This window comes from Buttiauxella sp. WJP83 (genome assembly GCF_027594725.1).
Lineage (GTDB): Bacteria > Pseudomonadota > Gammaproteobacteria > Enterobacterales > Enterobacteriaceae > Buttiauxella > Buttiauxella selenatireducens.
Map to the genome: position 1 here is coordinate 1,670,857 of NZ_CP110080.1, position 57,671 is coordinate 1,728,527.

At 50.1% G+C, this 57,671-nt stretch carries 56 protein-coding genes and 2 tRNA genes (2 of these 58 only partly in view); 23 read left to right on the forward strand and 35 right to left on the reverse strand.

Going from position 1 to position 57,671, the window contains the following annotated elements:
• Positions 1-781, forward strand: partial view of a nicotinate-nucleotide--dimethylbenzimidazole phosphoribosyltransferase gene (gene cobT / locus OH773_RS07745; RefSeq protein WP_270144544.1) — the 3' portion only. The gene continues 272 nt to the left of window position 1, outside the view; only the last 781 of its 1,053 coding nucleotides appear in the window; its start codon lies off the left edge, out of view; its stop codon occupies positions 779-781.
• Positions 782-1,369: 588 nt separating this feature from the next.
• Here the strand turns inward: cobT and acuI are convergent.
• The 4 genes from acuI to OH773_RS07765 form a co-directional block, all read right to left on the reverse strand.
• Positions 1,370-2,344, reverse strand: a complete 975-nt coding sequence (gene acuI, locus OH773_RS07750; RefSeq protein WP_270144548.1) for an acrylyl-CoA reductase (NADPH) — start codon at positions 2,342-2,344, stop codon at positions 1,370-1,372.
• A gap of 115 nt (positions 2,345-2,459) precedes the next feature.
• Positions 2,460-3,008, reverse strand: a complete 549-nt coding sequence (gene cueP / locus OH773_RS07755; protein WP_270144550.1) for a copper-binding periplasmic metallochaperone CueP — start codon at positions 3,006-3,008, stop codon at positions 2,460-2,462.
• 109 nt (positions 3,009-3,117) lie between these two features.
• Positions 3,118-4,635: a diguanylate cyclase DgcJ gene (gene dgcJ, locus OH773_RS07760; RefSeq protein ID WP_270144552.1), complete on the reverse strand. Its 1,518-nt coding sequence runs from the start codon at positions 4,633-4,635 to the stop codon at positions 3,118-3,120.
• Positions 4,636-4,766: 131 nt separating this feature from the next.
• Positions 4,767-4,842: transfer RNA gene (locus OH773_RS07765), tRNA-Asn, on the reverse strand.
• 516 nt (positions 4,843-5,358) lie between these two features.
• On the opposite strand from OH773_RS07765, the gene OH773_RS07770 reads away from it, so the two are divergent.
• From OH773_RS07770 to OH773_RS07800, 7 genes are all read left to right on the forward strand, one after another.
• Positions 5,359-6,480 carry a branched-chain amino acid ABC transporter substrate-binding protein gene (locus OH773_RS07770; protein WP_270144554.1) on the forward strand — a complete coding sequence of 374 codons (1,122 nt, stop codon included), beginning with the start codon at positions 5,359-5,361 and terminating at the stop codon, positions 6,478-6,480.
• Positions 6,481-6,656: 176 nt separating this feature from the next.
• Positions 6,657-7,571 (forward strand): ABC transporter permease subunit, encoded by a 915-nt coding sequence (locus tag OH773_RS07775; protein ID WP_183269782.1) that lies wholly within the window; start codon positions 6,657-6,659, stop codon positions 7,569-7,571.
• 11 nt (positions 7,572-7,582) lie between these two features.
• On the forward strand, positions 7,583-8,875 hold the full coding sequence (gene livM / locus OH773_RS07780) for a high-affinity branched-chain amino acid ABC transporter permease LivM (RefSeq protein ID WP_270144556.1): 1,293 nt from the start codon (positions 7,583-7,585) through the stop codon (positions 8,873-8,875).
• The gene (locus OH773_RS07785) at positions 8,872-9,762 is read left to right on the forward strand and encodes an ABC transporter ATP-binding protein (protein WP_270144558.1); all 891 of its coding nucleotides are present in this window, start codon (positions 8,872-8,874) and stop codon (positions 9,760-9,762) included. Before livM ends, OH773_RS07785 begins: the two co-directional genes overlap by 4 nt.
• Entirely contained in the window at positions 9,759-10,475 is a 717-nt protein-coding gene (locus OH773_RS07790) for an ABC transporter ATP-binding protein (protein WP_183269779.1), read from the forward strand. Before OH773_RS07785 ends, OH773_RS07790 begins: the two co-directional genes overlap by 4 nt.
• Positions 10,476-10,568: 93 nt before the next feature.
• A complete protein-coding gene (locus OH773_RS07795; RefSeq protein WP_270144560.1) occupies positions 10,569-12,008 on the forward strand; it encodes an EmmdR/YeeO family multidrug/toxin efflux MATE transporter in 1,440 nt (479 codons plus the stop codon).
• 293 nt (positions 12,009-12,301) lie between these two features.
• Positions 12,302-13,816, forward strand: coding sequence for an AbgT family transporter (locus OH773_RS07800; protein ID WP_270144562.1), 1,515 nt, complete (start codon positions 12,302-12,304; stop codon positions 13,814-13,816).
• Between the two features lie 41 nt (positions 13,817-13,857).
• Here the strand turns inward: OH773_RS07800 and OH773_RS07805 are convergent, their stop codons facing one another.
• Positions 13,858-14,769: a LysR family transcriptional regulator gene (locus tag OH773_RS07805; protein ID WP_270144564.1), complete on the reverse strand. Its 912-nt coding sequence runs from the start codon at positions 14,767-14,769 to the stop codon at positions 13,858-13,860.
• A gap of 99 nt (positions 14,770-14,868) precedes the next feature.
• Here OH773_RS07805 and OH773_RS07810 point away from each other — a divergent pair, with 99 nt between their 5' ends.
• Positions 14,869-15,876, forward strand: coding sequence for a zinc-binding alcohol dehydrogenase family protein (locus tag OH773_RS07810; protein ID WP_270144566.1), 1,008 nt, complete (start codon positions 14,869-14,871; stop codon positions 15,874-15,876).
• Positions 15,877-15,915: 39 nt separating this feature from the next.
• Positions 15,916-16,569 carry an oxygen-insensitive NAD(P)H nitroreductase gene (gene nfsB, locus OH773_RS07815; protein WP_270144568.1) on the forward strand — a complete coding sequence of 218 codons (654 nt, stop codon included), beginning with the start codon at positions 15,916-15,918 and terminating at the stop codon, positions 16,567-16,569.
• Positions 16,570-16,657: 88 nt separating this feature from the next.
• Here the strand turns inward: nfsB and OH773_RS07820 are convergent, their stop codons facing one another.
• The 6 genes from OH773_RS07820 to ompC all read right to left on the reverse strand — a co-directional run bounded on the left by OH773_RS07820 (position 16,658) and on the right by ompC (position 22,765).
• Positions 16,658-17,341: an ABC transporter ATP-binding protein gene (locus OH773_RS07820; protein ID WP_270144570.1), complete on the reverse strand. Its 684-nt coding sequence runs from the start codon at positions 17,339-17,341 to the stop codon at positions 16,658-16,660.
• Between the two features lie 11 nt (positions 17,342-17,352).
• Entirely contained in the window at positions 17,353-19,041 is a 1,689-nt protein-coding gene (locus OH773_RS07825) for an ABC transporter permease (RefSeq protein WP_270144572.1), read from the reverse strand.
• Entirely contained in the window at positions 19,025-20,068 is a 1,044-nt protein-coding gene (locus OH773_RS07830) for an extracellular solute-binding protein (protein ID WP_270144574.1), read from the reverse strand. The genes OH773_RS07825 and OH773_RS07830 overlap by 17 nt, the downstream gene beginning before the upstream one ends.
• Before the next feature lie 253 nt (positions 20,069-20,321).
• Positions 20,322-20,397 (reverse strand) — tRNA-Asn (locus tag OH773_RS07835).
• A 100-nt stretch (positions 20,398-20,497) separates the two neighbouring features.
• Entirely contained in the window at positions 20,498-21,295 is a 798-nt protein-coding gene (mtfA, locus tag OH773_RS07840) for a DgsA anti-repressor MtfA (RefSeq protein ID WP_270144577.1), read from the reverse strand.
• Between the two features lie 330 nt (positions 21,296-21,625).
• Positions 21,626-22,765 carry a porin OmpC gene (ompC, locus tag OH773_RS07845; RefSeq protein ID WP_270144579.1) on the reverse strand — a complete coding sequence of 380 codons (1,140 nt, stop codon included), beginning with the start codon at positions 22,763-22,765 and terminating at the stop codon, positions 21,626-21,628.
• A 603-nt stretch (positions 22,766-23,368) separates the two neighbouring features.
• Here ompC and drpB point away from each other — a divergent pair.
• The 4 genes from drpB (at position 23,369) to OH773_RS07865 (ending at position 26,546) form a co-directional block, all read left to right on the forward strand.
• Entirely contained in the window at positions 23,369-23,605 is a 237-nt protein-coding gene (gene drpB / locus OH773_RS07850; RefSeq protein WP_183270283.1) for a cell division protein DrpB, read from the forward strand.
• Between the two features lie 144 nt (positions 23,606-23,749).
• Positions 23,750-24,454 (forward strand): phosphohydrolase, encoded by a 705-nt coding sequence (locus OH773_RS07855; protein ID WP_270144581.1) that lies wholly within the window; start codon positions 23,750-23,752, stop codon positions 24,452-24,454.
• Between the two features lie 126 nt (positions 24,455-24,580).
• The gene (locus OH773_RS07860) at positions 24,581-25,999 is read left to right on the forward strand and encodes a DNA cytosine methyltransferase (protein WP_270145747.1); all 1,419 of its coding nucleotides are present in this window, start codon (positions 24,581-24,583) and stop codon (positions 25,997-25,999) included.
• A gap of 46 nt (positions 26,000-26,045) precedes the next feature.
• Entirely contained in the window at positions 26,046-26,546 is a 501-nt protein-coding gene (locus tag OH773_RS07865; RefSeq protein ID WP_270144582.1) for a very short patch repair endonuclease, read from the forward strand.
• Here the strand turns inward: OH773_RS07865 and yedA are convergent, their stop codons facing one another.
• A complete protein-coding gene (yedA, locus tag OH773_RS07870; RefSeq protein ID WP_270144585.1) occupies positions 26,547-27,464 on the reverse strand; it encodes a drug/metabolite exporter YedA in 918 nt (305 codons plus the stop codon).
• A gap of 172 nt (positions 27,465-27,636) precedes the next feature.
• Between yedA and OH773_RS07875 the strand changes: the two genes are divergently transcribed.
• From OH773_RS07875 to dgcQ, 3 genes are all read left to right on the forward strand, one after another.
• On the forward strand, positions 27,637-28,551 hold the full coding sequence (locus OH773_RS07875) for a DUF808 domain-containing protein (protein WP_270144587.1): 915 nt from the start codon (positions 27,637-27,639) through the stop codon (positions 28,549-28,551).
• 92 nt (positions 28,552-28,643) lie between these two features.
• Positions 28,644-28,823: a YodC family protein gene (locus OH773_RS07880; RefSeq protein ID WP_270144589.1), complete on the forward strand. Its 180-nt coding sequence runs from the start codon at positions 28,644-28,646 to the stop codon at positions 28,821-28,823.
• Positions 28,824-29,038: 215 nt separating this feature from the next.
• On the forward strand, positions 29,039-30,715 hold the full coding sequence (gene dgcQ, locus OH773_RS07885) for a cellulose biosynthesis regulator diguanylate cyclase DgcQ (protein ID WP_270144591.1): 1,677 nt from the start codon (positions 29,039-29,041) through the stop codon (positions 30,713-30,715).
• Between the two features lies 1 nt (position 30,716).
• Here the strand turns inward: dgcQ and OH773_RS07890 are convergent, their stop codons facing one another.
• The gene (locus OH773_RS07890; RefSeq protein WP_270144593.1) at positions 30,717-31,538 is read right to left on the reverse strand and encodes a mannosyl-3-phosphoglycerate phosphatase-related protein; all 822 of its coding nucleotides are present in this window, start codon (positions 31,536-31,538) and stop codon (positions 30,717-30,719) included.
• A 316-nt stretch (positions 31,539-31,854) separates the two neighbouring features.
• Complete coding sequence (yodD, locus tag OH773_RS07895) at positions 31,855-32,076, reverse strand: YodD family peroxide/acid resistance protein (protein WP_183269760.1); 222 nt, start codon at positions 32,074-32,076, stop codon at positions 31,855-31,857.
• 132 nt (positions 32,077-32,208) lie between these two features.
• On the opposite strand from yodD, the gene dsrB reads away from it, so the two are divergent.
• Positions 32,209-32,397 carry a protein DsrB gene (gene dsrB / locus OH773_RS07900; protein ID WP_183269759.1) on the forward strand — a complete coding sequence of 63 codons (189 nt, stop codon included), beginning with the start codon at positions 32,209-32,211 and terminating at the stop codon, positions 32,395-32,397.
• Between the two features lie 66 nt (positions 32,398-32,463).
• On the opposite strand, the gene rcsA is transcribed toward dsrB, so the two are convergent.
• From rcsA to fliF, 14 genes are all read right to left on the reverse strand, one after another.
• Entirely contained in the window at positions 32,464-33,087 is a 624-nt protein-coding gene (rcsA, locus tag OH773_RS07905; RefSeq protein WP_270144597.1) for a transcriptional regulator RcsA, read from the reverse strand.
• 265 nt (positions 33,088-33,352) lie between these two features.
• Entirely contained in the window at positions 33,353-34,138 is a 786-nt protein-coding gene (fliR, locus tag OH773_RS07910; protein WP_270144599.1) for a flagellar biosynthetic protein FliR, read from the reverse strand.
• Positions 34,135-34,404: a flagellar biosynthesis protein FliQ gene (gene fliQ / locus OH773_RS07915; RefSeq protein WP_064545507.1), complete on the reverse strand. Its 270-nt coding sequence runs from the start codon at positions 34,402-34,404 to the stop codon at positions 34,135-34,137. The genes fliR and fliQ overlap by 4 nt, the downstream gene beginning before the upstream one ends.
• Before the next feature lie 11 nt (positions 34,405-34,415).
• Entirely contained in the window at positions 34,416-35,153 is a 738-nt protein-coding gene (gene fliP, locus OH773_RS07920) for a flagellar type III secretion system pore protein FliP (RefSeq protein WP_270144604.1), read from the reverse strand.
• Entirely contained in the window at positions 35,153-35,560 is a 408-nt protein-coding gene (gene fliO, locus OH773_RS07925; RefSeq protein ID WP_270144606.1) for a flagellar biosynthetic protein FliO, read from the reverse strand. Before fliO ends, fliP begins: the two co-directional genes overlap by 1 nt.
• A gap of 19 nt (positions 35,561-35,579) precedes the next feature.
• Positions 35,580-35,993 (reverse strand): flagellar motor switch protein FliN, encoded by a 414-nt coding sequence (gene fliN / locus OH773_RS07930; RefSeq protein ID WP_270144608.1) that lies wholly within the window; start codon positions 35,991-35,993, stop codon positions 35,580-35,582.
• Positions 35,990-36,994, reverse strand: coding sequence for a flagellar motor switch protein FliM (gene fliM / locus OH773_RS07935; RefSeq protein WP_183269753.1), 1,005 nt, complete (start codon positions 36,992-36,994; stop codon positions 35,990-35,992). Before fliM ends, fliN begins: the two co-directional genes overlap by 4 nt.
• 4 nt (positions 36,995-36,998) lie before the next feature.
• Positions 36,999-37,466, reverse strand: coding sequence for a flagellar basal body-associated protein FliL (fliL, locus tag OH773_RS07940; protein ID WP_270144611.1), 468 nt, complete (start codon positions 37,464-37,466; stop codon positions 36,999-37,001).
• A 124-nt stretch (positions 37,467-37,590) separates the two neighbouring features.
• Positions 37,591-38,805, reverse strand: a complete 1,215-nt coding sequence (locus tag OH773_RS07945) for a flagellar hook-length control protein FliK (protein WP_270144613.1) — start codon at positions 38,803-38,805, stop codon at positions 37,591-37,593.
• A complete protein-coding gene (gene fliJ / locus OH773_RS07950) occupies positions 38,802-39,245 on the reverse strand; it encodes a flagellar export protein FliJ (protein WP_270144615.1) in 444 nt (147 codons plus the stop codon). Before fliJ ends, OH773_RS07945 begins: the two co-directional genes overlap by 4 nt.
• A 12-nt stretch (positions 39,246-39,257) precedes the next feature.
• Positions 39,258-40,616 carry a flagellar protein export ATPase FliI gene (fliI, locus tag OH773_RS07955; protein WP_270144617.1) on the reverse strand — a complete coding sequence of 453 codons (1,359 nt, stop codon included), beginning with the start codon at positions 40,614-40,616 and terminating at the stop codon, positions 39,258-39,260.
• On the reverse strand, positions 40,616-41,320 hold the full coding sequence (fliH, locus tag OH773_RS07960) for a flagellar assembly protein FliH (protein ID WP_270144619.1): 705 nt from the start codon (positions 41,318-41,320) through the stop codon (positions 40,616-40,618). Before fliH ends, fliI begins: the two co-directional genes overlap by 1 nt.
• Positions 41,313-42,305, reverse strand: a complete 993-nt coding sequence (gene fliG, locus OH773_RS07965) for a flagellar motor switch protein FliG (protein WP_183269747.1) — start codon at positions 42,303-42,305, stop codon at positions 41,313-41,315. The genes fliH and fliG overlap by 8 nt, the downstream gene beginning before the upstream one ends.
• Positions 42,302-43,984: a flagellar basal-body MS-ring/collar protein FliF gene (gene fliF, locus OH773_RS07970; protein WP_183269746.1), complete on the reverse strand. Its 1,683-nt coding sequence runs from the start codon at positions 43,982-43,984 to the stop codon at positions 42,302-42,304. Before fliF ends, fliG begins: the two co-directional genes overlap by 4 nt.
• Before the next feature lie 218 nt (positions 43,985-44,202).
• Here fliF and fliE point away from each other — a divergent pair, with 218 nt between their 5' ends.
• Positions 44,203-44,514: a flagellar hook-basal body complex protein FliE gene (fliE, locus tag OH773_RS07975; protein ID WP_183269745.1), complete on the forward strand. Its 312-nt coding sequence runs from the start codon at positions 44,203-44,205 to the stop codon at positions 44,512-44,514.
• A gap of 152 nt (positions 44,515-44,666) precedes the next feature.
• On the opposite strand, the gene OH773_RS07980 is transcribed toward fliE, so the two are convergent.
• The 3 genes from OH773_RS07980 to yedE form a co-directional block, all read right to left on the reverse strand.
• Positions 44,667-45,179, reverse strand: coding sequence for a serine acetyltransferase (locus OH773_RS07980; protein WP_270144623.1), 513 nt, complete (start codon positions 45,177-45,179; stop codon positions 44,667-44,669).
• 182 nt (positions 45,180-45,361) lie between these two features.
• A complete protein-coding gene (yedF, locus tag OH773_RS07985; protein WP_034456769.1) occupies positions 45,362-45,598 on the reverse strand; it encodes a sulfurtransferase-like selenium metabolism protein YedF in 237 nt (78 codons plus the stop codon).
• Positions 45,595-46,809: a selenium metabolism membrane protein YedE/FdhT gene (gene yedE / locus OH773_RS07990; RefSeq protein ID WP_270144627.1), complete on the reverse strand. Its 1,215-nt coding sequence runs from the start codon at positions 46,807-46,809 to the stop codon at positions 45,595-45,597. Before yedE ends, yedF begins: the two co-directional genes overlap by 4 nt.
• 236 nt (positions 46,810-47,045) lie before the next feature.
• On the opposite strand from yedE, the gene yedD reads away from it, so the two are divergent.
• A complete protein-coding gene (gene yedD, locus OH773_RS07995) occupies positions 47,046-47,459 on the forward strand; it encodes a lipoprotein YedD (RefSeq protein ID WP_270144629.1) in 414 nt (137 codons plus the stop codon).
• Between the two features lie 566 nt (positions 47,460-48,025).
• Here the strand turns inward: yedD and amyA are convergent.
• The 4 genes from amyA to fliD form a co-directional block, all read right to left on the reverse strand.
• Complete coding sequence (gene amyA, locus OH773_RS08000; protein ID WP_270144631.1) at positions 48,026-49,513, reverse strand: alpha-amylase; 1,488 nt, start codon at positions 49,511-49,513, stop codon at positions 48,026-48,028.
• 103 nt (positions 49,514-49,616) lie between these two features.
• A complete protein-coding gene (fliT, locus tag OH773_RS08005) occupies positions 49,617-49,979 on the reverse strand; it encodes a flagella biosynthesis regulatory protein FliT (protein WP_270144633.1) in 363 nt (120 codons plus the stop codon).
• Positions 49,979-50,386 carry a flagellar export chaperone FliS gene (gene fliS, locus OH773_RS08010; RefSeq protein ID WP_270144635.1) on the reverse strand — a complete coding sequence of 136 codons (408 nt, stop codon included), beginning with the start codon at positions 50,384-50,386 and terminating at the stop codon, positions 49,979-49,981. Before fliS ends, fliT begins: the two co-directional genes overlap by 1 nt.
• A 15-nt stretch (positions 50,387-50,401) precedes the next feature.
• Positions 50,402-51,802, reverse strand: a complete 1,401-nt coding sequence (gene fliD, locus OH773_RS08015; RefSeq protein ID WP_270144637.1) for a flagellar filament capping protein FliD — start codon at positions 51,800-51,802, stop codon at positions 50,402-50,404.
• 243 nt (positions 51,803-52,045) lie between these two features.
• Here fliD and OH773_RS08020 point away from each other — a divergent pair, with 243 nt between their 5' ends.
• From OH773_RS08020 to OH773_RS08030, 3 genes are all read left to right on the forward strand, one after another.
• On the forward strand, positions 52,046-53,323 hold the full coding sequence (locus OH773_RS08020; protein WP_270144641.1) for a FliC/FljB family flagellin: 1,278 nt from the start codon (positions 52,046-52,048) through the stop codon (positions 53,321-53,323).
• Positions 53,324-53,495: 172 nt separating this feature from the next.
• Positions 53,496-56,948 (forward strand): O-linked N-acetylglucosamine transferase family protein, encoded by a 3,453-nt coding sequence (locus tag OH773_RS08025; protein ID WP_270144643.1) that lies wholly within the window; start codon positions 53,496-53,498, stop codon positions 56,946-56,948.
• Positions 56,949-57,062: 114 nt separating this feature from the next.
• Positions 57,063-57,671, forward strand: the 5' portion of a protein-coding gene (locus OH773_RS08030; RefSeq protein WP_270144645.1) for a DegT/DnrJ/EryC1/StrS family aminotransferase. 555 nt of this gene lie beyond the right edge of the window; only the first 609 of its 1,164 coding nucleotides appear in the window; the start codon lies at positions 57,063-57,065; its stop codon lies off the right edge, out of view.

The window sequence follows — 57,671 nt, forward strand, 5'->3', positions numbered from 1 at the left end:
CATGACGCGCCACAATACCGGTGTCTGCGTGCTGGGTGCGACGGTCGGTGCAGAGATTCATGTGGTTGATGTCGGCATCGACAGCGATGCATTGCCGGGCGTGCTGGATATGAAAGTGGCACGAGGCAGTGGCAACATCGCCCAGGGCCCGGCGATGAGCCGTGAACAGGCCGAAAATTTACTGCTGGCAACTATGAAACTTACCATGGAAAAAGCCGCTGAAGGCGTGACGCTGTTTGGCGTTGGTGAATTAGGCATGGCGAATACCACGCCGGCGGCGGCGATGGTCAGCGTGTTGACCGACAGTTCACCGGATGATGTGGTTGGGATGGGCGCGAATTTCCCCGCTGAGCAGATGAACCACAAAATCGCCGTTGTGCGCCGGGCCATTGAAACTAACCATCCGGATGTCACAGACGGTATCGATGTGTTAGCAAAAGTCGGTGGTTTTGACCTGGTCGGCATGACCGGCGTGATGTTGGGTGCAGCGGCGGCAGGCCTTCCGGTGGTGCTTGATGGCTTCCTGTCTTACGCCTCGGCACTCGCGGCTTGCCAGATTGCGCCAGGGGTTCGTGATTATTTAATCCCGTCGCATTTGTCTGCTGAAAAAGGCGCAGTGATTGCGATGAATAAGCTGGGGCTTGAGCCGTATTTACAGATGGGTATGCGTTTGGGCGAAGGGAGCGGGGCGGCGCTGGCGATGCACCTGGTCGATGCAGCATGTGCAATGCACAATGAGATGGGGTCGTTAGCGGAGAGTAATATTGTGTTGCCGGGGTGACTCTGTGGGCTGGTTTTTTTCCCGTTCACCTTTGCGTTCAGCTATTCGCTAAACACTTGCTAACGGTGAACGTGTCAGGGGGATAACGACATCCCCCTGACAACCCCGTCGCCCGGTTTTAAATTGCCGCTTCGCGGTAAACCCCTGCTTATCCCCAACGTTCAGGGTCGTTCGCGACTCGCTCCCGGCGATCGCTCTCTGGCGCCGTTCCCGACGGCGCCACCCCGACTTATGGGGAACGCTGGGGCAATTTATACCGGGTACAAAGTCAAAACCGGTCTGGCTTTTGACCTTTAGTCCGGCATAAATCGCCTTCATTTTTACTTTAACGGACGGGTCACGTCGTCGGGAACGACGTGAGGTTGTGATCGCCGGGAGCGAATCACAACCGACCCTGAACGGTGAAGGAAAAATGGAGGTCTCCGCGCAGCGGCGATTTAGAGCCGGGAGCCGGGATTATCAAGGGTGCTGCGGTAGCACCCTTGATACGTTCACCGTTTCGGTAGCTTCAGGGAACACTGGACGCTTAGTGAACGGAACTCTCCCATCTTGCAAAAGCTCCCCACTTCATCAACCCGCATAATCAAATCAACGAACCTTCACCAACGTACGTCCCTGAATCTCATTACTCATAAAGCTCTTAGCCACAGCAGGCGCCTGCTCCAGGCTAATTTCTGTTGTTGCTGTTTCATAGAAACTCTCTGGCAGCAATTCGGCCAGGCGTTTCCACGCGCTAATACGACGTTCTTGCGGGGCGCTGACGGAGTCCACGCCTTGCAGACGCACGTTACGCAGAATAAATGGCATCACCGTCGTTGGCAGAGCGTATCCGCCCGCCAGGCCGCATGCGGCGACACAACCGGAATAATTCATCTGCGCCAGCAGTTTGGCTAACACATTGCCGCCCACGGTATCCACCGCACCGGCCCATACCTGTTTTTCCAGTGGGCGTGTTTCGGCAAACTCGCTGCGTGGCAAAATACGGCTGGCACCTAACTGGCGTAAATAGTCGTGAGTGGACTCTCGGCCAGAAACGGCAACAACCTGGTAGCCCAGAGCGTGGAGCAGGGCGATTGCCGTGCTGCCTACGCCACCGCTGGCACCGGTTACTACCACTTCACCACTGGCAGGCGTAACACCCGCTTCTTCCAACGCCATCACACATAACATGGCAGTAAAGCCTGCGGTGCCGACGATCATCGCTTTGCGTGCCGTTAAACCTGCGGGCAATGGAACCAGCCATTCGGATTTCACTCGTGCCTGTTCGGCAAGGCCACCCCAATGGTTTTCACCCACACCCCAACCGGTTAACACCACTTCCTGACCCGCACTGAACGTGGCGTCGTCGCTACTCGCTACTCGACCTGCGAAATCAATACCGGGCACCATCGGGAAATTACGGATAATTTTCCCTGTGCCGGTAATTGCCAGCGCGTCTTTATAGTTCAGGCTTGACCATTCAACATCGACCAGCACATTTCCCAGGTCTTCAGCTGGAGCCGCAATTTGCTTAATCTCTGCCTGCGTCTGGCCTTCAACTTGTTCAAGTACGACTGCTTTCATAGTAAATCCTCATTCTGTGAACCGAGTGTTTCGGTTGAGATGTTTCTAATGCTCAACACGGTATACCCGAAGCACGTGAGAATAAAGAAGGCCTGCATTTTTCAGGTTTAATCGCTTAACTTTTATCTTGCAGTGGCAGCGTGGTCAAACAGGTCTGGCTGCTTTGATAGGTCGCAATCGGCGCGCTGGCTGTTTTGCCCTGATAGCTTACTTCAATGTTGCCTTCTATATCGCGCGGTAACCATACGCCTACAAAACCATTTGCGTGGCTGGTCATGCTTTTCTGCACGATGACTTTGCCATTTTTGTCGGTGATTTTTACATCAAAAGGCGTATTGGCTAATTCGCCGCGGCAACCAGACAGGCTGTGATTAAAACATGGATGGGTTTGCGTCAGATAAGGGGCGAACGACAAATAGAATTTATCTCCCAACGGATAGCTAAACTGCTGCTTGCCGTCAGATAATTTCAACTCTGTGCTGGTTATCCCTGCGTTATACGGCAAAGGGCGCGCCTGTGGCGAACCGTCGATGGCTTCCACCATTTGCTCAGTGGTTTTGCCCGCTAAACCGTGTGCTGCGAGAAAATCCGCTTCAGACTGCGCCGCGAATGCACTGCCACTGATACCCAGTGCCAGCAAAGCGAAAAGCATATTTCGTTTCATCAATGATCCCTTTCTGAAAGGTAAAGTTGGCTGCCGAAAACTTTAAACCCTCCCGTAAGGGGAGGGTCAAAAGGATATGCAATTCTTTACAGACTGGCGGCCAATACCTTTAACTACGCTCATCATATTTGCTGCGTTTATGCTGATAGAGTAAATCGTCTGCTCTCAACATTGCCGCATCCAGCGTATCGTCCTGATTTAGCTGATACGAACCCCAGGAGAATGCCACCAGTTTGTCTTTATCAATGGCGAGTAAATGCTTTTGCACACGAGCAATAACATCACGGGATTTTTTCAAAGAATAATCAATAAGGACCAAACAGAATTCATCACCCCCAAGCCGTATGCCGTAATCGCTTTTGCGAATGGCATTGCGCAGTGCTAAACCCAGTGATTGTATTGCTTTGTCACCCATATGGTGGCCCAGGGTATCATTTATTTTTTTCAGCCCATCACTGTCAATCGCAATAACCGTAACGGGAACATTCCTGTCAACAAGAGTACGAATTTTTTGCTCAAATTCAGGCGTGATGACTTTTCTGTTGTACAGTCCGGTCAACGCGTCAGTCATGTTGTCCCTTGATAACGCAGCTTGCCTCATGAGTTGATTACGGGCATAGCGACATAAAATCCAGGTCGTCATAACGTAAAGCAAAACCAACCAGAGATTAGCAATAATGACATAAATAGCATCCAGCTTAATATGCAGGGTGTAATACTGGCTGATAGTGCCTTCATAATTAATTAAATCAAAAGATTTTATAATCGGTTCATGGAAAATGATATTTGACCCGGTGGCATTGTCAGTCACATATAAAGACAGAAATTTCCACAGTAGCGGTCTGTCTACCGTTTTAAACGAAACAGCAAGATCATTAATGTTAACGTCAGTAATCAGAATGCCTTTCACCTTATCGTTCAGGAACACCGGAGTCAGCATGCTGATGATATTATTTTTTGTGTAACCATCCTGGTAAATATGAGAAACAATGGTGGCACCCTGGAAAAGATCATTGAGCGCATTGTCATCAATGGTAATGGTGTGCCCGCTACGAATGATATTGATTCCGCGACCATTGTTCTCTAACCAGTTACTGAAGGTATAGTCACGCGTATTAACCAATCGGTTGATGTAAATGTAGTTATGTGAAAGGTCGATGTAGTATCTGATATTCCTGAAGGCGTAACCGGTATAATTTGAAAAACTGTATTTCGGTAATGCACCGTTTTCAGCTTCATGAATAACGGATAAGGCTCCCAGGTCTTTGCCCCATTCTTCACAGGAAGGGTTTCGAGTCTGAAGGGTTCCCTCCAGGTTTTTCATGGTTTTTGCCACAAGGTTGAATCCGGAAATATCCCCTACGGTTTCAACATGCTGGCAGATATCAGGGCGTTCACTTTCGCCAGGATTCCCTGAGGGTCTCGAGGAAAAAAATGCTCGCGAAAGCCGGTTGGCGATATTCTGGTTAATGGACTCTTCATGGAAAAGGGCTGACTTGCCATTCTCGGCGACATATTCCATATAGTTCTGCAAATTGCGAGCTTCATGGAACACCAGAGCGGCGAAAAGTGAAGTGGTGCAAGCCAAGATTAATACAACCGCACTAATATATTTTTGCCTGGACAAGATGGTTCACTCCCTGTTTGACCACCACAAAATAAGGGCAAGTATAGCACGCTATTTTTCTCGCTTAGTCGGCCGTCAAAACCAACAAAAACAAAAAAGCCCGCTTAGTTTCCTAAGCGAGCTCTCGAATTTGGCTCCTCTGACTGGACTCGAACCAGTGACATACGGATTAACAGTCCGCCGTTCTACCGACTGAACTACAGAGGAATCGGTTAACGGGGCGCATATTAGCGATTCACGGGGGGGATGTCAAAGGGTTCACGAAAAAGATTTTTGTTTGCTTTCTTTATAGTCAACTTGTTGAGTTTTAAGCCGAATTGCGCAGATCAGAATCACCAGACCCTTATTCCGCTCGAACCCATTGCTTTAATGAATATTAACCCTTCTTTATTTGTGTTCTTTATTGGTGCAAAGCGTCCAATATCTCAACTTATTTGCTTTATTGTTAAGCAGATGTGATCGCCGCTGTAATTTCATTGCGTTGTCCCTGGCCGCTTACAACGGCGCTCTATACTGACATATGTCGAAACATTGGCATGCAGTCAGTCACGTTGGCAACCATTTTGCTTAATGTTTTTGGCTGTGAAAACGTAGGGAAACCCCGCCACAGGAATTTGTCAGGATGTCATCCATTTAGTGCATTTTGTTCGCGTTTTTGCTTTTGAAATGGCTCTTAAACCGTTGTGCATAAACCTCTTTGCTTTTTTGCTAAGGAACATTCAAATGTCGCTGAAATTAATCAGAAGTCCTCTTTCTCTTGTGTTGGCAGGTTGCCTGGTGACGGCGTTCTCCGCCCAGGCCGATATTGTTATTGGTGTCGCGGGGCCGTTCACTGGGCCAAATGCGACCTATGGCGATCAATACTGGCATGGCGCGACGCAAGCCGCTGAAGACATTAACGCCGCGGGTGGGATCAACGGCGAAAAAATCAAACTGGTTCAGGGGGATGATGCTTGCGAACCTAAACAGGCTGTCTCAGTGGCTAACCGCCTGGTTGACCAGGATAAAGTCAAAGCGGTGGTAGGCCATTTCTGCTCATCATCCACCATGCCGGCCTCTGAGGTGTATAACGATGCAGGGATCATCGCCATCACCCCAGGGTCAACTAACCCGCTCATTACCGAACGCAAAATGAATGACATGTTCCGCATGTGTGGGCGCGATGACCAGCAAGGCCAGGTCGCCAGCGATTTCATCATTGATAAGCTCAAAGCCAAACGCGTCGTCATTATTCATGACAAAGATACCTACGGGCAGGGGCTGGCGGATGCGACCAAAGCGGCACTGGCAAAACGCGGTGTGAATGACGTGATGTATGAAGGTTTGTCTCGCGGTGAAAAAGACTTTAACGCGCTTGTGACCAAAATCAGTGCGCAAAAACCTGATGTGGTGTTCTTCGGGGGCTGTCATCCGGAAGCAGGGCCGCTGGTTCGTCAGATGCGTGAGCAGGGTGTCCAGGCCAAATTCTTCTCCGGCGACTGTATTGTCAACGAAGAGATGGTCACGGCTGCTGGTGGCCCGCAATACACTAACGGCATTTATATGACGTTCGGTAAAGACCCGCGTTTGCTGCCGGAAGGCAAAGCCGTTATCGACAAATTCCGCGCCAGTAAATTCGAGCCAGAAGGCTACACCCTTTATTCCTACGCGTCAGTCCAGGCCATTGCTGCGGCATTCAAAGCCACCGGCGGTACCGATTCAGCGAAAGCCAGTGCCTGGTTGAAAGCCAATCCGGTTGATACCGTCATGGGCAAAAAAGCCTGGGACAGTAAAGGTGACCTGAAGGTGTCGGATTACGTGGTTTATCAGTGGGACGATAAGGGCAAGTACACCGAAGTCCAATAAGGCTTGTTTTATTTGCCATTTTGAACCCGGGCAGTGCTCAGAATCCTCACGTACTTTATGTACGCTGCGGTTCTTGCGCGCTGGCCGGGTCCAAACTGGCTGCAACAACTACGCCTTATGCCCATAATAAATCTGGCCGCGTCTTCAGGAGCAGCCATAAAAAGAGACGCCTGACTATGGACGCATTCTTCCTGCAACAGTTGGTAAATGGCGTAACGCTGGGTTCTGTCTACGGGCTGATTGCCATCGGTTACACCATGGTTTACGGCATCATTGGCATGATCAACTTCGCGCACGGCGAAGTGTATATGATCTCCGCATACCTGTGCGCCATTGGGCTAGCGCTGCTGTCATTCTTCGGATTGCACTCGTTTCCGTTACTGATCCTCGGCACCCTGGTGTTCACCATTGTCGTGACGGGGGTGTACGGCTGGACGATTGAACGCATCGCCTATAAACCGCTTCGCAACTCCACTCGTTTGGCGCCGCTGATCTCCGCAATCGGCATGTCGCTCATCTTGCAAAACTACGCACAAATCAGCCAGGGCCCGCGCCAGCAAGGGATCCCAACGATGCTCGATGGCGTTTTCCGTTTTCATATTGGTGAGGGGTTCGTGCAAATCACCTACACCAAAGTCTTTATTTTGATTGCCTCGTTTACGGGGATGTTGCTGCTCACCTGGGTTATTGGCAATACGCGCCTCGGGCGCATGTGCCGCGCGGTGCAGCAGGACCGGAAAATGGCCTCGATTCTGGGGATTAATGCTGACCGTATTATCTCAACCGTGTTTGTTATCGGCGCGTCGATGGCGGGGCTGGCAGGGGTGCTTATCACCATGAACTACGGCACTTTTGATTTTTACGCCGGTTTTATTATCGGTATCAAAGCGTTCACAGCGGCCGTGTTAGGAGGCATCGGTTCGTTGCCTGGCGCGATGCTGGGGGGCTTAATCCTCGGCATTGCTGAGGCGCAATTCTCCGGGATGGTGAATTCAGATTATAAAGATGTGTTCTCGTTCGGGTTACTGGTGGTGATCCTCATTTTCCGTCCTCAAGGGCTGCTTGGCCGGCCTATGGTAGCCAAAGTATGAGAGAGCAAAGCATGGTATCTGAAACGGAATTACGCGAAAGTTTTCCGCTCAAACGCTGCCTGTTGGATGCGGTTTTTGCGGGCTTAGTCGCGCTAATTGTTTTTGGTCCGATTGTCGGCGTGGTGCTTGATGGCTACAGCTTTAACTTTAATGGGCGACGTTTGCTCGCCATCATTGCGGTGGTGATGGTCGGACGTTTTTTGTTGAGTGCGTTTTTGACAACGGCGACGGGGGAGCGTTTTCTCAGCCGTTTTGAAACGGATAACTCGGGTGTCTATGTGCGGCCGCCGGAATACAAAAGCCGCATGCGCTGGATCATTCCGTTAGTGATTGGATTGGCAATTTGCTTTCCGTTTGTCGCGACTAAATACGTGTTGACGGTGGCGATCCTCGGGCTGATTTATGTCTTACTCGGCCTGGGTTTGAATATCGTGGTCGGCCTCGCCGGTTTGCTGGATTTAGGTTACGTCGCCTTTTATGCCATTGGCGCGTACGGCCTGGCGTTGGGGTATCAGTATCTTGGGCTGGGCTTCTGGACAATGTTGCCACTGTCGGCGTTGATGGCGGCAGCGGCCGGGGCGTTGCTCGGCTTCCCGGTTTTACGCATGCATGGCGATTATCTGGCGATTGTGACGCTAGGATTTGGAGAAATCATCCGCCTGGTGCTGAACAACTGGCTGACGTTTACCGGCGGCCCGAACGGGATTTCGGCACCTTCGCCCACGCTGTTTGGCCTGGAATTTGGGCGGCGCGCGAAAGAGGAGGGCGGTATTCCTTTCCATGAATTTTTTAACCTCACCTATAACCCCAACCTGAAGTTTGTTTTTATCTACACCATTTTAGTGCTGGTGGTGTTGGTGGTTCTGTATATCAAACACCGTTTGACGCGTATGCCAATTGGTCGTGCCTGGGAGGCATTGCGTGAAGACGAAATTGCCTGTCGCTCGATGGGTCTTAATCACGTTCTGGTTAAGCTTTCAGCCTTCACGCTGGGGGCGTCCACTGCGGGGATCGCCGGGGTGTTTTTTGCGACTTATCAGGGGTTTGTTAACCCCACATCGTTCACCTTCTTTGAGTCTGCATTGATTCTCGCCATTGTCGTACTGGGCGGGATGGGCTCAACGATCGGCGTGGTATTGGCCGCGTTTGTGTTGACGGTGACACCGGAACTGCTGCGCAGCTTCGCCGAGTATCGCGTGTTGCTGTTCGGCATGTTGATGGTGGTGATGATGATTTGGCGGCCACGCGGCCTTATTCGCATTAACCGTAGCGGCTTTACGGTGCGTAAAGGAGTGTCGCCATGATCAACGCCTCGGTCAGCGAAATGATTTTAAGCGTCGAGCATTTGATGATGCACTTTGGTGGCATTAAAGCGCTGAACGACGTGAACCTTGAAGTGCGTCGCGGCTCGATTACCGCGCTTATTGGCCCCAATGGTGCAGGAAAAACCACCGTCTTTAACTGCCTGACCGGTTTTTACAAAGCCTCTGGCGGCAATATCTTGTTTAACACGCATGACAAAACCACCAATGTGATACAGGTGCTGGGGCAGAAATTCCAGCCCGGCGACTGGATTAATCCGGCACAGTTCGGGCAGCGTCTGTTTTATAAAATGTTTGGTGGCACGCATCTTGTGAACCGCGCAGGGCTTGCACGAACCTTTCAGAATATCCGTTTGTTCCGGGAAATGTCGGTGGTCGAAAACCTGCTGGTGGCGCAACACATGCAGGTGAACCGCAATTTACTGGCTGGTGTGCTGAACACGCCTGCGTACCGGCGGGCAGAAAGCCGTGCGCTGGACCGGGCGTTTTACTGGCTGGAAGTGGTGGAACTGGTGGATTGTGCCAACCGATTAGCAGGAGAAATGTCTTATGGGCAGCAGCGTCGGCTTGAGATTGCTCGGGCGATGTGTACGGCACCGGAAATGATCTGCCTTGATGAACCGGCGGCGGGTCTGAATCCGGTTGAAACGCGTACGCTCAGTAAAATCATCCGTTTTCTGCGCGACCATCACGACATCACGGTGTTACTCATTGAACATGATATGGGCATGGTGATGGAGATTTCCGACCACATTATTGTGCTCGACCATGGGGATGTGATTGCACAGGGTAAACCTGAAGAAATACAACATGATGAGAAAGTCATTGCCGCCTATCTGGGCACCGACGAAGACGAGGTCACGGTATGAGTGAGGCGATGCTGGAGTTTCGTGGTGTAGATGTTTTTTATGGCGCAATTCAGGCGCTAAAACAGGTCTCATTGCAGGTTAATGAAGGCGAAACCGTGGCGTTGATAGGGGCTAATGGGGCAGGGAAATCGACGCTGTTGATGTCAATTTTTGGCCAGCCGCGTATTCGTCACGGGCAGATACTGTTTCGCGGTGATGACATCAGCCACAAGTCTACGCATTTTGTCGCCTCGGGCGGTATTGCTCAGGCTCCTGAAGGGCGGCGAATTTTCCCCGATATGACGGTCGAGGAAAATCTGCTGATGGGCACCATTCCTATTGGTAACCAATTTGCCGCCCAGGATCTGCAAACGATGTTCGATCTTTTCCCACGTCTAAAAGAGCGCCGCAAACAGCGTGCGATGACGATGTCCGGTGGTGAACAGCAAATGCTGGCGATTGCTAGGGCGCTGATGAGTCGCCCGAAACTGTTGCTGCTCGATGAGCCGAGTCTTGGGCTAGCGCCCATTGTGGTGAAGCAAATTTTCCAGACACTGCGCGAGCTTGCGCAAAATGGCATGACGATTTTCCTGGTTGAACAAAACGCGCACCATGCGTTGAAACTGTCCGACCGGGGTTATGTGATGGCGAATGGGCAGATCCGCCTGAGTGGCAGCGGCGAAGAGTTGCTGGGGAATCAGGAGGTGCGTAAAGCTTACCTTGGAGGTGTATAGAAGAATGAAGGATATACAAAAAATACTTTGCAGGATCATGAAGACTAAATCATTATTTGAAATGTGGTTTCACTTTCCTCCCCAAGGTCAATCTTGAACTTACAAGCAGCACTACGCCAGCGCGTGGCTAACACGCGTTGGTATACCAAACGAAAAAGCTATCGAGTCCTGTTCTGGCGCGAAATTACCCCGCTCGCCGTACCTATTTTCATGGAAAACACCTGCGTTTTATTGATGGGGGTGTTGAGTACTTTCCTCGTGAGTTGGCTGGGTAAAGAGGCGATGGCGGGCGTAGGTCTGGCTGACAGCTTCAACATGGTCATCATGGCATTCTTTGCCGCAGTCGATCTCGGTACCACCGTGGTGGTAGCGTTCAGTCTCGGTAAGCGTGACCCTAAACGTGCGCGTGACGCAGCACGTCAGTCGTTGATCCTGATGACGATTATTGCTATCGGGCTGGCGGTAGGGATTCACCTTGCGGGTGAACATGTGGTCAATATTATTGCCGGTGCGGCCACCCCAGAAGTGAAGGCGTTGGCACTCTCTTATCTCCAGACGACGGTGTGGAGTTATCCGGCGGCGGCCATTGCGCTTATCAGCAGTGGTGCATTGCGCGGGGCAGGAAATACCAAAATCCCGTTACTGATTAACGGCGGGATGAATATTCTCAACATTATTATCAGTAGCGTATTGATTTATGGCGCGCTGGGCTGGAACGGACTGGGCTTTTTTGGCGCAGGGTTGGGATTGACCATTTCGCGCTATATCGGTGCGCTGGGCTTTATTTACGTGCTGGTGGTGGGAATTGCCCCATCGTTGCGTATCTCGCTGAAAAGTTATTTCCGGCCGCTCAAAATCGGCATTTTGTGGGAAGTGCTGGGGATTGGTATTCCCGCCAGTATCGAATCGGTGTTGTTTAACGCCGGTAAATTGCTGACGCAAATGTTTGTGGCCGGAATGGGGACCAACGTCATTGCCGGTAACTTTATTGCTTTCTCGATTGCCGCGTTGATTAACTTGCCGGGGAACGCCCTTGGCTCGGCCTCCACGATTATTGTCGGCAAACGTCTGGGCAAAGGGCAAATTGGCCAGGCAGAACGGCAACTGCGTCATGTATTTTGGCTTTCTACGCTTGGCCTGACGATTATTGCCTGGGGAACGGCACCTTTTGCGGGACTGATGGCGTCGTTCTACACCCACGAAGATGATGTCAAAGAAGTCGTCAAAATTCTGATTTGGTTGAATGCCGCATTTATGCCTATTTGGGCGGCGTCCTGGGTCTTACCTGCCGGGCTGAAAGGGGCACGTGATGCCCGATTTGCCATGTGGGTTTCCATGGCGAGTATGTGGGGTTGCCGGGTCGTGGCAGGTTACACATTAGGTATTGTGCTGGGAATGGGCGTGGTGGGTGTCTGGATGGGGATGTTCTTCGACTGGACAGTACGCGGCGTGTTGTTCTATTGGCGCATGGTCAGCGGGCGTTGGCTTAAAAAATATCCGCGCCTTAAAAAAGAACCCCTCTCTAAAACGTAAAAGGGACGTTGCTACGCAAACTCTCTTTAACGGCTTTTTTTGATCGGATTAGCACAAGCGACATCCGATTTTTATTCTGTGTTTTTCGTTGTTATCCAACTCAATATCTGGTCATTCTTTGAAAAGTTGACATCTATCACCTGTCGATGTCTCGTTTTGACTATTAACGTAAAGTTAGTCGCTGTAAATTATTCTAAAATGTTATTAATTGCGATAAGCAATGACTTTTATGAATGTAACAGCGAGAAGAGGTAGGAATGAGTACAACGACAAGGAACACGGAAGGTCGTCTAATGACAGGATTTCTCAACGCTGTTGAGAAAGCAGGGAATAAATTACCCGAGCCCGCGTTGATCTTCTTCTATTTTTTACTGGTGGTCATGGCGTTATCTGCGGTGCTTTCTACCGTTGATTTTGATGTCATCAACCCGGTCACCCACGAAGCCGTTAAAATTAATAATCTGCTTTCACCGCAGGCATTAACGGTCACCATTTCTTCGATGGTCACCACGTTTACCAGTTTTGCACCGCTGGGTATCGTACTGGTTGCGATGCTGGGTGTGGGCGTGGCGGAAAGCTCAGGTTTTATTAATACCGGCCTGAAAAAAATGCTGCGTGTGACGCCGAAGAAACTGCTAACCCCAATGATTATCTTCGTCGCCATGTTTAGCCATGTGGCTGCGGATGCGGGCTACGTGCTGGTTATTCCATTGGGCGCGATTATTTTTATGTCTGTCGGTCGCCACCCGTTAGCGGGGATTGCGGCGGCATTTGCCGGGGTATCGGGTGGTTTTGCCGCGAACATGGTGCCAACCGGTAACGATGCGTTGCTGCAAGGTTTCACCCAGACTGCGGCGCAATTGCTGGATAACACCTATACCGTCAACACGCTGTGTAACCTGTTCTTCGGCATCGGTTCTACAGTGATGATTACCCTGGTTGGCTGGTGGGTGACCGAACGTATTGTTGAGCCGCGTGTGTCGAAACTGGAAATCGACGGGGATTATCAGCATAACGAAGATATGAGTTCTTATAGCGTACAGGAAAGCCGCGGCTTTAAAGTGGCAGGCCTGGTGATGATTCTGGGTCTGGCGGGGCTTGCAGCTCTTGCATGGCCTGAAACGTCACTGCTGCGAGCAAGCGATGGTTCGTTGACCAGCTACGGTGCGCCGATCATGAAATCCATCGTGCCATTGATTTTCTTGATCTTTATTATCCCTGGCATTGTTTACGGTTTTGTCGCCGGGACATTCAGCAGTGGCAAAGATGTTATCAATGCGATGAATGAGTCCATGAGCAAAATGGGTTCGTACATGGTCATGGCTTTCTTCTGCGCCATGTTCATCAAAGCGTTTGGTGATTCCAATATCGGTACGTTGGTGGCGTTGGCGGGCGCGGATGTGCTGAAGACCATGGCATTGCCGGGTGAAGCCACCATTATTGGCATGATCCTCCTGACGGCGATGGTGAACATCCTGATTGGTTCGGCATCGGCGAAATGGGCGCTGTTGTCACCAATTATGGTGCCAATGCTGATGGCGGTTGGGATCTCCCCGGAACTGACGCAGGCCGCGTTCCGTGTGGGTGACTCGACCACCAACATTATTACTCCGTTGATGGTGTTCTTCCCGCTGGTGGTGGTGTATTGCCAGCGCTATGTGAAATCCACCGGTGTGGGTACGCTGGTATCGATGATGATGCCGTACTCAGTAATCTTCTTTACCTGCTGGAGCATCTTCTTACTGGTGTGGTGGGCACTGGGCTTGCCGTTGGGCGTAAACGCGCCGTATACCTATCCGATTCAGTAATTGCGTTAATCTTACCGGCCACGATTGTGGCCGGTTTTCTTTTAAGCGGGTCGCACGTTTTGCAGAACATCGCAGCGCTGTTTTACCGCTTCATGCAGCAGGCGCACGGTGGTTGAAAGCTGTTTGCGGTGTGGACAAATCATATTAAGCGGAACGCTATCGCCCTGATACTGCGGCAAAATAATCTTCAGACGACCTTCGTTAACGTCTTCACTGACATCCAGCCAGGATTTATAGGCAATCCCTTCACCCGCGACGGCTAACCGGCGAATCACTTCCGCATCATCACTCATCATCGCGCTTTTTACCGCGACATAGTGTGCGTCGCCATTCAGGCTGAGCGTCCATTTATCATAAACCCGCCCGCGAATCGCATAGGTCAGCGCGTCATGCGATACCAGATCGCTGAGGGCTTTAGGCTCGCCGCAACGTTCGAGATACGATGGCGCTGCCACGATAACCCGGTGGTTATGCGGGGCAAGCGGTAATGCCACATAAGAGGCGTCGTCGTTATTGCCATAACGGAAAGCCACATCCACCGGATCTCTAAACACGTCGGTCACTTGGTCGGAGAACAATATTTTCAACTGCAGTGCCGGATGTTCACGGCGAAAGGCCTGAAATACCGCCAGCAACAGATTGCGCCCGAGGTCGGAAGGAACTGCAATTTGCAGCACGCCACGCACTTCGTCACGTGCAGGTTGGATTTGCTCAAATCCTGCTTCCAGAGTTTGTAGGGTGCTGATGGCGTACGGCAGCCAGATTTCACCTTCTGGCGTCAGCCTCAGGCTGCGCGTCGAACGGGCGAAGAGACGGATATTCAGCGATTGCTCAAGGCGTTTGATGGCGGTGCTGACCTGCGCAGGCTGCAATCCTGCTTCGCGCGCGGTGTCGCTAAAACTGTTTAAGGCAGCGGCCCTGACAAACAAAGTGAGGTCTTCCAACCTGAGCATTTTAACTCTCCGAGTATAAGTGTTGTTTTGTAGGGACTATTTTTCGCCCGCAACACACCTTGTACCATGAGTTTATTCATTTAGTCTCTGGAGCACCCAATGAAAGCTATCGCTATTACTCAGGCCGCGCAGGCGGGCAGCAATGTAGATTTTCTCAGCGAGGTCACTTTACCGACACCTGTCGCATCAGGCCATGATTTACTGGTCGAAGTGAAAGCCATTTCGGTGAATCCGGTGGATACCAAAGTCCGCGCGGGTTTTAAAGCTGACCAGCCACGAGTGTTGGGTTGGGATGCGGTCGGTGTGGTGGTCTCAACGGGTGAAGCCGTCACTCTGTTTAACCCGGGTGATGAAGTGTGGTACGCCGGTTCGTTGACTCGTCCTGGAAGCAATAGTGAATTCCAACTGGTGGATGAGCGCATCGTGGCACTGAAACCTAAATCCATTGATAACGCGTCTGCCGCCGCACTGCCTTTAACAGCGATCACGGCATGGGAAATGTTGTTTGACCGTCTGGGGGTAAAAGAAGGCGGGAATGAAAACGAAGTGCTGCTGATTGTAGGCGCGGCGGGTGGCGTGGGTTCAATTTTGACGCAGCTGGCGCGTCAGCTCACCAACATCACCGTAATTGGCACGGCTTCGCGTCCACAAAGCCAAAAATGGGTCACTGATTTAGGCGCGCATCACGTTATCGACCACAGCAAACCGCTGGCGGAAGAACTGGCGCGTATTGGAGTGAAGCATGTTACCCACGTTGCAAGCCTGAATCAGACTGAGCAGCATTACACGCAGTTGATTGAGGTGCTGGCACCACAAGGGAAACTGGCGCTGATTGACGACCCTGAGACGCTGGATGCGCGTCCGCTGAAGGTGAAAAGCATTTCACTGCATTGGGAATTTATGTTTACCCGTTCAATGTTCGAAACTCACGACATGATCGAGCAGCACCATCTGTTGTCTCGCGTGGCTGAATTGATTGACCAGCGCGTGCTGCAAACGACCCTTGGCGAACATTTCGGCACCATTAATGCCGCAAATTTGCGTCGGGCCCATGAATTAATTGAAACCCATCGCGCGGTCGGTAAAATCGTGCTCGAAGGTTTCTAACTTCATAATAATCATAACGAAAAATATACAGGTAATATGATGGATATCATTCAATCAGCAGCATCACGCTATTCAACTAAAGCATTTGACCCAAGCAAAAAAATCAGTGACGGAAACATTGAAAAAGTGAAGGAGTTACTGCGCCTGAGCCCGTCCAGTACTAACTCACAGCCGTGGCATTTTATTTTGGCCAGCACGCCAGAAGCCAAAGCGCGCATTGCTAAGGCGACAGCGGGTTTTTACGTCTTCAACGAACGCAAAGTACTTGATGCTTCGCATGTTGTGGTGTTCTGTGCCAAAACCAGCATCGATGAGCAGCATCTCTCCACGCTGCTGGATAAAGAAAATGCGGATGGCCGTTTTGCCAGCCAGCAGGCAATGGAAGGGCAACACAAAGGCCGTTCTTATTTCGTCAATATGCACCGTTTTGATTTGAAAGATGCGCAGCATTGGATGGAAAAACAAGTTTATCTCAATGTCGGGAATTTCCTGTTGGGTGTCTCCACGCTGAACATCGACGCCGTGCCGATTGAAGGTTTTGACGCCCGCATTCTGGATGAAGAGTTTGGTCTGCGTGAAAAAGGCTTCACCAGCCTGGTCATCGTGCCTGTCGGTTATCGCAGCGTGGAAGACTTTAACGCCGCACTGCCAAAATCACGCCTTGAGTTCAGTGAAATCTTAACGGAGTGCTAATCCGACATTTTCAATGCTGCTACAGCGCGAATTAGCGTAGTGACATTCACTGGTGGTGTGTTTTACAGGACGGATCGCCGTTCAGTGCTCACCCCTTCATTGTTTTTTCACCCGCACGAAACTGACCCTGTCGCACATAACCGATATGGTCAGCCATCAGATGGGCTTCATGTTCACTGTGAGTGACCAGCAGCGCTGTTTGCCCCGCATCGCGCAAAATATCCCGCACCTCGCGCCCAAGGCGTTCGCGCGTTTGTTTATCCAGACTGGAAAACGGTTCATCGAGCAGCAGGATCTCGGGATGCGGTGCCAGTGCTCGCGCTAATGCAATACGCTGTTGTTGCCCGCCGGATAATTCGTGTGGGTAGTGGCTGGCATGGCTGTGTAAATCCACCATTCTGAGCAGTTCAGTGACACGTTCATGTTGCTCATCGCGTGGCAGGCGACGCAGTCCAAATGCCACGTTTTGTTGCGCAGTCAGATGCGGGAATAACGCGTACTCCTGAAACACCATGCCGACATGGCGCTTCTCCGGCGGAAGATGAATTCCAGGCGCCGCGACGCGTCGTTGCGAAACATAAATTTCACCGTGTTGCAGTCGTTCAAAACCGGCAACCGCCCGCAGAACGGTCGTCTTGCCACAGCCGGATGCACCCAGCAGGCAGGCCAGTTCACCCTTGCGCACCGACATCGAAAACCCTTTCAGAACCGATTGTTGGCTGTTGCCATAGGCAACGTGCACATCCTGAAGACGTAACGCAATTTCTGACATAAGTCGTTCCTCTAGCCCTGACGCGTCATCTGGTGACGCACCAGTAAAATAACCGGTAACGTGCCCGTGAGAACGATCATCAAGGCGGCGATAGCCCCTTCTTCGTAGGTTCCCCGCGCCGCTTCTGCGTATAACAGTGTCGCTAACGTCTCAAAGTTTACCGGGCGCAAAAGTAAGGTAGTCGGCAGTTCTTTCATGGCATCGGCGAACACCAATAATGCACTGCTGACAAGCGCTGGGCGCAGCAACGGGAAATGAATCCTGGCAAAGGTTCCTGCGCCATTTTCCCCGAGCAATCTTGATGCATGTTCCAGAGAGGGAGGAATGCGGCTAAGCCCGGAGTCCAGCGCGCCAATGGCAATGGCCTGAAAACGCATCGCACAACAGATGACCAATAAGATACCGGCAGACATGAGCGGTAAACCGCGAATCTCGAGCAAGTCCGCCAGCCATCTGTCCACAGCCATCGCTGGAGTGAGAAAACCAATTGCCAGTATGGTGCCTGGAACCGCGTAACCCAATGACGCAAGACGCATGACACCACGGCGAAAGCCTGACATCGTGTTGTCTGCCGCACTGTGGCGCGCGCTCCATGCCACCAGTAAACTGACGCAAACCACTACCAACGTGGTTCCCGCCGCTAGTGACAAGGTATTTTGTAACGCAGAAAGCAACGAAGGTGAGAGCGGGTTTTGTTCACCCAAACGTTTAATACTCTCCCACGCCAGAAAAATCACCGGCGCAACAAAGCCCAGAATGACGGGCAGGGCGATAACAGTACCAAGCAACCAGCCACGCCAACCGCGCACCGGTGTTGGTTGAATCTCACGTAGGTTTCGGCTGCTAAACCCTTGCTTTTTACGGCCATAAAACTCAAGCGTCAGGATGCAGAAAATAAACATCAACATCATGCAGGCGATTTGCGCCGCCGAAGCCAAATCTGAACGCGAAATCCAGGTGGTATAAACCGTGACGGTTAAGGTTTGAACACCAAGAAATTCAGATGCACCAATATCATTGAGCGTTTCCAGAAGCGCCAGACTGATTCCGACTGCCAGCGCCGGGCGGGCCATCGGCAGTGCCACGCGAAAGAAGGTGCCCGCCGCGCTGCATCCTAATGTGCGAGCCGCCTCCAACAGATGCGCAGGTTGGCTGATAAACATGGCGCGCGTGGTCAGGTAGACGTACGGATACAGCACCAGGCCCAACAGAATAATCGCACCCGGAAGTGAACGTAAGTCAGGAAGGCGGAACTGTCGCGGGCTGTCATATCCAAGCAAAAAGCGGATGAATGTTTGCATCGGGCCGATGGGATGGAGCAAATCGAGCCAGGCGAAGGCCACGATATAGGTCGGCATGGCCAGCGGCAATAACAGCGCCCAGGTAAGGATCTTACGCCCTGGGAAATCCCATGCCGTTACGGCCCAGGCGCTACCCACGCCAATCACGCCCACGATGACCGCAACGCCTGCCAGCAACAGCACGGTATTTTTTAGCACCGAGGGAAGGACAAAATTGACCAGGTTTTCCCAGTGCGAAAAATCAGCCTGTGTTGCCTGCCAGATAAGCGCAACGATAGGCATCAGCACACCTAATGCGACACATAATGCGGCAAGGTGCAGAGGCGTTAAGAGTGACTGCGGCCCGGAAACCAGGCCGCGTAACGTCGGAAGACGAAGGGTTTTATTGATCGAATCCAACTTTATCTACCAACAGGCTCGCTTGTTTACGATGTTTCACGATCTCGGTTAAAGGGATTTTATCAACATCAATTTCACCGATAGTTGCGCTAATGACCGGGTCAAGATTCACCCCTTTCAGAACCGGATACTCAAAGTTCGCTTTGGCATAAATCTGTTGGGCTGGAGCAGAAACCAGGTATTCCATCAGTTTCACTGCTTCAGCTTTGTTTGGCGCATAACGAGCCACAGCAGCCCCACTGATATTGACGTGTGTGCCACCTTGTTCGAAGGTTGGTTTCACCACTTTAATGGCATCGCCCCACTTGCGTGCATCGCTGCCTTCTTTGGCGTTTTTCATGTGGCCAATATAGTAGGAGTTAGCCAGACCGATATCGCAAATACCCCCGAGAATGTCGCGCGCCACATCACGATCGCCACCGGTAGCTTTACGCGCCAGGTTAGCCTTCACACCACGCAGCCACTCTTCTGTTTTTGCTTCACCATGGTGAGCAATCATGGCGGCGATTAGGGCGGTGTTATACGGATGCTGTCCGGAACGAATACAAACTTTGCCTTTGTATTCAGGGCTTGAAAGTTGCTCGTAATGCCAGTTATCAATGGGCAGGGATTTGTCTGCATAGAGCACACGGGCACGCATTGAAAGCGCGAACCACTGATTATCTTCGCCACGAAGGTTAGCCGGAATGGCGGTTTTGAGCATGGCCGAGTCCACTGGCTGCGTGACGCCTGCTTCAACTAAATCAATGAGATTACCCGCATCGACGGTCATCAGCAGGTCGGCAGGGGAGTTTTTCCCTTCCGCTTTGACGCGCTCAAGCATGCCGTCTTTGATGTAAACCGTATTGACTTTCACGCCGCTGGATTGTGTCCAGCTATCCAGCAATGGCTGAATAAGACCGGGTTCACGGGTGGTATAAAGTGTGAGATCGCCTTGAGCAAAAACCGGCAGGCTGACGGAGAAAACCAGAGCGGATGCAAGCGTGATACGTCGCAGTCCGGTGCGAGGCTGAGCAAACTCATTCATCGTTATATATCCCTGAGTGATTTGAACTTATCGGATTCAGAGCAGAGAGGCATCCCTGCAGGCTGGCGCAAGATAAATGATAATCACTATTGTTTACAATCGCGCAAGAGCACAGAACGTCAACATTTACATAACTTTAACTGGAAGGGTTTGCTGGGTCACACTGATTGATACAACGGAGATTTCACGAACAGGAGTGTTGTTTCCAAAAAGCAAAAAGCCCGCTTAGTTTCCTAAGCAGGCTTCTTAAATTTGGCTCCTCTGACTGGACTCGAACCAGTGACATACGGATTAACAGTCCGCCGTTCTACCGACTGAACTACAGAGGAATCGTTTGAACGAGGCAAATAGTAACGTCACGTTCAAAAAGAGTCAATAACAAAAATAACATGTTGATTCAGATGATTAAATTAAGCTCAACTTGTTGAATTAATGCACCGTATTTCCGTGAGATGTTGAGTTGTTTTCACTCTCGCGTAACCGTAACAATGGGTTTTGGCCATAAAACTGGCAAAATCGCTGATAAAGCGAAGGGAAACGTGGGGCGAAAAGCTCAGGTGCGCTGAAAAAATACTCTGAGAGCACTGCAAAACATTCTGCCGGTTCCGACGCTGCATAGGCATCAATGCTCGCGGCGTTTTCGCCAACCATGTCAATTTCGTCCTGAATGTTGCTCATTGCTGCATGGAGGTCATGTTCCCAGCCGGCAACCTCACGCAGGGCAATTAACGGGATCCCACTGGCACGATCGCCATTGCGCATATCCAGCTTATGAGCCACTTCATGGAAGACCAGATTAAACCCGGAGGCGTCAAAGGAGTCCTGCACGTCAAGCCAGTTAAGCACAATCGGGCCTTGCTGCCAGCTTTGGCCGGACTGAACAACGCGCTGATTATGAACAAGGCCAATGTCATCTTGCCATTCGTCATCGACCACAAACGGAGCGGGGTAGATGAGGATCTCATGAAAACCATCCAGCCACTCAATACCTAGCTCCAACACCGGCAAGCAGAACAGTAGCGCGATACGCGCACTTTTTAGATCATCAAGCTCAAAGCCTTGCAAAGGCACCAGGCGTTTTTGCTGTAAAAAACGGTCCGCCAGACGGATCAACTTATCTTGTTCGGCAGGCGTAAGCGTTGCCAGAACAGGAATGGACAAAGCCTGCTCCCACGGCAGTGCTGTGACAGCAGATGAATCACTTGCTTTCCAGGGCCACTTAATCATGTTGCTCGCTCGCAAAGTCATCTCTTGAACGGAAAACTACTATACCGTGACTGTGAAAATGCCGCACTAGTGGGGCACATGGCAGCGACCTGAACAGGACCGCCCGAGAAAACGATTAGAACGTATTCTCTGTGTCATTATTCAAACACTTACCAAAAAACCTTTCAACGACACGAGTCACAGTTGAGTGGATGGGCTTAATTTATTTCTTTTTTGAATGGTTTTAAGAACGATTAGGGATGAGATCTGTGAATGAAGGATTATCGAAGCGGTAAAGTAAAAAGCCCGCAGTGCGGGCTTTGGATTAACAAACAACCAGTTTGTTTGAGATTAGAACTGGTAAATCATACCAATGCCAACAACGTCATCAGTGGAAATACCCGCTGCTTTGTAGAAGTCATCATCGTTGTCTAGCAGGTTGATTTTGTAATCAACATAGGTAGAGAAGTTTTTGTTCAGGTAATAGTTCGCGCCCACAGAGACGTATTTAACCAGGTCTTTGTCATTCCAGTCGCTCTTATTGTCACTCACTAAATCCTTACCTTTAGATTGCAGGTAAGAGATTTCTGGACGCAGACCGAAATCGAACTGGTACTGAGCAGTGACTTCAAAGTTCTGGGTTTTATTGGCAATGTTGGTATCACCATCACCAAACGGTGTCATGTTACGTGTTTCGGCGTACATCGCTGCCAGGTAGATATTGTTAGCGTCGTATTTCAGACCAACAGTCCAGACATCGGCTTTTTCGCCACCCGCAAGACTGCCACTTTGCTGTTCGTTGGTACGATCCGAGGAAGCGTATGCAGCACCGGCATTGAAGCCCATACCGAAATCATAGGTAGTAGAAATACCCCAGCCATCGCCGTTATCTTTACGCATGGAGCTGCTATCCCCACTGCGATTACCGGTGCCTTCCTGGTCAAACAAACCATTTTTGCCTTCGTTAGCCCCCTGGTACTGGATAGCGAAGTTCAGACCGTCAACCTGACCAAAGAAGTTGTTGTTACGATAAGTCGCCACGCCATTCGTACGGCCGGTCATAAAGTTGTCGGTATTGGTATAGGAGTCACCGCCAAACACAGGCAACATATCGGTCCAGGCTTCAACGTCGTAGACCACGCCGTAGTTACGACCGTAATCGAATGAGCCGTAGTCACCAAATTTCAGACCAGCGAAGCCCAGACGAGTTGCACTCTGATTGCTGCTGCTTTCAGTATCATTAGCTTGAATGTTGTATTCCCACTGACCATAACCGGTCAGTTCGGAATTGATCTGAGTTTCACCTTTAAAACCAAGACGGACATAAGTCTGATCGCCATCATCGCCAGCGTTGTCAGAGAATTGATGACGCGCATCAACCTTGCCGTATAAATCAAGCTTATTACCATCTTTATTGTAAATTTCCGCCGCGTGTGCAGTACCCATTGCCAATAATGCAGGGATCACCAATGCCAGTGCTGTTCTTTTCATTTATATATTCCTTTAAATCATAATCATTATGAATAATTAATCGTATGGCTTCCTCAAAAAACGCATTAATCTTATTACAGGTAGTTCAATATATTTATCTGCAATCATGTAACTGTATTGGTTCAAATAATACAAAGTGTGTCTGAAGGGTGTGAGTGTAACTCATTGATTTTTAAAAATATTAACATTAATTAAGACTATTCTAATTTATAATTAATATATATTTATAAGGTATTATATGAAATTGTAATTCATTTCGTGCTGTATTATATCGGAATGATTAAATGTTATTTAATATAAGGTTTATCGAATCTTAAACATAGGTTTTAAAGGTGATAACTTTTATTTTATAAACGTTTTATATAATATGAAGCGCACTTTATTTTTCGTGAATATACGTGGGTTAATAAATGCTCAAATGTAACTTTATTGTTAATGTCATGAAAAACAACATTATATCTTACAATTTTAAGACTCATCCTAATTAAAACGGGCACTTTAGCCTGTCAAAAAACAGCAAAAATGTGATAAAAATCACATAAGGGAGATGGGACACCCATCGCATAAACAAGCTAAGCAATTGAGAGACTTATGTCAGACGTTATGGACGCGAAACCGACCCGCACACCGGGTGGGAAATTGGCACTGTGGTTGTTTTATGGATTTTGCCTGTACACGGTTTGGGCTGTACTGCGTTACTTCTGGGTAGTGAGCGACGTCACCGGTGGGGATATGGGTTCGCTGGGGGGGAAACTTCTTGGCGCATTAATGGGTTTACTGGTTTTGGGATCGGTTGCGGCATTATTAGGTTGCCTTGCCTGGTACACGCGAGCCAGATGAAAATCCCCGTTGTCTTTCGAAGTACTCGAAATCCAAAAGGTATAAATCGTGCCAGGGTGAGCTATTGTCAGGGTAGAACTTGCTAATTCTGTGATCTTGTACTCATATTAAGTACCGGGTCCAGCTACGAAGTAAGGAGTACGTATGCCGATAGCCCTCTGGCAAGCGCGTTTTGAAGAGTATTTGCACCACAACTGGTTGCAGGACGATAAAGCCCACGATGTGGCCCATTTCCGGCGAGTATGGAAAACCGCGCAACAAATCATGGAAACGACAGAAGCCGACCGGCTGGTGGTACTCACCGCGTGTTACTTCCATGACATCGTCAATTTGCCGAAAAATCATCCCGAGCGACACCTCGCTTCCACACAGGCAGCACAAGAAACACTGCGTATTCTTGATGTGCATTTTCCTGATTTTCCTCATCCGCTATACGATGCGGTTGCTCATGCGGTGCGTGCGCACAGTTTCAGCGCTGCCATTACGCCGCAGACCCTTGAAGCGAAAGTGGTGCAAGATGCTGACCGTCTGGAGTCATTAGGCGCAATAGGGCTTGCCCGCGTGTTTTACACTTCAGGCGCTTTAGGTCGCCCCTTGTTTGATAGCGAAGACCCACTCGCACATGGCCGTGAACTGGACGACGCCACCTACGCACTCGACCATTTCCAGAAAAAACTATTGAAACTGCCTGAAACCATGCAAACCGAAGCGGGACGAAAACTGGCCCATTACAATGCTGATTTTTTAGTGCATTACATGGCTAAGCTGTGTGCTGAACTCAAAGGCGATTACTACGGTATTGAAAGCAAGGTCGTCGAACAATTTACGTCCAACAAACGCTCTTCATAAAAATTTCGTTCTAAAATTTTCGTTCTAAAAATAAAAGGATGCCCGCATTGTTTGCGGGCCGTTCTGTTTTTCTCTGGGTCAAATCAGTGATAGAGTTGCACTCTATTTTCCCTGAATTGGTTCATGATGAACGACTTCGACGCTATTGCCGAGCAACTCTCACAACAATCGCACCACCAGCAACAACAGCAACTGGAAGAAGACTACGCCTTAGTGGGCCGTATTCTGGAAATCTATGACCAGAAAACCGTGGCTCATCATTTGCGCCAGGTCAGCGGAGACTGGACTCGCGAATCGCTAAACCGTTGGGTTAACCGCAAGACATCGCCTCGCACACTGACTCCAGCCGAAAGCACAATGCTGCAAAGTATGTTGCCTCCACAACCTGCGCACCATGGAAAGTACGCGTTTAAATTCGTCGATTTATTTGCGGGCATTGGCGGTATTCGTAGCGGATTCGAAGCGATTGGCGGGCAATGCGTGTTTACCAGCGAGTGGAATAAATTTGCGGTGCGCACTTATAAAGCCAACTGGTATTGCTGTCCTGAAAGTCATCAGTTCAATCAGGATATCCGTGACGTCACCCTCAGCCACCGGGATGATGTCAGCGATGAGCAAGCCACTGCGCATATTCAGGCGACGATGCCCGATCATGATGTGCTGCTGGCCGGTTTCCCCTGCCAGCCGTTTTCTCTAGCCGGTGTGTCGAAGAAAAATGCGCTGGGCCGTGCTCACGGGTTTGCATGCGAAACGCAGGGTACGCTGTTCTTCGATGTTGCTCGCATCATTGACGCGAAACGACCTGCCATTTTTGTACTGGAAAACGTCAAAAATTTAAAAAGCCACGATAAAGGCAACACCTTCCGTATCATCATGGAAACTCTGGATAACCTGGGTTACGAAGTCTCTGATGCGGCAATCATGGGGGCAGGTGACCCTAAAATCATCGACGGTAAAAATTTCCTGCCGCAACATCGCGAACGAATTGTGCTGGTCGGTTTCCGCCGGGATCTTAATCTGCATCACGATTTCACGCTGCGTAAACTTAGCGAGTGTTACCCAAAACGTCGCCCAACATTTGGTGAATTACTTGAACCCGCGGTGGACGCGAAATATATCCTGACGCCGACGCTCTGGAAGTACCTCTACAATTACGCGAAAAAGCACCAGGCTAAGGGGAATGGTTTTGGTTACGGTCTGGTTGACCCAACGAACCCAACGAGTGTGGCCCGGACTTTATCCGCGCGTTACTACAAAGACGGCGCAGAAATCCTCGTGGATCGTGGTTGGGACAAGTCGCAGGGAGAGGCCGATTTTGATAATGCAGAGAATCAGCGCCGCCGCCCACGCCGCTTAACGCCGCGTGAATGTGCGCGACTGATGGGGTTTGAAACGGTTCAGGGGAACGCGTTCCGTATTCCGGTCTCTGATACTCAGGCTTACCGGCAGTTTGGTAACTCGGTGGTGGTCCCTGCTTTTGCTGCGGTGGCAAAGCTACTTGAGCCGAAAATTAAGCAGGCGGTCAAAAAGCGCCTGACCAAGTAACTCAACAATAGCGCGCATGATTTGCGTGTACATAAAAGGAAAACCGATGGTTGATGTACACAGCAAAGCGGTTCGTAGCAAGAATATGCGTGCTATTGCGACACGCGATACGGCAATTGAAAAACGTCTCGTCACGTTATTAAGCGAATGTGGATTTTCCTATCGCGTACAGGATGCAACGCTTGCCGGGAAACCCGACATGGTTATTGATGAGCAGCGTTGCGTTATTTTTGCGCACGGTTGTTTCTGGCATCACCATCATTGCTACTTGTTTAAAGTTCCTGCCACGCGTACCGAGTTTTGGTTGGATAAAATAGGCAAGAATGTCGAACGCGATAAGCGCGATGTACGGCGTTTATTAAGTGAAGGGTGGCGAGTGCTTCTGGTGTGGGAATGTGCGCTGCGTGGCCGTGAGAAACTGAATGATGTCGCACTTTGCGAACGTCTTGAGGAATGGATTTGTAGCGGCGGGCATCATGCACAAATCGACACCCTTGGAATACACGAGCTTGACGACGACGGGTGGCAGCAGCCACCCGAAAGCTGATTACTTTTCTACCTCACAGATGGTCACTACCGGCTTTGGGGGCAGCAGATATTTCCCCAGTGTCACCAACACCACCGCAAAGATAATCACGCCAAGGGCCAGCCATTCCACAGGGGATAAACTTTCCCCGGCAAAACCCGTTCCCAATAACACCGCAACGACCGGATTGACGTAGGCGTAACTGGTGGCAACCGCGGGCGCGACATTACGAATCAGATACATGTATGCGCTGATGGCAATAATCGAACCAAACAGAGAAAGATAAGCGACTGCCGCGAAACCCGCAGGCGTTGGCATAGAGGTCAGACGCTCGCCGGTTAACGCCGAGGCCGTCAGCAAAACAATCCCTGCGGCCAGCATTTCAACGGCTCCTGCCATTAAGCCAGTCGGCAATTCAATGCGTGACCCGTAGACCGAACCGAAGGCCCAGCTTAATGAGCCAATCAAAATCAAAATTGCGCCCCATGGATTCCCGCTCAGGTTTCCTCCGCTGTTAAGCAACACGATACCGCCCAGACCAATGGCGATCCCAAGCCATTCCAGCTTACGGGTCTGAATACCAAACAAGCGGCTAAAACACAGCGTAAAGAGGGGAACGGTGGCCACCATCACGGCGGCAATGCCAGAAGGAACATGTTGATGCTCAGCAACCGTAACAAAACCGTTGCCAACCGCCAGCAATAATACGCCAATTAACGCAGCGTTAAGCATGGGACGCAGGGCAGGTAATTTATGGCCCCGCAGCAACAAAACCGCCATGAGAAGGACACCTGCGACCATGAATCGCACACCGGCCATCATAAATGGAGGCAAGCTTTTCACCCCGATGGCGATCGCAAAGTAAGTGGAACCCCAGATGATATACAACGCAAACAATGCAGCAACAAGCGGCAGCAACTGACCCGAACGAACGCGCATACTTCCTCACGGCTTTTTAGTAATAAGGCTAATAGTTAACGTCAAAACCGTCGTTCTGGCGAGGATTTTACTTGTTGTAAGATTGTTAATTTTTATTGACAGCGGACTTTGATTTTCGTGAGCGACCTTTTGTTCCATACTGAGTACAAACTAACAAAGAAGGATACTTATTTTGGCTGGAAGTAGCTTACTAACACTGCTGGATGATATCGCCACCTTGCTGGACGATATTTCGATGATGGGCAAACTGGCTGCGAAGAAAACGGCGGGGGTGCTGGGCGATGATCTGTCGCTCAATGCGCAACAAGTTTCTGGCGTGCGGGCTAACCGCGAACTACCGGTGGTCTGGCAGGTGGCGAAGGGTTCCGCCATTAATAAGGTGATCCTCGTTCCGCTGGCGTTAATCATCAGTGCTTTTGCTCCTTGGGCCATTACACCTTTATTGATGATTGGTGGGGCATTTCTTTGTTATGAAGGCGTGGAGAAAGTTGTTCACTCCCTGCATGCGCGTAAACACAAAGAAACACCGGAAGCCCGACAACAGCGACTGGACGATATTGCCGCCCAGGACCCGCTAATTTATGAAAAAGATAAAGTCAAAGGGGCCATTCGCACCGACTTTATTCTCTCGGCAGAAATTGTCGCGATTACATTAGGGATTGTTGCAAGCGCTCCTTTGCTTAACCAGGTGTTGGTGCTGTCAGGGATTGCAATAGTGGTAACCGTCGGGGTTTATGGCCTGGTAGGCATCATCGTGAAACTTGATGACCTCGGTTTCTGGCTGGTTGAAAAAGGTTCGATGGTCGCACGCGGCATCGGTAAAGGGCTGTTAATACTGGCGCCGTGGCTGATGAAATTCTTATCGGTCGTTGGGACATTGGCGATGTTTTTGGTCGGCGGCGGTATTCTGGTTCATGGTATTCCGATGCTTCATCACGCCATTGAAAATTGGGCACAGAAAATGGGTGGCATCGTGCATTTGCTGGGGCCAACGGTGGCAAATCTGATTATCGGATTTATCATCGGGGCCATTGTATTGGCAGTGGTAAACGCGTTAAGTCGCCTGCGTAACAGCACAGTTCACTAATTTTTTATCGTTATTTTCATTTAAATCCAGGCAAAAAAGCAGGTCATTGTCTATAACTGTAGAAGTTTTCACCCCTGATACAGGAGGCAGTTATGGTCTTTTTGGTCAGCGATGAAGTCCAACCTAAGAATGGTGGCCCAAGGATGATTGTTACCGGGTTTTCCAGCGGTATGGTGGAGTGTCGTTGGTATGATGGTTATGGCGTAAAACGTGAGGCCTTCCGAGAGGATGATTTGGCCCCACTGACAACAGGGAGCGTGTCACAAGGATAAAGATGAATCGCCCGGTCAATGACCGGGCGATTTTTTTTCCTGACCCCCGTCCGCCTGTGGAGTGATATACTTTTCGCGAATATATTTACCCTTGAAAATCACTCTGGGTGATAATCTACGACACTATTACTAAGAACCGTCCCATGCCTTGCGAGAAAAAGACTACGGCAGCTGTGACTGGCGATAAGATGATTGCGGTATCAGGGAGAGTGTGAGTGTTTGGCGAGGTAATTCAGCGCGATATCAGCCGTTTCAAAAATCCACGAAATATAGTTAACCTTTGTTTTATAGTGGTTTTTATCTTTTCCACGGTACTGACGTGGCGTGAAGCTGTGGTGCTTGAAGGGGCATACGTCGCTAACCAACGCAACAGCCTCGATAACGTCGCAACTCTGCTGGACAGACAACTTCAGCACAACATCGATAATTTGCTGTTTTATCGCAATACCATGTTCTACGCGCTGCAATCCCCGATCTCAACGGACCGAACCCGTAAATCCCTCGCCGAGTTTGATCTTTTACGCACCGAAGCGTTCTGGCAACTGCGCCTCGATTTAAATCGCAGTTTGCCGGTAAATGGCGTTTCGGACGAGTTTGTTAACAGCAATCCGTTGCTCGACCGCAATGATGAGACGGTTCACACGGAACTCAGTTCAGCGCTCGAATTGAGCTATATCATGCGCTTATCCGACCGGTCACGACTGTTACCGCAGCGGATATTCTATGCTTCGCGAAGCGGCTTTTTCCTGACTAACACCCCCTCAACCAATGATCCGAAGATCATTTCTTTGTATCAACGTTTAATCTCGCAACCCTATTTTTCCTCGCAATCGCCGCAAAATAATCCCTCTCGGGCATTGCGATGGACACACACATTTGATGCGAACAGCACCACCGGGCAGATCATTACGGCGGCAATTCCCCTGGACTTCAATGGCCGCTGGTACGGCATTCTGGCATTCGATTACCCGATTGACTCACTGCATGATTTTTTACAACAAGCCAAATATGACGATCATGAAGGCACGGTGTTGCTCTATGACAACGAACTCAACCCTATCGCCACCTCGGCTCAACAGCTGCCGAAACATGAATTATTTACTGCGCCTCAGTTGGCACAAATTGCCAGTGTCGTGACGGCAGCAAAACCTGGGGAGCAGGGCGAATTACGCATGGACAGCCGTTTTATCACGTGGGCGAAGCTCAACAACTTTGACGGCTTGCTGGTAAAAGTGCATACCCTGGAAGAGGGAGTTCAAGGTGAGTTTGGTCGCATCAGTATTGTGCTCAGCGTTCTGTGGATGCTGTTTACGCTTATGTTGGTTGTTTCCTGGATTGTGATCCGTCGCCTGGTGAATAACATGTTCAGCCTGCAAAAAACGCTGACCTGGCGTGCGAATTACGACACATTAACGCGCTTATACAATCGCGGGGCTTTCTTCGAAATTGCGCAAAAATTGTCACAGGAATGCAAGCTGCAAGCCCAGCCATTCTCTGTTATTCAGATGGACCTCGATCTCTTTAAAAGCATCAACGACCGTTTTGGGCACAACAGTGGCGATAAAGTCCTGGCCCATGCAGCAGCGATGCTCAGTGATGCGTTTCGTCAGGGAGATGTCGCCGGGCGCGTTGGCGGAGAAGAGTTTTGTATCGTTCTGCCTGACACGACGCTTGAAGAAGCGGTAAAAGTGGCTGAACGCATCAGAGTGCGTATCAATACTAAAGATCTGCTGTTAAAGCAGGGCAATACGACGAGGATCAGCGCATCCTTCGGCGTCAGCAGCGCTCAGGAATTCAACGATTACGATTTTGAACGGCTGCAATCCCACGCAGACCATCGCTTGTACAAAGCGAAACAGGACGGGCGCAATCGGGTCTGTAGCCACGATTAAGTCAGCGCGATTTTATCGTGATGAAGTGGTCAAGACCCTCTCTCCATCCTTCAGGGCCATAATTCTGGCTGCGATACACGCGCTGCGGATTGTCATTCTTCAGCGTGATGGGTTGGCGGCTGTAGCCTTTCACGACGACCGCATAATCGACGCTATCCAGTAATAAAGCATCACTTGGGCTGTCGCCGAGCCCAATCGTTATGTGCCTTTTCCCTTCACGTTGCTGATATTGCAGTTGCAGCCAATGTACCGCGTGATCTTTACCCGCCTGCATATCGAGCACATGCCAGAATCGTCCGCCTTGTAACATCATTAAACCAAGTGATGCGAGCTGCTCGCTAAACGCCGTCATCATGTCGTCGCTATCGCGCCAGATTAATGTTTCCGATGCTTCGCTGAGCTTAGCAAGGCTTGCCTGTTTTCGTGTCAGCCCCGTCAGTTCGCAAAGGGTATTCTCGTCAACATCGGCAAAACAGGTGAACTTAAAGCCAAATTTCTGCCGTAGCTTATCAAGCAGAGAAAACAGTTCTTCATGGCGGATTCCGGTAAACAGGCGAGGGTAGTCGTCACTGTCACTCCATCGCGTATCAAGCTGAATCACCGCGCCGTTTTCCGCGATAAATGCCTGCCCCGTTAATGACAATTCATGTTGCCATTCCATCATTTCAGCGGCACATTTTGCGCTGCATAAAATCAAGGGGATGTCGTGTTGGCGCAACATGCTGATCCACTGACTGGCGGCTTCCCACCGATAGGAGTGATGCTCCAGCAGCGTGCCATCCAGATCTGAAATGATTAATAACGGATCGTGCAAATATGGCATGGAGCGTCTCCTGAAATTCAAAAATGAAGATCCTGATGGTTAAGATTTTTCTCAATTAGATCAATAACACTAATCATATAGAGGTACGCAAAATTTTACCGGAAGCCGCGTCAGGCAAGAAATGCCTGCGCTTTTTCACCTGGCCATAGTCGAAATCTATATATACATATGGTGAATATTTCATTGTTTTGAAATAAAACTGAGGTATGGTGAACGCACATCAGATTTCCTGGTGTAACGAATTTTCAAGTGCTTCTTGCTAACGCAAGTTTAGTCCCGGCTTTCTCGCCGGGATTCTTTTATACCTGTTAGGTCTCTAGCGGTTCACTTCATTAACGCTAAAATCGTGTATATCCAGCTCAAAGGCTTCCGCGAGTTCGGAGTAGGTATGCCATGTGCGGCCATCGATACTCACCCGATGGGGATCATCGCTATCGCTCGCACGTGTAACTTCACTTTCGCTTATCTCATTGATGGCTGCCAGCAACGCATCGACATCGATACGTGCCGTGTCATTGAGGTCTTTCGCGCTCTTCATGCCGTCGTCCTCCTGGGGTGTACCCGAGATTAAGTATAGACGCTTAAATAAACCCTTAAGGTTGGGCATCACCCGATGCGAATGAGTCGTTTTTGATCTAAACTGGCACAAAGCAACTGGAGGGATTTTGTTATGAATATCAACGATCGCGTCACAGTAAAAACCGATGGTGGCCCTCGTCGGCCAGGCGTGGTGTTAGCGGTAGAACAGTTTAGCGAAGGTACGATGTATCTGGTGTCGCTTGAGGAGTATCCGCTGGGGATCTGGTTCTTTAACGAGTTAGGACACCCGGACGGTATTTTTGTCGAGCATTCGGAGTAGACGCCTGGGCGGATTAGCATGCGCTATCCGCCTCCATCAAACCGCTGGCGGACCAGAAATCACAGGCTAGCGCAAATTAACAAAAATACCATTGGTCACATTATCCGTCAGTCGGACCACGTGATAGATCACTTGCTTATTATGCGTTTTTATCTTCCTCTTTATATTTCCCTTATGCGATGACACCGTTTTAGCTTTTATATTCATCTGGTCTGATATTTGAATTGTGCCTTGCCCAGACATCCACATTTTGAGCATATTTGACTCAGTTCGGCTTAATGATAACGTGGGTAAATTAATATGGCCGATGCAATGCGCATTTTTTGCTAAATATTCAGAAAGAATTTCATCTAAAGACTCTGGCTTTATTGATTTGGAACTGATTAACAGATTATTCCGAACCAAAAGATATTCATCAAAATGAACGTTCGCTATCGCCATAAAGACCAGGAATAAAGTATTGGGATGCTGATTAATGATCTGCTTAATTTTCTCGCTGCTTTGAGCATCATGGATGAAACAGTCTTCATTAATAAACACCACATTGGGCGTCTGAGACTCGCAGGCTTGCGTCAGTTCCTCGATAGTCTCCACGTTGGTCATCTGTCGTTTTCGTATGCCACGGCTGGTTAAATATCCTGTTAATCCTAGCCGGGTATAACTGCATAAATCCATAATGATTGTTGACATAACCCCCACCCGTAATTAAGTATTTTATATCCGTCAGACTTCGAGCTACAGAGATGTCCTGCCCCTCGAATTATTTAGGAAATAGGCGCAATAACTATCCAGTAAAGCCATGTATAATTTGCTAAGAAAGTTCTCAAAGTAAAGTGAATATTACATTTTGTGAGATAGCTAAAAGCATATAAGCCGCGCCGGATATATCCTGGTGGATGTTATTTAAGAAATCTTTTAGGAATATCCTCAGTAAGACGCTACAAAGAATGTGGAATTAATTTGCGGGTATTTCGCTCACAATATCTGCGAGCAAATTAAATACTTCACTAAATAAATGTTCAGTGAATGGAGCCATTAAAGGAATTAAGGCCGTCATGACTAACATACCCACCGCAAGCGTGAGCGGAAAACCTATGACGAACACGGAAAGTTGCGGGGACATACGGTTAAGTAAACCGAGGGCGATGTTCAATGTCAGCAGTAATGTAATCAGCGGGAGCGCCAACATTAAGCCGTTAATGAAGATTAAACCGCCTGCGCGCGTCAGCGCCATAAAGGCGTTACTGTTGATCGGATTTCCGCCGATGGGCAGGGTGTGAAAAGTGTCGACCAGCATCGAAATCAGCCATAAATGGCCGTTAAACACCAGAAATAGCAACATTGCCAGCATGTCCATAAAACGTGCCAGTACCGGCATGTTCAGGCGGCTACCAGGGTCAAAGAAGGTGGCAAAAGACAAGCCCATCTGTAGACCGATGATTTCTCCGGCAGTACGAATGGCGGCAAAGGCAAACTGCATGGTGAAGCCCAGCGCAATGCCAATCAAAATTTGCTGTGCACCAAGCCAGAAACCAGCAGCCGAGAAAATGGTCACATTCGCTGCGGGTATCGTTGGGGCAATTATCCAGGTGATCATTATCCCAAGGCCAATTTTCACCTTCTTAGAAATTGATCGTTCGCTCAGAATCGGGGCGGTGGAGATCAGGGCCATAATGCGCAGAAATGGCCAGAATCCCATGCTCAGTAATGTGAGCCATTGCCCGCTATCAACATGAATCATCCAATGTTCATCGGGATATTTGTGAGCAGCGTGCGCATGTAATCCAGCAGCAGATTGAGCATCCATGGCCCAGCCACGATAATCGTGACAAACACGGCCAGAATTTTAGGGATGAACGAAAGAGTCATTTCGTTAATCTGCGTGGCGGCTTGTAGCATGCTGATGATAAGACCTGTGACCAATGCCACCATCAACAACGGTGCAGCGAGCGCCAAAGCCACTTTCATCGCTTCGGTGCCCATCATCATGACCGACTCAGGAGTCATCTTTTTTCCCTCTAACTGTAGAAACTCTGTGCCAGCGAGCCGACCAGCAGTTGCCAGCCATCCACCAATACAAACAGCATTAATTTAAAGGGCAGGGCAATGGTTGCCGGTGGCACCATCATCATCCCCAGCGCCATCAGCACGCTGGCGATCACCAGGTCGATAATCAAAAACGGAATGAATACCGTAAAGCCAATCTGGAAGGCCGTTTTCAGCTCGCTGGTGACATAAGCCGGGAGCAATATGCGCATTGGCACCACTTCCGGGCCTTCGAGCGGTGGCGTATTGGCCAGGCGGGCAAATAACGCCAGATCGGCTTCACGAGTTTGGCGCAGCATGAACTCGCGAAGGGGCTGCGAACCTTTTTCCAGCGCTTCATCCATCTGGATTTTGTTCTCGCTAAACGGCTGATAGGCGTCGGTATAAATTTTATCGAATACCGGAGCCATAATGAAAAAGGTCAAAAACAGCGCCAGCCCAAGCAGTACCTGGTTTGGCGGTGCTGACGGGGTGCCTAACGCACTGCGTAGCAGACCAAAAACAATAATGATGCGCGTGAAGCTGGTCATCATCAGCAGGATGGCCGGTAAAAAAGTCAGCGAGGTTATAAAAACCAGCGTCTGAACCGGTAGCGTCCAGCTTTGACCGCCGTTGGACATCGGCTGGCTAATAAGCCCTGGCAGTTGAGCAACAGCGGCTGGCATCACTAACAGCAGGCCGAGCAACGAGAAGGGCAGCCAACGTTTCATCAATCTTCCCCGTTACGTTTAAGCATGCTTTTTATCTGGCTAGTTTTCATCAGACTGTGTTTCATCAATTCACGGAAATCAGCAGGGGCCGCAGGAGACACAGCTTCAACCACGGGTGCGGCTGGCAGGGTATGCAAATGGGTGATTTGCCCGCCGGTGACGCCGAGCACCAGACGCGCATCTGCGACATCCACAATCACCACCCGTTCGCGCGGGCCAACGCTGCAACTGGCGCTGACTTTCATCTCTTTGCTGGAGCCCGTTTTGGGAGTGAAACCAAAACGTTTTGCTACCCAGGCAGCCAGCAAGATAAAAATGATAATCGCCGTTAACGCACCACTGACTTGTACCAAAGGTGAACCGGTACTGGTGGCGGGTTGCTGCTGAATGGTTGCCTGATTCTTCATCAATTAACAGCTCATTGAGTTAACGACTCAGACGACGCATACGCTCAGATGGCGTGATGATGTCGGTGATGCGTACGCCGTATTTGTCAGCCACCACTACCACTTCACCTTGCGCAATCAAATACCCGTTGATCAGGATATCCAGCGGCTCGCCTGCGAGGCCATCGAGTGCCACGACCGAACCTTGCGATAAACGCAGCAGTTCTTTAATGGTCATACGCGTTCGGCCCAGCTCCACGGTCAGCTTGACCGGAATGTCCATAATCAGGTCGATGTCCTGCATCGCTCCGGCTATGTCATTGCCTTCCAGCGCACGGAACACGCTATCGGCGGTACTTTTGCTGGTGGAGACTTTTTGTTCGTTTAACGCATCAGCCCACAGATCGTCCACGGAGCCGGCATTGTCGTCGGACGGTTGATTCATATCACTCATTTGGGCTGTTCCTCGTTCAGCGAATTCAGTATCGGGTTGATCAAATGTTCGACGCGCAAAGCGTACTGACCGTTTAGCGTGCCGTACTGACTGGTCAGCACCGGAACACCGTCAACGTGTGCCAGAATTCTGTCCGGTTTATCAATCGGCAGCACGTCGCCAGGTTTCAATTTTAAGATTTGCGACAAACGCAGCGGAATGTCAGCGAAGTTGGCAATCAGTTCCAGCTCGGAATGCTGTACCTGACGCACCAACGTATCGCGCCAGCTTTGGTCTTCCTGGCGGGAGTTTTCCAGCGGCGGATTCACCAATAGCTCGCGCAACGGCTCAATCATGCTAAACGGCAGACAGATATTAAATTCGCCGGTCAGGTTGCCTATCTCGACATGGAACGGGGTATTCACCACGATGTCGTTTGGCGACGTCGTGATATTGGTAAATTTCACCTGCATTTCGGAACGCACATATTCCACATCAAGCGGATAAATGGCTTTCCACGCGTCGCTGTACGATTCCAGCGCCAGCTTCAGCATGCGGTTAATCACACGTTGTTCGGTATGGGTAAATTCCCGGCCTTCCACTTTGGTAGGAAAACGCCCATCGCCACCAAATAGGTTATCAACGGCGATGAAAACCAGGCTGGGTGAAAACACGAACAAACCTGTACCGCGCAGCGGTTTCAGGTGCATCAGGTTGAGGTTGGTGGGGACCGGCAGGTTACGGGCAAATTCGTGATAAGGCTGAATGCGAATCGCCCCGACGGTAATGTCCGGGCTACGACGTAACAGGTTAAACAGCCCCATGCGGAACTGACGGGCAAAACGCTCGTTAATGATCTCCAGCGCCTGTAGGCGTTCACGCACCACGCGACGCTGAGTATTGGGATCATACGGACGAATGTCCGTTTCCGTCGATGCACCCGCAGTCGGTTCATCGCTACTGTCACTGTCGCCATTTAACAGTGCATCAATTTCGGCCTGTGAAAGAATGCTATCGCCCATGGGATTACCGCAAAATAAAGGCGGTATACAGCACGTCGCTGACTACCTGCTGAGGTTGTCCGGCGACCAGCGGCGGAGCCAGCGTATTCTTTATGGCTTCAACCAGCTTTTGTTTGCCTTCATCGGTCGCCAGAGCCGCGCCGTCCTGACGAGAAAACAGCAGCAGTAAGCGACTGCGCACTTCCGGCAAAAATTCGCTCAGACGTTGGCGCGTGCCTTCATCCTTCAGACGTAATGTGACACCGATGTACAAAACGCGGTCAGCATCACCGAGGTTAACGGTGAAAGTATCCAGTGCATAAAACACGGGGGCTGGCGGTGGCTCAGGCGCCTTAGTCTGAGCGGAAGCGGGTTGCTGCTTCATACGCCAGTAGCTGTAACCTGCGGTAGCACACGCAGCAAGAGTAATCAGGACCAGTAACATCATCCAGATGGAGCTCTTGCGGCTTTTTGGCAAAGCGGTGTCAGTCATAAAACGCATCTTTCCTGTATCGGTACTGCATATTGGTTGATTATCACGTGTCTGCAGGCGTTCAAAGGCCCGAAAACAGGTGATTTTTGTTGTTACCTTTCTCGTTTAGCTTAGGGAAAACGGCTCAGGCAAAGATATCCACCGCGTTATTGCCCGAGGCTAAACGTTGAATACTGGCGGGAACGGCCAGTGATTCAGACTCTCCCAACGACGGGAAGCTGCCTGATGAACGCTGCGTTTGTTGTTGCTGTTGGCCAGATTGTTGTTGCTGCTGGGCAAAACTCTCGCTGCTGATACTGCTTTGCCCCAGCTCAATACCGCTTTCAGCAAGTGCAATCCGCAGGTTAGGCAATGTGGCTTCAAGCGCTGCACGCACATGGCTATGGGCTGAAACCATCTGCAATTGCGCCTGGTTATCATCGAGTTTCATGCTGATTTGAATTTGGCCGAGATCTTCAGGATGCAGACGTAATTCAGCAGTTTGCTGGCCCTGGCGTGTGAACATGGTGATGTGCTGGCTCACCGCCTGCTGCCACTCCTGGCTTCCCAACTGTGCGCTAATCTGGGGGGCGACAGGCACAGCAATTTGTGTCGAGGCCGGTGTCGCTACGGTCGCCGTACTGAAGACAGGCGTTGTCACCGTTGATGCGGGAGTCGTATTGTTTGCCGCACCATCACGGCTGCCATTGTCCGCATTGTTTAAAGAGGCGAAAGTTTTAGTCTCCGCAAGGGGTTCGTTGCTGGTGGACGATACGTTTTTCGCCGCAAGCGACTTATCCAGCCCTGCGGTTTTGTCCAACACGCTGGACGTGTCACGTGCATCAGGAGAAAGGGTGTTTTTGATACCGCTGCCCGTAAGCAAAGCATTTAGCGTATTTGCGCTATCGCCATCTGTTTTTGGCTGGAGATTCAGAGTGCTGGCGGTTGGCGTTTGCTGTGGCAACATGGCAAAAAGCGCGCTCAATGCCTGCATATCCGCAAGACTCTGCGGATGGGTTTGATCGTTTTGCGCTTCAATTTGTGAGGCTTTATCGTCGCTGCTCGCTTTCTTCATATCGGAGAGCAGGGCAGATAGCGCTTCCGGTGTGTCAAGATTGTCTAACAGCGAGGCGAGGGACGCTTTTTCATCACCTGTGCTGGTGCCTTTACCGGCAGCTTTATTCAGTGCGGCTTCAAGCGACACCGTTTTGCCATCTGCCAACGTCACCTGGCCGGGTAATGCTTTACCGAGCAGGCTCAGAAAATCTTCACTGAAACCTTTATCCGCAGCGGTTTTGCTACCTGAAGTCGAGCTGCTTACACCATCTGTAGACGTTATCATCAGGGGCTGTGTCATCATTCTGCTTTCCTCAGTGTTGCCCGCTGGGCATATTCATCCATCATTTTTTGATCGAGTTTGTTTTCAGCCAATAACACCTGTGCCGCTTTGCGGTCTTGTAACGTTTGCCAGGCTTGTAATCTTTTTTGCTTCTCTTGCCAGAAATTGAGTGCCTGGCTGACCTTACTGTTCCACTGCATTAATTGTTGACGATGTTGGTCAATGGCTTTCTCAAGAGTCTGAATAAACTGCTGATAGTTCTGCCAACGGTTACTGGCAATGCCTTGACTCATGCTGTCATTCAGGCTGGTGCTGTATTCAAACTGATAGTTAATCAGCATGTTGAGTTGTTCTTCGGCCTGCAGACAGCCACGGCGCATTTCCCCTAAGCGTACTGCAGCGTCATCGACCTCTTTCTCTGCGAGATCGCGCAGGGTATCCAGTGCGGTGCTTTGGTTCATGAAATCCCCTTATCAAACCGTCGGGAAAATAATCTCCAGCGACTGACAAGCTTCTTCCCAGCCGCTGCGTTCAAAAATCCCTTGTTGTAAAAAGGCTTCCAGTTGGGGCCACAACACAATCGCTTTGTCGAGCTGCGGATCGCTGCCTTTGGCATAGGCCCCGACACTGACTAAATCGCGGTTACGCTGGAAGCTGGATAACAGTTGCTTGAAATGACGAACTTGCGCGTAGTGCTTATCGGTAATTAATGACGTCATGGCGCGGCTAATGGATGCTTCAATGTCGATAGCCGGGTAGTGGCCCGCTTCCGCAAGACGGCGTGAAAGCACGATATGGCCATCAAGAATGGCGCGCGCGGAGTCGGCAATCGGGTCTTGTTGGTCATCACCTTCGGTCAACACGGTATAAAATGCGGTGATTGACCCGCCGCCATGAATGCCGTTACCTGCACGCTCAACCAGTGCCGGGAGTTTGGCAAAGACCGACGGTGGGTAACCTTTGGTTGCCGGAGGTTCGCCGATGGCGAGTGCGATTTCACGCTGCGCCATCGCGTAGCGGGTGAGGGAGTCCATAATCAGCAATACATGCTGACCACGGTCACGGAAATCCTCGGCGATCCGCGTCGCATAGGCAGCACCCTGCATACGCAATAACGGTGAGACATCCGCAGGGGCGGCAATCACTACCGAGCGGGCGCGGCCTTCAGGGCCAAGGATATTCTCGATAAAGTCTTTGACTTCACGTCCACGTTCACCGATTAAACCCACGACTATCACATCAGCCTGGGTATAACGCGCCATCATGCCTAACAGCACGCTCTTGCCGACGCCGGAACCGGCGAACAGCCCCATACGTTGCCCACGTCCGACCGTCAACAGCGCGTTAATCGGGCGCACGCCGACATCGAGTACGTGTTCGATGGGGGTACGTTGCAATGGGTTGAATGGAGCAGCACCCAGCGCACCCATGGTGGTGGTTTCGGGGGCGGGAAGGCTGTCGAGCGGGCGACCACTGCCGTCAAGCACACGTCCTAACAGTGCCGGGCCGAGGGGTAATTGCTTCCCGCTGTGCAGGCCACCATCGCTGGTGGCACGGGCATAAACGCGCGCGCCAGGCAAAATACCTTCGACCTCTTCAAGCGGCATCAGGAAAAGTTTTTTGCCGTTAAAACCAACGACTTCACACTCGATGTCTCTGGAGTGCTGTTCGATAATGCACGTCGCACCCAAGGGTAATTGCAGGCCGGTGGCTTCCAGCACCAGACCGGTGGCGCGCGTCAGACGACCATAACGGCGAACGGTGGGGAGCTGTGTCATCCGCGCTTCGAAACTGTCGAGCGTGTTCAGCCAGCGCGTTAAACGGGCAGTCATCACAACACTCCTGGTGCGGCAAGGCGGCAGAGTTCCTGCCAGCGTGTTGCTACGCTTGCGTCCAGGTCACCTTCGTCAGCGGAAACTTTACAGCCGCCCTGGTGCAGACTCGGGTCACCGCGTAAGCGCCAGCCATGCAGACTGAGCGTTGCGCCAAGCATCTCTTCAACGCGTTGTAAATCATCAGGATGCACGCGCAGTTGCGGTTTGCCACTGAACAGCGGTTCCAGCTGGAGAAGCGTCTGAATTTGTTTAATCAACGCGCTGTTATCAATGCCTTTTGACTCGCCGATAACCTGGCGTGCCGCTTCCAGAGCCATTTGCATCAGACGCGAAGCGATGACGCTATCAAGAGCATCGAGCGTGTACTGAAATTCGCTGACCAACTGCTGCATCCGCGCGTGAACCGGGGCTTGCTGTTGTTTAGCTTCCGCCAGACCCTGTTCAAGACCCTGCTGAAATCCGGCTTTGCGACCTTCCTCCGCGCCAGCGGTGTGTCCAGCGGCGTAACCCAACTGGTGGCCTTGTTCGTGCGCCTGCATCTGCATTTGGGCCAGTTGCTGTTGCAAATCTGGCTCACTCTCCTGCGGCGGAATCTCGTCCTCGGCTGCGTCAGCATCGGACGAGAACAACGGTTCAAATGACTGCGAGGGAGGCGCCAGATCGTCTGGCGTCCAGATTTTCCACGAAAGCCCGTTAGACATAAGTATCCTCGCTGGTGCCAATCACCATCTCGCCAGTTTCCGCCAGGCGACGAACAATCAGCAGAATCGCTTTCTGTTCGTTTTCCACCTGCGACAAGCGCACCGGGCCGCGGTTGGAGAGGTCGTCGCGCAGAATATCGGCGGCACGTTGCGACATGTTGCGCAGGAATTTCTCGCGCAGCGGCTGCTCGGCCCCTTTGAGCGCGATAAGCAGCGATTCGGATTCCACTTCTTGCAACAGGCGCTGGATGCTTCGGTCGTCGACTTCCACCAGGTTTTCGAACAGGAACATCTCGTCGATAATTTTTTGTGCCAACTCGCCATCGAAGTCGCGCACGGCGGAGATAACTGCTTCTTCCTGCTGCGTTTTCATCAGGTTGATAATTTCTGCTGCCGTCCTCACGCCGCCCATTTTGCTGCGCTTGAGGTTTTGGCCATCGAGCAGGTTGTTGAGCACTTCGGTCAGCTCGGCCAGTGCGGCTGGCTGGACACCGCCGAACGTTGCAATACGCAACATCACGTCATGGCGTAAACGTTCGTCGAACAACGCCAGAATATCTGCCGCCTGGCCACGTTTAAGGTGTACCAGGATGGTGGCGATAATTTGCGGATGCTCGTCTCGAATAAGGTCCGCAGCACTCTGCGGTTCCATGAAGTTGAGTGTTTCCATGCCCGAGGTGGTTTCGCGGGTTTCCAGAATATCTTCCAGCAGGCTGGAGGCGCGTTCTTCGCCCAGCGCTTTCACCAATACGGAACGCAGATAGTCGTTGGCGTTGACCGACAGCGCCGCGTACTGCTCGGCTTCTTGTTCGAACTCGGCCAACACGTCGGTCAGTTGTTTATTTGATATCTGACGAACACTGGCCATCGCGGCGCTGAGATGCTGCACTTCCCGTGGGCTGAGGTGTTTGAACACCTCAGCCGCACGATCTTCACCAATGGTCATCAACAGAATGGCGCTCTTCTCTGTTCCGCTCATACTCATAGTTCGTTACTCATCCATTGGCGTATCACCAGCGCGACCACGCGCGGATCGTTATCAGACATCTCGCGAATACGTTGACTCATCACTTCAGCACTGAGACGTTGGTTCACTTTGCGTTGTTGCTGTTGCTCGTCTTTTGTCAGGCGTACTGAAACCGCTTCTTCCTCTTCCACTCGCAGGCGTTGCGCTTCAACCTGAGCTTGTTGTGCCACTTCTTTGCGTTGCAGTTGTGGACGAACCACTTTGCGCCACAGCAGCCAGGCCACAATCAACACCAGCAACCAACGTCCCGCAGACATCAACATTTCGAAGAAAGCTTGCTGTTTCCAGAATGGCAGCTCTGCACTGGATTCTTCGGTGGCGCTAAACGGTGAGTTAACAACATTGAGCGTATCGCCGCGTTTATCGGAGTAACCCATCGCTTCACGCGTCAGATTCTCAATTTGCTTCATCTGCTCGGCGGTCAATGGCAATGGCTTGCCATCGGTCAGTTGGCGATAGTTAACGACCACCGCGACCGACAGACGCTGAACATCACCGACGTTCAACTTGGTATGAAGAATGGTGCGGTCAACCTCGTAGTTAGTGGTCTCGTCGCGCTGGGTGTTACTCGAGCCAGTCTGGGCTGATGTTGACGTTGCCTGTGATTGTTGTGGCTGGCCATTAGCAGGAGTGGCTTGCGGAGGCGTTGAAATTGGCGCGTTATTTGGTGGCGCGGGTTGGTTTGAAAGCGCACCCGGCACACCGCCTGGGTTACGGCCATTCACTTGCTCGCTTTGGTTGAGCTGGCGAGAACGCACGGCGGCCTGCGAGGGATCGCTGTTCGGGCGATATTGCTCTTGAGTTTGTTCTTTATTAGAGAAGTCGATTTGCGCGGTGACCTGCGCGTGAACATTATTACTGCCTACAATAGGGCCAAGAATGGCTTCGATGCGGCGCTGGTAGCGGTTTTCGACATCCATCGCATATTTAAGCTGCGCATCGTTCAGGTCGCGGCCTGCGGTATTGGACTGAGTCAGCAGGTGGCCGCCCTGATCGACCAACGTCACATTACCGGGTGGCAGTCCGGCAACTGCACTCGACACCATATGCACGACGGCACTGACTTGTCCTTCATCTAACGCACGCCCCGGTTCAAGGCTGAGTGTGACAGAAGCAGAAGGGGATTTTTGTTCGCGGACAAACAACGAAGGTTTTGGCATCGCCAGATGCACACGTGCTGTTTTTACCGGGCCAAGCGTTTCGATGGTTCGGGCGAGTTCACCTTCCAGTGCTCGCTGGTAGTTCACCTGCTCACTAAACTGGCTGATACCAAACTTTTCTTGATCCAGTAATTCAAAACCGACTGCGCCGCCTTTCGGCAACCCTTGCTGCGCCATGCGCAAACGCAGGTCGTAGACTTTTTCTGCCGGGACCAAAATGGCGCTGCCATTATCTGAGAAACGATACGGCACATTCATTTGGGTGAGCTGAGTCACGATGGCACCGCCGTCCTGCTCTGCCAGATTGCTATAAAGCACTTTGTAATCAGGCGTTTTAGCCCACAGCACCAGGGCGAAAATAATCGCGATAGCCGCAGCACCAGCGACCATCAGCGGGATTTTAGGATTTGCGCGAATACGGGACAGCCACTCCTGGGTTTTGTTTTGAGGCGTTTGTGCCTGGCTCGCTGCGGTCATTGAGCACCTCGCAGCTGAACGTAGACAACATATTTAATAGACAGAGTGAACAAAACGAGCTCCCACAACAAAAGTTCCACAAAGATGGCACCGTCATTATTTTCTTTCTCAAAATTTTCGATGGCTGAATTAGCTCTATTTATTGATGCTATTTAGCGCCTTTATCCTATTGACAAGGTGCTAATCTTGCCGCGTTAAAAATCACCAGGGCAGAGGAAATGGCAATTCAGGGTATTGAAGGCGTACTTCAGCAGTTGCATGCAACCGCGCTGTCAGCGGGGAATCCGGTTCAGAATTACGAACCAAAAGTGAGTTTTGCGGGTGAATTACAGGCTGCACTTGGCCGTATCAGCGAAACACAATCCTCTGCCCGTACGCAGGCTGAAAAATTTGCCCTCGGTACACCTGGGGTTGCGCTTAATGATGTGATGGTCGATCTGCAAAAATCGTCGGTTTCGTTACAGATGGGTATCCAGGTACGGAATAAGATGGTGGCGGCTTATCAGGATGTGATGAACATGCAGGTGTAAATACCCGTCATATTTGAAATTGTCTCTGTGTTGGCTACGTGAGTTCGCCCGAATCACTTACTTGAGTAAGCTCATCGGGACTTACTCACTTGCCGCCTTGATACAATTCCAACTATTTAGGGTATTACTTGGGAAAGTGTTTGATGTCTAATTTAAATAGTTACGGTTTCATGTTTTTCAAGAATAACCATTTTATTACTTGAAATTACGGTGCTATTTGACGGGACGCTTTTTAAAACCAGCGTTCCAACACCAATTGTCACGTTGTCACCTATCTCTATATCGTCGCCAATGATGCATGAATGGGCGCCCATATTGACGTTATTTCCCACTTTAAATTTGATATCGACGCCATTCTTATTGCTGCCCAGGGTACAAAACTGCCGGACGGTAAAATTCTCACCAATCACACAATTTCTGTTGATAATCATCGAGTTGCCATGCCAAATCTTAAAGCCTTTTCCAATTTTTAAATGATAGTTAAGCTCAACACCAAATAGCCCTTCATTAATAAGCCGGTTGAGTATCACAAACGTCAGAGAGATCGGATAAAGCGTCTTTGTTTTGGCGTGAATGGTTGCCATTCTGAAAATTAAAATAATGAGCTTGGATTTGGCGGTATTGATTTTTAAGTCATATTTTAATGTGGACAAGAAATCACGCATGGCGGCGTTCCCTTTTGGATTTATGAGAATAATCTTAATTCATAATTTGTAACTCGCCATTGAGTTGAGGAAACTTTTCTCAGGTTGATATGCCGGGCACATTTGTTTGGACTGCAGGATGAGGTAGGGCGATAAGCGAACAAATACTTGAGCGCGAGTGTTTGATCACTCGCGCTGATGGTTTAGCGCTGAATTAAATAGCGAATGGTGGGGCCGTCTTGCTGAATATCCAGCACGGTGTAGCCGTGATTTTGAGCATCCAGTGGAATGTTGTTTATTGACTGAGGACAGTCACTCACCACTTCGAGAATTTGGCCCTTCGCCAATTGAGGCATGGCTTCCAGCGTGGCTACAGCTGGATAAGGGCAGGGTTCTCCGACCATATCTAATCGGAAGTCCGGTATATAATTGTGGCTCATACGTTTTCCTTAACAGGCTGGCTGATGTGCAAATTTTTACGGCGGAAGAAGTGCTTTTCCCATCCGACAATGAGCAAAAATGCGGCCAACAACAGCAAATAGGTGACCAGCAATCCGCCCAATGGACCAAAGGTGTTGAGCAAATTGACTTTGTCCCAGTGGGTGGCAAGTGCAGGGGAAATATCGTCCCAGTAGTACGCCAGAAGAGTGGACCCGATAACGTTGCCTAACCCAACCCACCAGTAATGAACCTGCCCTTCGACGGCGCGATACATCCAGCCGGTTTCACAGCCACCTGCCAGCACAATCCCAAAGCCAAACAGCAGACCGCCGATGACCGCGTTAGGGCCAGCCCACATAATTTTTGGGGCAACGCCCAACTGCACATAGCTGAAGATACCAATAGCACTGACCGCCATACCCAGAATGATCGCTTTCGCCATATGGGTGCGCCCGGTTATCCACATATCCCGGAACGCCGAGGTGAAACAGATTTGTGCACGCTCAATCAACAAGCCAAACCCGATGCCAAACAGCATGGCGATGCCGAGTTTCGGTTGATTCATCGCAGTCAACGCTCCCCAGCCCACCATGCCCACGAAAATCAGCATACCGATGCGGAAGCGGCGTTTTGCCTGCTCGGGTTTCTGGGTGAGTGGTGAGGCGGCAGAAACTTTTTGCAGTTTTATGGGAATGCGGAACATTGGAAGAAGGGTAAATTTTGCACCGAACCACGACCCCATGGCAGTCGCTAATGCGAAGAACCAGGCATGCAAAGAAAACTGAGGGATCCCCGTAAAGAACGCGGCCAGATTACAGCCCATAGCCAGACGTGCGCCAAAGCCTGCAATGATTCCGCCCAGAACCGCCTGGATAATACGTATGCGATGTTGCGGCAAACGCAGTTTGACGTTATTCGCCCACAAGGCGGCCGCAAAACACCCACCGAACATGCCGATGATCATCATGCCGTCAATGCGGGTTAGGGGATTGCCATCCAGATGAATGAGTTTGAAATATCCCCATTCTTCTGTGTGAATGCCCATTAATTGTAGGAGTTGCCCACCCCAGCGAGTAAATTCGCCGGTGACCGCCCAGAACGTTCCTGTCAGGCCGAAATAGTAAGTTGAAAGGATGCCGGCTGCGATAACCGCAGGCATGGGGGCCCAGAATTTAACAAGGTAATTTAATTTGAATTGTTGCCAGTACATTTTCTCGCCTCTGAACTCAGAAGGTTTACAGCATTTTTAGAGGGCTGTATTTAAACATCTTTGCTTTAGCGTTTCGCACACATCCCCTGGTTTTGATGATTACCATCAAACAATTCATCTTGTGAATCTCTCATGTGCTGCGCAAATGCGCCGCTATCTCCCCCTGCGCAGAGAAACACTGGCGAGCTAAGTGCTTTAATGCGAAAATTATTTTTTCTCCGCAGTCAGGATAAATGATGAAGAAGATTGCATTATTGACAGTGTTGCTGGCATTGAGCGGCTGTGTGCAGGTTGAAGATTATCGCGAAGTGGTGAAAACTCCGGCACCTGCGGGACTCGCTGGGTACTGGCAATCGCAAGGGCCACAAAGTGAAATGGTGAGTCCTGAAGCCATAGCGACGCTGGTGGTCACACCTGCAGGGGATACGCTGGATTGCCGCCAGTGGCAGCGTGTGATTGCTCTGCCAGGTAAACTGACTTTGCGCTCAGACGACTGGTATAACGTCACCAACAAGCGCGATGTTTATAGCGTTGAGCGCATCGGGGATACGCTGGAATATGCGGGGATGACGCTGAAACGTGTAGAAAAACCTACGCAAGAATGTGCTGATTTCTTGAAGAAGAACCCTTTGGAAACTAAGTTACCGTAATAGGGGGGCTTTCCTCTCTGTCCCTTAGTCGCAACGTTGAGATTAGGTTTAGTTGTTTATGTTGGAAATAGTGAAAGTTCCGTTCACTAAAAGTATTCCTTCATATACAACCACCGAACCGGTGAACGACTTAGGGTGGCCACCGTCGCCACCCTAAGAACCCGGACTCCCGGCAAATAAATCGCCGCTGCGCGGTAAACACCGTTTTTTACCCAACATTCGCGGTCGTTCGCGATTCGTTCCCGACGATCGCTCTCTTTCGCCGCTCCCGGCGGCTCAACCACGACTGAAGGGTAAAAAACGGCGCGATTTAAGCCGGGACCAACGTCAACGTCAAAACCTGAGGTCAAATACCGAACCGGTTTTGATCTTGTCCCCGGTATAAATTGCCCCAGCGTTCCCTATAAGTCAGGGTGGCGTAACCCTCCAGGCACGTTCACCGTTCACAACGGATACAGAGATAACCCAACGTACGGGTGAACGGAAAACCTGCGAAGCTTACAGATCTCACCCTGACAGGCTGTCAGAGGTTTGTAGAAGAGACAGCCTAGGGTTTAGGGCTAAACCTATAACACGTCCTCAATCACCCACACACTGACACTCCCACCATTACAGGCAAAGGTTGCATTACCATTGGCATCCGTCGTGACGATTTCATCACGATTTCCAAGATAATCCCGCCAGTTCTTACCGCCGTAATTGTCGCCAAGGGTAATGGTTTTTTCGCCGTCATCACCGTTGGATAGCACCACCACACAGCCGGGATTCTCATCCGTACCGCTGCGGCTAAATGCGATGCAATTTGGATGATCGAAATACAGGGTTTGCACGCCGTGGGCAAAGCGCTCGCGGGCATGAATCAAGTCATCCAACTGTTCAATGACGGGCATGTCGATGTGATAAATCTCGCCATCACCGCCTTCATCGTCGTAACTGGCACCGAATAAATCCGGGTAAAACACGCTTGGCACACCGTTTTCACGCAGCAAAATCAGCGCATACGCCAGAGGTTTGAACCACGGTTCAACAGGGGCTTCAAGAGATTGCAACGGTTGCGTGTCGTGATTGGCAACGAGCGTCACGGCATGGAACGGGTCAGCTTCGACCAGCGTGCCGGTAAAAATCTGACTCATATCGTATTCACGACCTTGCTTTGAGGCTTGGTGGAATTTCATTTGCAACGGTGCGTCGAACAGCATGGTTTTGCCATCAACCTGGGCAATATATTCCTGAAGTGTATCCACTTCGTGCGACCAATATTCAGCGACGATAAACAGCGGTTGTTCAGCCACTTCCTGAACGTGCTCGATCCACTCTTTGTAGAACCACGCCGGAATGTGTTTGACTGCGTCGAGCCGGAAACCACTACAACCGGTTTCGTCCATCACCCAGCGCGCCCAGTATTTCAGCTCTTCGGTCACCGCATGATTGCGAAAGTCGATATTTTCGCCCATTAAATAGTCGAAATTACCGAGTTCATCATCGACCTGGTCGTTCCAGCCGTCGCCAGTGTAGTCGTTGATGATTTTAAAAATGCCGTCTTCTGTCGGATTTTCGATGTGGTCAACGCCGCTAAAGCATTTGTAATCCCAGATAAACTGCGAATATTTACCCGCGCGGACGGGGAAGGTGTAGCGTGTCCAGGCTTCACATTCGAGCACTTCGTCGTCTATCTCATTACGATTTTCTTCGTTGACGCGATTCACGCGAATGCGCTCTTTTTCGTCAGCTCCCATTTTGTGGTTAACCACCACATCGAGCAGCACGGCGATCTCATTTTCTTGTAGGGCTTTGATTGCGGCCAGTAACTGGGTTTTATCGCCGTATTTGGTCGCCACCGATCCTTTTTGGTCGAATTCTCCAAGGTCAAAAAGATCATAGCTGTCATAACCTACCGAGTAGCCACCGGAGCTGCCTTTATACGCAGGCGGCAACCACACCATATTGACGCCAATATCATTGAGCGTTGCTGCACGTTCAGCAACTTCTGCCCATAACTTGCCCCCACCGGGGTAGTACCAATGGAAAAATTGCAACAAGGTTGGGTTTTTCATCGAGTCCACGCTCCAGGAGTCATTTAGCTGACCTCTGGAGTATGGAAGATTTTTGAATTTGCGAGGGAATTACTGACAGATTGAAACACCGCACGAGGCAAAATTATTGTGGTGCATCGGGCACAAGTAATTGACCAGACAAACGTCCATACGTGTGGTTAAGCGTTTGCTGGCGTGATGACTGGCCGATAAGAGCACTGAGTTCGTCCAGGCGCTGCTGTAAAAGATTTTTTAGCGCCTGCTCGTTAGCCAGAATTTGTTCAAGATTTTGCTGCAACATATCCTGCACACTTTTCGCGGTCCCTGGTGGAATAGGGTTCGCGTTGAGTATTTCAATACTTTGCAGATACGCCACTTCTTGTTCCAGCAACAAATCCCACTCCCCGCGCTCCGCCAACTCCAGCAACGACAGGCTTAGCTGTACAACGTTCTGCCAGCGGCTGATCAGTTCTACATACGGCGACATTAGGCAGGCTCCCGTGCAGCGTGGTGAGGCGAAATCTGTTTCCATGCATCGGCAATGTTGGTCAATAGCCCTTCAACTTCTTCTATTATTTCAACATCATTACGCAAATTGGCCAGCATCAGACGGCGAATCATATAGTCATACAGAGACGATAAATTCTCTGCAATTTCGCCACCTTTCTCATTATCTAAACCGGCCTTCAGGCCGTTATCGATAATGTTGATGGCTTTGCCCAGTGCCTCACCTTTCGCGGCCAACTCCCCTTGCTGCATAAACAAGCGAGATCTGACCAAAGCACTTAGTGCTCCATCAAAAAGCAAGACAATCAGTTGATGAGGACTTGCGCTCATGACGGCGCTTTCCACACCAACCTGAGCATATGCTTGTGTACCCCGCGAGCTGTACATAATTACCTCTTGTTATCAGGAACTGCTGGATGTGAATTGTTGGGTCAGATAATTACTGGTGTTGTTCAGCTTGCTCATCATGGTATCGAGTTGCGTAAACTGAGCTTTGTATCGGGCGATAGTGTCATCAATGCTGGAGCTAACCGCCAGATACTGTTTGGTCAGGCTTTTTAGCGTGGTGTTGATGCTGTCGGTGGCGCTGTCAATAATGCCATCGGTTGCCAGATAGCCTTTCACCAGTTTGGCTGTAGTGGTGGTCACCCCGGTAGTTTTGCCGTCGCCGACCAACAATTGCTGAGTTGCCACAGAATTTTTGGTTAATGCGTTGCCCAGCTTGTCATTGTCGATAGTCAGCTTGCCCGTTTTAGAGTCCTGGGTAATGCCGATTTGCGACAACGTACTGAAAGTTGAACCGGTGGTGTTGGTGGTAAATTGTGAGCGAATACCTGACTGAATGGTACGAATGTTACTGTCGCCCAGCAGCACGCCATTGCTGTCATTCTGGTCAGCACCGGCATCAACCTCTTTGTATTGGGTCAAAGAGCTGAAGGTATCGAGCATGGAGTTATAAGCATCAACCCATGATTTTATCGCCGAGGTCGCTTTGTCATTGCTTTTTGTGACAGTAACAGTCGCGTTAGTGACTTCTTTACTCAGCGTTAAAGTGACACCTTCAGGGGTATCTTTTACGGTATTACTGCCGCTTTCCACTTCGATATTATTGATTGTTAGCAGGGCGTTTTTGGCAGGAATGGTTTCCTTCAACCCCCCAGTGGCGCTCGCAGAATCGTAACCAATCTGCGCATTCAGGTCGCTATCACCCGTGACGCTAATCGTCATCTCTTTATCAGAACCGGTTTCTGCAGAAGAGATGACTAACTGGAACTCACCGCTTTTATTCTTAATGACGCTGGCGGATACGCCGCTATCGGCAGTATTAATCGCATCGCGAATGCCGTTCAGTGAGGTTTGATCGTCGCTGAGTTTAATTTCCAGTGGCTTTTCACGACCTGGCTGATTGATAACCAGCACGCGGTCAGTGGATGAAACATTGCTTTGCTTATCGGTCGCACTAGTCTTTCCAGCGGTTGCCAGAGACTGAGCTTGTGCTAATTGCGACACGTTGATGGTGTATTTGCCTGCAGCAGCCCCCGCGCTGGTGGTGACGCCTAAATCTGTAGTGCTGCTGGCGGCAGTGCTGCTTTTAAACAGAGTGGCGTCATTAAGAGCCGTGTTCGCTGTCTGGAATTTTTCAATCGCGCTTTTAAGCGTGCCGTAAGCGGTAAGTTTTGCACTATAGCTCGATTGCTGGGCGCTAATCGGTGTCAGCCGGCCTTTTTCTGCGGTGGTGAGGTTGGTTAACAATGTATCCAGTGGCAGGTTCGAGCCGATCCCTAATGAAGAAACGCTAGCCATTCTTACTCCCTTTTCATTACTAACAATTATTCACGTTGGTATCGGCACCATAGCGGCAAAGTTTAATGATATTTGTGAGCAATTAATGGCGGGAATAATGAAGGCGTAGCGGGTTATTTCAGCGGCTAGTTAAAATGTGAAATATTTCTAAAGTTAGAAAATAGTGTGCCGATACATGGGTAGACGGTGAGAAACCGCGGGCAACAGCCCAACCACAAAATGTGAATTGATAAGGATAAAATCATGGCACAAGTTATCAACACTAACAGCCTGTCGCTGTTGACCCAAAACAACCTGAACAAATCTCAGTCTTCTCTGGGCACTGCTATTGAGCGCCTGTCTTCCGGTCTGCGTATCAACAGCGCAAAAGACGATGCAGCGGGTCAGGCAATTGCTAACCGCTTCACCTCTAACATCAAAGGTCTGAACCAGGCTTCTCGTAACGCCAACGACGGTATCTCCGTTGCACAGACCACTGAAGGCTCACTGAGCGAAATAAACAACAACTTACAACGTATTCGTGAGCTGTCTGTACAGGCTTCTACCGGTTCTAACTCTGGCACCGACCTGAGCTCCATCCAGGACGAAATCACTTCCCGTCTGTCTGAAATCGACCGTGTATCCGGTCAAACTCAGTTCAACGGCGTGAAAGTACTGGCTAACGACACTTCTATGAAAATTCAGGTTGGCGCTAACGATGGTGAAACCATCAGCATCGACCTGCAAAAAATCGACTCTTCTACTCTGGGTCTGAACGGTTTCTCTGTTTCTGGCAACGCCCTGAAAACCAGCGGCCCAATCACTCAGGTAGGCTCTGCGGGTAACCTGAAAGACGTTAACCTGAGCACTGTTGCAACCAAACTGGGCGTTGATGCCAGCACTCTGCAACTGAAAAACGTTCAAAATTCTTCTGGTGCAAGCACCGGTACTTATGTTGTTAGCTCTGGTAGCGACAACTATGCCGTATCCGTTGATGATGCAACCGGCAAAGTGACCCTGAACACTAGCGATGTGACTTACACCGACACCAAAAATGGTGTGACCGGTGGTTCAATGTCTGCTCAGTTGGTTAAAGTGGGTACTGACTCAACTGGCGCTGTGCAGGGTTATGTCACCGTTCAGGGTAAAAACTACAATGCAGCCGCAAGTGCAATTGCCAACTCCGGCGCAGTTGCTGCAACGGGCGCAAGCGCTGTGGGCGATATCGCTTTGGCGGCCAACCCTAACGTCTTTAAAGGCGCGGTTTCTGTTGACCCATTAGCTACCATCGACGCCGCTATCGCGAAAGTGGATAAATTCCGTAGCTCCCTGGGTGCGGTGCAGAACCGTCTGGATTCTGCAATCACCAACCTGGGTAACACCAGTGGTAACCTGTCTTCTGCACAGTCCCGTATTCAGGATGCTGATTACGCAACTGAAGTTTCCAACATGTCTCGTGCGCAAATTCTGCAACAGGCAGGTACTTCTGTTCTTGCTCAGGCAAACCAGGTTCCACAAGGCGTGCTGTCTCTGCTGCGTTAATCTGTTCTCTGTCAGTCAAAACCAATCCTTCGGGGTTGGTTTTTTTTTGCCTGAAGAGTGCAGGGGAATAGCCTGAATTACCCCCCCGGATAGGCTGTTTTCTGTTAATTGCTTGAAAAAAATATTGTTAACGTAAGGCAGATTTGCCGTTTTCTCTAAACAGGATATTCCCGTGGCTCATTCCGCTGATACTGAAACTGTCGCAATGCCAATAACGACTCAACATGGTTCACTTCAACTTGATAGCTATGCCGCGCCTCAGCATCTGCGTGCCGTTGCCCATTTGTACGGAGTCAGTGCGCCCGATCTGAAAAATGCGCGTGTCCTGGTATTAGGGTGTGAAAGTGGGATGAATTTGATTCCGTTTTCCTGCGCCTGGTCTGATGCTTCAGTTATTGGCATCGATATTGACGCGGATGCCATCAGCCTGGGCAAGAGTTGTATTTCAACGGCGGGAATAAGTAACCTGGAATTGTATTGTTTGCAACTTACTGAAATATTAGCAAGCGACCCAGGCGAGCAGGATTATATTATTGTGCAGGGTGTTTTTGCGCTGTTGGATAATCAGACGCGAGAATCTGTGCTGGCATATTGCCGGCAACATCTCAGCGCGAAGGGAATTATTGCCATTAAATGGCCAACGTATCCAGGGGCTAAAGCCTGCGAAACATTGCGCGATGCGATGTTATTGCACAGCAGCCAGGCGACCACCGAGGAACAACAAACTGCCAGTGCCCGCGCCATGGCAACTTATCTTGAACTGGGAATGAGCAAGCAAAATCCACTACGTTCAAGTTTTGCACCCTTGATCGCTGAAATAAGTAAAAACAACGACAGCGACCTGGTTCTGAAATACCTTTCTGGCCTGAATGAAGCGAACTACCTGGTAGACTTCAACGCAATGGCACAGCGAAATGGCCTTGCCTATTTGGGGGATGCGAAGCCGTGGACAGAAATAGCCGATTTTTACGGCCCTGACGTTGAGCAATTGCATAAAGCGATATGCCCTGTCGCAAATAAAGTGGTACAGCAGCAGTATCTTGATTTCTCGACAAACCGCACCGGGCGCTTTAGTTTACTGGTGGATGAGAGTTTGGCTTCACATATTCTTCCTCTACCGGATAAACAAAAATTAAAAGAACTCAATTGGGCGGGAAATTTTCAGCGCCTTTTTAGCGATCTGAATGGCGTAGAAAAAGCTCATTTTACCCCGCAAGGCGACCTGATTCGCACTCAGGACGATCTGACCCTGCAAGTGCTTGATCTGTTGGGTGATGCCTGGCCGCTGAGTCTGAGTTTTGAACAATTGGTTTTCCACACCAGTAAACCCGAAAGCGTAGATGCCAGGCATTCTGACCAGGTACTGAACGTCCTTTACTCTCTTTTTTGTAAAGGGGCCGAAAGCCTGCTTTACTGCCTTGGGGCTTGCCCATATAGCCTTTGTGAAAATAATACGTTAAAACAGTTACCTGGTCTTATTGGCATGAATCATCCGCAAATAGTTGCGCCACTCGGGTTTAACTTCTGGTATCAAGCCATTGCGTTGGAAAATCACGAATATCAGCATTTGGCCGCAGGCCAGTTGAGTATAAATAGTGAAACGTTGCCGATAATGGATGCATTGCGTCGAAAAGGAATGGTGACGGGCTCACCTCGCGCATGGCAAAAATATCTTCAGGCGGTGATAGGCCAACAGGACCCGAATAATATCCTGGCCTATGTGAACAGCCTGATGTTGTTCACCCATTATGGAATGGAAGCGCGTTTTCAAATAACAAATACGTCGTTATTAAAAACCGTTGCTCGCCAGAAACATCCGAGTTACTCAGCATTTTTGTCGCTTGATAGCAGAATTGAAAAACGCGTTACTCAGTTACTCAATCTGGGGCAATTTCAAAATGCCTGCGATTATCTTGTCACTCTTTCTCAGGAGCAGGGAGATAATCCACATCTATGGCATCGCCTGGCGCAAGTCTATTTTAAACTCTCTCTTTACGACGACGCATTGCGCGCATTTGCCATAGCATTTTCTCTTGAGTCGAATCACTGGGCGCTCTACTACGATTACGCCCTGTTGCTTGGCAAAATGAAATATTACTGGTACGCGGAAAAATTGACCCATTATTGCCTGCGATTTAATCAGCGGCAAACTCTGTTATGGATCCAACTTTGCGAGTTGTATCAGGAAGACAGAAACTTTGAGATGGCAGAGATTTGCGCCAGAAAGGCGCTGGATATTGAACCATTGAACAGTAATGCTCTTTCCAGTATTGCGACGCTGCTGACTGCGCAATCGAAGGTGGTTGAGGCGGTAAGCTGGATGCGCAAAGCTTGTGAAAGTGCCCCAGGGGAGTTCACTTACTTCACAAACTATTTGTTTGGCCTGTCTCATTATCCGGACATTACGCCGGAGTATCTGTTTAGTGAGCATGAGAAGTTTGGCCGACTGGCCAGCCGTTGGGCGAAGCAGAAGAATGTTAATTTCCCACACAACAATAGCCGGGATCCTGCCCGACAGTTACGCGTGGGATTTGTCTCGGGGGATTTTGGCAACCATCCGGTGACCCATTTTTTACGTCCGATGTGGGAAGCACTCGATCAGACTAAATTTGCCCTCTATGCCTGGAATACTTCCCCGTTAAATGATTTGATGACGCAACAACTGAAGGTTAAAACGACGGCCTGGTTTGATGCTAAAAGCATCAGTCATGTGGAACTGGCAAAACAAATCCATGCGGCAGAAATTGATATTTTAATTGACCTGTCCGGGCATACCGACCACAACCGTTTACCTGCGTTTGCGCTGAAACCCGCGCCGGTTTCAATGTCATTTATTGGCTATCCGGGCACGACTGGATTGAGCGAAATGGATTATGTGATTGTGCATAACAAACTCGCCCCCCAAGGTTTATTAGAGAAGCAGTTCACAGAAAAACTGGCCTATATGCCATTTAGCAAACAATTTGAACCGGTGAATAATGCGCCTGAAGTGAAAGATCTGCCTGCTTTAAGCAACGGATATATCACCTACGGTAGTTTCAACCGCCCTGGCAAAATAAATGATGTGGTGCTGGAAACGTGGGCAAAAATCCTCACCGCACAACCTGATGCAAAATTTCTAATCGGCTTTATGCCTGGTCAGAATTTAATTAATGAAATTAAAACGAAAATGATGGTTTGGGGCGTGCGACCTGAACAGCTTATTTTTCGCGAAAGAACGCATATAGCCGAATATCTGGAAATGCATAACGAGGTGGATTTATTACTCGACTGTTTCCCGTATACCGGAGGCACCACAACCAACCATGCTTTGTGGATGGGTGTACCAACCTTAACTTTTGCCAGTGAAACGATGGTCTCGCGGCAGGGTGTGGCTAACATGTGCCAGTATGGTTTGGATGAGTTTGTCGCGGAATCAATCGAAGAATATATCTCGAAAGCGTTGGCATTAAGCCATGACGTGCAAGTGCTTAGTGATTTACGGCGGAATATGCGTGAACGAATTGTGTCTAAGGGCGAATCTGCGGTTTCACCGGCCTGGTATTTAGAACAAATGCTGCGTAAGGCCTGGGAAATCTATTGTGAAACCGGTTCATCTGAAGGCTTTGTGATACCCGAAGTTTGAGCATGGTTGTTCTAATTGGCGTAGAAAAGGGGCCGTGTTTGCCCCATTAATGAAAAACAGTGCCGTCATACTGATAGCTGAAGATGTATCAGGGAAACATTCAAGGGGATTAGCGTGAAAGAGAATATTTATGTAACCAGTCCATTACTTCCTCCTCTTGAAGAGTTTATTCCTTATCTGGAGCAGATTTGGGAAAACAAACAGCTCACTAATGCTGGCCCTTTTCATCAACAACTTGAGCAGGCGCTGGCAGATTATCTCGGTGTTGAGCACCTTTGTTTATTTGCCAATGGTACTCTGGCGCTGCTAACTGCATTTCAGACGTTACGCATTACGGGTGAGGTGATTACCACACCGTACTCTTTTGTCGCAACGTCCCATAGTTTGTTATGGAACGGGCTGACGCCTGTTTTTGCCGATATCGATCCGCAGACCTTCAATTTAGATCCGGACAAAATCGAAGCACTCATTACGCCGCAAACCTCGGCTATTTTGCCGGTGCATTGTTATGGGATTCCTTGCGATACAGATAAAATACAGCGCATAGCGGACACCTGGGGCTTAAAGGTCATTTATGATGCCGCTCATGCTTTTGGCGTAAAACAGAATGACCAAAGTATTCTCAATTGCGGCGATCTTTCTGTATTAAGTTTCCATGCCACCAAAGTCTTTAACACCTTTGAAGGCGGGGCGATTATTTGCCCGGACGCGAAAACTAAACAG

Excerpts from the sequence above, each read along its gene's own strand:
- drpB (WP_183270283.1), top strand. The coding sequence starts at position 23,369 with ATGGACGCGAAACCGACCCGCACACCGGGTGGGAAATTGGCACTGTGG.
- amyA (WP_270144631.1), bottom strand. The coding sequence starts at position 49,513 with ATGAAAAACCCAACCTTGTTGCAATTTTTCCATTGGTACTACCCCGGT.
- OH773_RS07805 (WP_270144564.1), bottom strand. The coding sequence starts at position 14,769 with ATGCTCAGGTTGGAAGACCTCACTTTGTTTGTCAGGGCCGCTGCCTTA.
- mtfA (WP_270144577.1), bottom strand. The coding sequence starts at position 21,295 with ATGATTAAGTGGCCCTGGAAAGCAAGTGATTCATCTGCTGTCACAGCA.
- OH773_RS07770 (WP_270144554.1), top strand. The coding sequence starts at position 5,359 with ATGTCGCTGAAATTAATCAGAAGTCCTCTTTCTCTTGTGTTGGCAGGT.
- yodD (WP_183269760.1), bottom strand. The coding sequence starts at position 32,076 with ATGAAGAGCGCGAAAGACCTCAATGACACGGCACGTATCGATGTCGAT.
- nfsB (WP_270144568.1), top strand. The coding sequence starts at position 15,916 with ATGGATATCATTCAATCAGCAGCATCACGCTATTCAACTAAAGCATTT.
- dsrB (WP_183269759.1), top strand. The coding sequence starts at position 32,209 with ATGAATATCAACGATCGCGTCACAGTAAAAACCGATGGTGGCCCTCGT.
- OH773_RS07880 (WP_270144589.1), top strand. The coding sequence starts at position 28,644 with ATGGTCTTTTTGGTCAGCGATGAAGTCCAACCTAAGAATGGTGGCCCA.
- fliL (WP_270144611.1), bottom strand. The coding sequence starts at position 37,466 with ATGACTGACACCGCTTTGCCAAAAAGCCGCAAGAGCTCCATCTGGATG.
- fliM (WP_183269753.1), bottom strand. The coding sequence starts at position 36,994 with ATGGGCGATAGCATTCTTTCACAGGCCGAAATTGATGCACTGTTAAAT.
- OH773_RS07775 (WP_183269782.1), top strand. The coding sequence starts at position 6,657 with ATGGACGCATTCTTCCTGCAACAGTTGGTAAATGGCGTAACGCTGGGT.
- fliS (WP_270144635.1), bottom strand. The coding sequence starts at position 50,386 with ATGTACAGCTCGCGGGGTACACAAGCATATGCTCAGGTTGGTGTGGAA.
- fliH (WP_270144619.1), bottom strand. The coding sequence starts at position 41,320 with ATGTCTAACGGGCTTTCGTGGAAAATCTGGACGCCAGACGATCTGGCG.
- OH773_RS07800 (WP_270144562.1), top strand. The coding sequence starts at position 12,302 with ATGACAGGATTTCTCAACGCTGTTGAGAAAGCAGGGAATAAATTACCC.
- OH773_RS07860 (WP_270145747.1), top strand. The coding sequence starts at position 24,581 with ATGAACGACTTCGACGCTATTGCCGAGCAACTCTCACAACAATCGCAC.
- fliF (WP_183269746.1), bottom strand. The coding sequence starts at position 43,984 with ATGACCGCAGCGAGCCAGGCACAAACGCCTCAAAACAAAACCCAGGAG.
- OH773_RS07865 (WP_270144582.1), top strand. The coding sequence starts at position 26,046 with ATGGTTGATGTACACAGCAAAGCGGTTCGTAGCAAGAATATGCGTGCT.
- OH773_RS07785 (WP_270144558.1), top strand. The coding sequence starts at position 8,872 with ATGATCAACGCCTCGGTCAGCGAAATGATTTTAAGCGTCGAGCATTTG.
- yedF (WP_034456769.1), bottom strand. The coding sequence starts at position 45,598 with ATGAGCCACAATTATATACCGGACTTCCGATTAGATATGGTCGGAGAA.
- yedE (WP_270144627.1), bottom strand. The coding sequence starts at position 46,809 with ATGTACTGGCAACAATTCAAATTAAATTACCTTGTTAAATTCTGGGCC.
- yedD (WP_270144629.1), top strand. The coding sequence starts at position 47,046 with ATGAAGAAGATTGCATTATTGACAGTGTTGCTGGCATTGAGCGGCTGT.
- rcsA (WP_270144597.1), bottom strand. The coding sequence starts at position 33,087 with ATGTCAACAATCATTATGGATTTATGCAGTTATACCCGGCTAGGATTA.
- OH773_RS07820 (WP_270144570.1), bottom strand. The coding sequence starts at position 17,341 with ATGTCAGAAATTGCGTTACGTCTTCAGGATGTGCACGTTGCCTATGGC.
- ompC (WP_270144579.1), bottom strand. The coding sequence starts at position 22,765 with ATGAAAAGAACAGCACTGGCATTGGTGATCCCTGCATTATTGGCAATG.
- cueP (WP_270144550.1), bottom strand. The coding sequence starts at position 3,008 with ATGAAACGAAATATGCTTTTCGCTTTGCTGGCACTGGGTATCAGTGGC.
- OH773_RS07945 (WP_270144613.1), bottom strand. The coding sequence starts at position 38,805 with ATGATGACACAGCCCCTGATGATAACGTCTACAGATGGTGTAAGCAGC.
- fliN (WP_270144608.1), bottom strand. The coding sequence starts at position 35,993 with ATGAGTGATATGAATCAACCGTCCGACGACAATGCCGGCTCCGTGGAC.
- fliQ (WP_064545507.1), bottom strand. The coding sequence starts at position 34,404 with ATGACTCCTGAGTCGGTCATGATGATGGGCACCGAAGCGATGAAAGTG.
- fliE (WP_183269745.1), top strand. The coding sequence starts at position 44,203 with ATGGCAATTCAGGGTATTGAAGGCGTACTTCAGCAGTTGCATGCAACC.
- OH773_RS07810 (WP_270144566.1), top strand. The coding sequence starts at position 14,869 with ATGAAAGCTATCGCTATTACTCAGGCCGCGCAGGCGGGCAGCAATGTA.
- OH773_RS07855 (WP_270144581.1), top strand. The coding sequence starts at position 23,750 with ATGCCGATAGCCCTCTGGCAAGCGCGTTTTGAAGAGTATTTGCACCAC.
- fliP (WP_270144604.1), bottom strand. The coding sequence starts at position 35,153 with ATGAAACGTTGGCTGCCCTTCTCGTTGCTCGGCCTGCTGTTAGTGATG.
- fliO (WP_270144606.1), bottom strand. The coding sequence starts at position 35,560 with ATGAAGAATCAGGCAACCATTCAGCAGCAACCCGCCACCAGTACCGGT.
- fliT (WP_270144633.1), bottom strand. The coding sequence starts at position 49,979 with ATGTCGCCGTATGTAGAACTGATCAGCCGCTGGCAGAACGTTGTACAG.
- fliI (WP_270144617.1), bottom strand. The coding sequence starts at position 40,616 with ATGACTGCCCGTTTAACGCGCTGGCTGAACACGCTCGACAGTTTCGAA.
- OH773_RS07980 (WP_270144623.1), bottom strand. The coding sequence starts at position 45,179 with ATGCGTGATTTCTTGTCCACATTAAAATATGACTTAAAAATCAATACC.
- fliG (WP_183269747.1), bottom strand. The coding sequence starts at position 42,305 with ATGAGTATGAGCGGAACAGAGAAGAGCGCCATTCTGTTGATGACCATT.
- livM (WP_270144556.1), top strand. The coding sequence starts at position 7,583 with ATGGTATCTGAAACGGAATTACGCGAAAGTTTTCCGCTCAAACGCTGC.
- yedA (WP_270144585.1), bottom strand. The coding sequence starts at position 27,464 with ATGCGCGTTCGTTCGGGTCAGTTGCTGCCGCTTGTTGCTGCATTGTTT.
- fliJ (WP_270144615.1), bottom strand. The coding sequence starts at position 39,245 with ATGAACCAAAGCACCGCACTGGATACCCTGCGCGATCTCGCAGAGAAA.
- OH773_RS07790 (WP_183269779.1), top strand. The coding sequence starts at position 9,759 with ATGAGTGAGGCGATGCTGGAGTTTCGTGGTGTAGATGTTTTTTATGGC.
- acuI (WP_270144548.1), bottom strand. The coding sequence starts at position 2,344 with ATGAAAGCAGTCGTACTTGAACAAGTTGAAGGCCAGACGCAGGCAGAG.
- OH773_RS07830 (WP_270144574.1), bottom strand. The coding sequence starts at position 20,068 with ATGAATGAGTTTGCTCAGCCTCGCACCGGACTGCGACGTATCACGCTT.
- fliD (WP_270144637.1), bottom strand. The coding sequence starts at position 51,802 with ATGGCTAGCGTTTCTTCATTAGGGATCGGCTCGAACCTGCCACTGGAT.
- OH773_RS07890 (WP_270144593.1), bottom strand. The coding sequence starts at position 31,538 with ATGCCATATTTGCACGATCCGTTATTAATCATTTCAGATCTGGATGGC.
- OH773_RS08020 (WP_270144641.1), top strand. The coding sequence starts at position 52,046 with ATGGCACAAGTTATCAACACTAACAGCCTGTCGCTGTTGACCCAAAAC.
- fliR (WP_270144599.1), bottom strand. The coding sequence starts at position 34,138 with ATGATTCATGTTGATAGCGGGCAATGGCTCACATTACTGAGCATGGGA.